46 protein-coding genes and 1 pseudogene are annotated in these 43,471 nt (G+C 27.9%); 29 read left to right on the top strand and 18 right to left on the bottom strand.

Annotation, left to right across the window (positions count from 1 at the left end; translation table 4 throughout):
- The first annotated feature begins 791 nt into the window (after positions 1–791).
- Entirely contained in the window at positions 792–1,613 is an 822-nt protein-coding gene (locus tag TS70_RS01210; protein WP_198049170.1) for an aldo/keto reductase, read from the top strand.
- A 72-nt stretch (positions 1,614–1,685) separates the two neighbouring features.
- Positions 1,686–2,561 (top strand): lipoprotein, encoded by an 876-nt coding sequence (locus tag TS70_RS01205; RefSeq protein ID WP_198049169.1) that lies wholly within the window; start codon positions 1,686–1,688, stop codon positions 2,559–2,561.
- A 16-nt stretch (positions 2,562–2,577) separates the two neighbouring features.
- Here TS70_RS01205 and trpS read toward each other — a convergent pair whose 3' ends face one another.
- Positions 2,578–3,600 (bottom strand): tryptophan--tRNA ligase, encoded by a 1,023-nt coding sequence (gene trpS / locus TS70_RS01200; protein WP_198049168.1) that lies wholly within the window; start codon positions 3,598–3,600, stop codon positions 2,578–2,580.
- A 183-nt stretch (positions 3,601–3,783) separates the two neighbouring features.
- Between trpS and eno the strand changes: the two genes are divergently transcribed.
- Positions 3,784–5,160: a phosphopyruvate hydratase gene (gene eno / locus TS70_RS01195; protein ID WP_198049167.1), complete on the top strand. Its 1,377-nt coding sequence runs from the start codon at positions 3,784–3,786 to the stop codon at positions 5,158–5,160.
- Between the two features lie 955 nt (positions 5,161–6,115).
- On the opposite strand, the gene TS70_RS01185 is transcribed toward eno, so the two are convergent.
- Positions 6,116–6,951 (bottom strand): IS5 family transposase gene (locus TS70_RS01185; protein WP_105628856.1). Its coding sequence is split into 2 segments (ribosomal slippage): positions 6,116–6,555 and positions 6,555–6,951, totalling 837 coding nucleotides; the frame shifts between segments, so codons are not numbered across the junction.
- 216 nt (positions 6,952–7,167) lie between these two features.
- Here TS70_RS01185 and TS70_RS01180 point away from each other — a divergent pair.
- The gene (locus TS70_RS01180; RefSeq protein WP_040093875.1) at positions 7,168–7,554 is read left to right on the top strand and encodes a protein NO VEIN domain-containing protein; all 387 of its coding nucleotides are present in this window, start codon (positions 7,168–7,170) and stop codon (positions 7,552–7,554) included.
- 42 nt (positions 7,555–7,596) lie between these two features.
- Here the strand turns inward: TS70_RS01180 and glpK are convergent, their stop codons facing one another.
- The 12 genes from glpK to TS70_RS01120 form a co-directional block, all read right to left on the bottom strand.
- Positions 7,597–9,108, bottom strand: coding sequence for a glycerol kinase GlpK (gene glpK, locus TS70_RS01175; protein ID WP_040093872.1), 1,512 nt, complete (start codon positions 9,106–9,108; stop codon positions 7,597–7,599).
- An 18-nt stretch (positions 9,109–9,126) separates the two neighbouring features.
- Positions 9,127–10,305 (bottom strand): type 2 glycerol-3-phosphate oxidase, encoded by a 1,179-nt coding sequence (gene glpO / locus TS70_RS01170; protein WP_040093870.1) that lies wholly within the window; start codon positions 10,303–10,305, stop codon positions 9,127–9,129.
- Between the two features lie 31 nt (positions 10,306–10,336).
- Complete coding sequence (locus TS70_RS01165; protein WP_127093473.1) at positions 10,337–11,086, bottom strand: MIP/aquaporin family protein; 750 nt, start codon at positions 11,084–11,086, stop codon at positions 10,337–10,339.
- A 384-nt stretch (positions 11,087–11,470) separates the two neighbouring features.
- Positions 11,471–12,874, bottom strand: coding sequence for a spiroplasma phage ORF1-like family protein (locus TS70_RS01160; protein ID WP_198049166.1), 1,404 nt, complete (start codon positions 12,872–12,874; stop codon positions 11,471–11,473).
- Between the two features lie 12 nt (positions 12,875–12,886).
- Positions 12,887–13,123 carry a hypothetical protein gene (locus tag TS70_RS01155; protein ID WP_198049165.1) on the bottom strand — a complete coding sequence of 79 codons (237 nt, stop codon included), beginning with the start codon at positions 13,121–13,123 and terminating at the stop codon, positions 12,887–12,889.
- Positions 13,123–13,416 (bottom strand): hypothetical protein, encoded by a 294-nt coding sequence (locus TS70_RS01150; RefSeq protein WP_198049164.1) that lies wholly within the window; start codon positions 13,414–13,416, stop codon positions 13,123–13,125. Before TS70_RS01150 ends, TS70_RS01155 begins: the two co-directional genes overlap by 1 nt.
- The gene (locus TS70_RS01145; RefSeq protein WP_198049163.1) at positions 13,409–14,419 is read right to left on the bottom strand and encodes a hypothetical protein; all 1,011 of its coding nucleotides are present in this window, start codon (positions 14,417–14,419) and stop codon (positions 13,409–13,411) included. Before TS70_RS01145 ends, TS70_RS01150 begins: the two co-directional genes overlap by 8 nt.
- Positions 14,420–14,421: 2 nt before the next feature.
- The gene (locus TS70_RS01140; protein ID WP_040093704.1) at positions 14,422–14,631 is read right to left on the bottom strand and encodes a DUF2649 family protein; all 210 of its coding nucleotides are present in this window, start codon (positions 14,629–14,631) and stop codon (positions 14,422–14,424) included.
- Between the two features lie 219 nt (positions 14,632–14,850).
- Positions 14,851–15,060 (bottom strand): hypothetical protein, encoded by a 210-nt coding sequence (locus tag TS70_RS01135; RefSeq protein WP_198049162.1) that lies wholly within the window; start codon positions 15,058–15,060, stop codon positions 14,851–14,853.
- Positions 15,061–15,190: 130 nt separating this feature from the next.
- The gene (locus TS70_RS01130) at positions 15,191–15,373 is read right to left on the bottom strand and encodes a hypothetical protein (RefSeq protein WP_198049161.1); all 183 of its coding nucleotides are present in this window, start codon (positions 15,371–15,373) and stop codon (positions 15,191–15,193) included.
- Positions 15,373–15,558 (bottom strand): hypothetical protein, encoded by a 186-nt coding sequence (locus tag TS70_RS01125; protein WP_198049160.1) that lies wholly within the window; start codon positions 15,556–15,558, stop codon positions 15,373–15,375. Before TS70_RS01125 ends, TS70_RS01130 begins: the two co-directional genes overlap by 1 nt.
- Positions 15,558–15,785 carry a hypothetical protein gene (locus TS70_RS01120; protein WP_040093708.1) on the bottom strand — a complete coding sequence of 76 codons (228 nt, stop codon included), beginning with the start codon at positions 15,783–15,785 and terminating at the stop codon, positions 15,558–15,560. The genes TS70_RS01125 and TS70_RS01120 overlap by 1 nt, the downstream gene beginning before the upstream one ends.
- A gap of 301 nt (positions 15,786–16,086) precedes the next feature.
- On the opposite strand from TS70_RS01120, the gene TS70_RS01115 reads away from it, so the two are divergent.
- The 8 genes and pseudogenes from TS70_RS01115 to TS70_RS07045 all read left to right on the top strand — a co-directional run bounded on the left by TS70_RS01115 (position 16,087) and on the right by TS70_RS07045 (position 20,951).
- A protein-coding gene (locus TS70_RS01115; protein WP_105628856.1) for an IS5 family transposase occupies positions 16,087–16,922 on the top strand; the annotation gives its coding sequence in 2 pieces (ribosomal slippage) (positions 16,087–16,483 and positions 16,483–16,922; 837 coding nt in all).
- 340 nt (positions 16,923–17,262) lie between these two features.
- A pseudogene (rplU, locus tag TS70_RS07060) lies at positions 17,263–17,553 on the top strand (50S ribosomal protein L21); the annotation flags it as partial.
- A gap of 239 nt (positions 17,554–17,792) precedes the next feature.
- The gene (locus TS70_RS01105; protein WP_040093091.1) at positions 17,793–18,107 is read left to right on the top strand and encodes a ribosomal-processing cysteine protease Prp; all 315 of its coding nucleotides are present in this window, start codon (positions 17,793–17,795) and stop codon (positions 18,105–18,107) included.
- 2 nt (positions 18,108–18,109) lie between these two features.
- Entirely contained in the window at positions 18,110–18,400 is a 291-nt protein-coding gene (rpmA, locus tag TS70_RS01100) for a 50S ribosomal protein L27 (protein WP_040093422.1), read from the top strand.
- Between the two features lie 90 nt (positions 18,401–18,490).
- Positions 18,491–19,270, top strand: coding sequence for a Pr6Pr family membrane protein (locus TS70_RS01095; protein ID WP_198049159.1), 780 nt, complete (start codon positions 18,491–18,493; stop codon positions 19,268–19,270).
- 192 nt (positions 19,271–19,462) lie between these two features.
- Positions 19,463–19,759, top strand: a complete 297-nt coding sequence (locus TS70_RS07055) for a hypothetical protein (protein ID WP_232332261.1) — start codon at positions 19,463–19,465, stop codon at positions 19,757–19,759.
- Positions 19,760–19,855: 96 nt separating this feature from the next.
- The gene (locus TS70_RS07050) at positions 19,856–20,569 is read left to right on the top strand and encodes a hypothetical protein (protein WP_308699439.1); all 714 of its coding nucleotides are present in this window, start codon (positions 19,856–19,858) and stop codon (positions 20,567–20,569) included.
- Positions 20,553–20,951, top strand: coding sequence for a hypothetical protein (locus tag TS70_RS07045; RefSeq protein WP_232332259.1), 399 nt, complete (start codon positions 20,553–20,555; stop codon positions 20,949–20,951). The genes TS70_RS07050 and TS70_RS07045 overlap by 17 nt, the downstream gene beginning before the upstream one ends.
- Positions 20,952–21,168: 217 nt before the next feature.
- Here the strand turns inward: TS70_RS07045 and TS70_RS01085 are convergent.
- Positions 21,169–22,004 (bottom strand): IS5 family transposase gene (locus tag TS70_RS01085; protein ID WP_105628856.1). Its coding sequence is split into 2 segments (ribosomal slippage): positions 21,169–21,608 and positions 21,608–22,004, totalling 837 coding nucleotides; the frame shifts between segments, so codons are not numbered across the junction.
- Positions 22,005–22,239: 235 nt separating this feature from the next.
- On the opposite strand from TS70_RS01085, the gene TS70_RS01080 reads away from it, so the two are divergent.
- The 9 genes from TS70_RS01080 to TS70_RS01040 all read left to right on the top strand — a co-directional run bounded on the left by TS70_RS01080 (position 22,240) and on the right by TS70_RS01040 (position 34,788).
- The gene (locus TS70_RS01080; RefSeq protein ID WP_198049158.1) at positions 22,240–23,409 is read left to right on the top strand and encodes an AEC family transporter; all 1,170 of its coding nucleotides are present in this window, start codon (positions 22,240–22,242) and stop codon (positions 23,407–23,409) included.
- A gap of 296 nt (positions 23,410–23,705) precedes the next feature.
- Complete coding sequence (locus TS70_RS01075; RefSeq protein ID WP_198049157.1) at positions 23,706–26,372, top strand: valine--tRNA ligase; 2,667 nt, start codon at positions 23,706–23,708, stop codon at positions 26,370–26,372.
- Positions 26,353–27,687, top strand: a complete 1,335-nt coding sequence (trmFO, locus tag TS70_RS01070) for a methylenetetrahydrofolate--tRNA-(uracil(54)-C(5))-methyltransferase (FADH(2)-oxidizing) TrmFO (RefSeq protein ID WP_198049156.1) — start codon at positions 26,353–26,355, stop codon at positions 27,685–27,687. Before TS70_RS01075 ends, trmFO begins: the two co-directional genes overlap by 20 nt.
- A gap of 62 nt (positions 27,688–27,749) precedes the next feature.
- Positions 27,750–29,168 carry an NADP-dependent glyceraldehyde-3-phosphate dehydrogenase gene (locus TS70_RS01065; RefSeq protein WP_198049155.1) on the top strand — a complete coding sequence of 473 codons (1,419 nt, stop codon included), beginning with the start codon at positions 27,750–27,752 and terminating at the stop codon, positions 29,166–29,168.
- Between the two features lie 77 nt (positions 29,169–29,245).
- A complete protein-coding gene (locus TS70_RS01060) occupies positions 29,246–29,578 on the top strand; it encodes a hypothetical protein (RefSeq protein WP_198049154.1) in 333 nt (110 codons plus the stop codon).
- 52 nt (positions 29,579–29,630) lie between these two features.
- Positions 29,631–30,074: a peroxiredoxin gene (locus TS70_RS01055; protein ID WP_198049153.1), complete on the top strand. Its 444-nt coding sequence runs from the start codon at positions 29,631–29,633 to the stop codon at positions 30,072–30,074.
- Positions 30,075–30,216: 142 nt separating this feature from the next.
- A complete protein-coding gene (locus TS70_RS08300; protein WP_198049152.1) occupies positions 30,217–31,824 on the top strand; it encodes an MATE family efflux transporter in 1,608 nt (535 codons plus the stop codon).
- A gap of 93 nt (positions 31,825–31,917) precedes the next feature.
- A complete protein-coding gene (locus tag TS70_RS08295) occupies positions 31,918–33,525 on the top strand; it encodes an MATE family efflux transporter (RefSeq protein ID WP_198049151.1) in 1,608 nt (535 codons plus the stop codon).
- A gap of 108 nt (positions 33,526–33,633) precedes the next feature.
- Complete coding sequence (locus TS70_RS01040) at positions 33,634–34,788, top strand: hypothetical protein (RefSeq protein ID WP_198049150.1); 1,155 nt, start codon at positions 33,634–33,636, stop codon at positions 34,786–34,788.
- 251 nt (positions 34,789–35,039) lie between these two features.
- On the opposite strand, the gene TS70_RS01035 is transcribed toward TS70_RS01040, so the two are convergent.
- Positions 35,040–35,875, bottom strand: a protein-coding gene (locus TS70_RS01035; RefSeq protein ID WP_105628856.1) for an IS5 family transposase whose coding sequence is annotated in 2 segments (ribosomal slippage) — positions 35,040–35,479 and positions 35,479–35,875 — 837 coding nt in all. Because the reading frame shifts where the segments join, the coding sequence is not laid out codon by codon here.
- A 151-nt stretch (positions 35,876–36,026) separates the two neighbouring features.
- Positions 36,027–36,362 (bottom strand): hypothetical protein, encoded by a 336-nt coding sequence (locus TS70_RS01030; RefSeq protein ID WP_127092696.1) that lies wholly within the window; start codon positions 36,360–36,362, stop codon positions 36,027–36,029.
- A 140-nt stretch (positions 36,363–36,502) separates the two neighbouring features.
- Between TS70_RS01030 and thyA the strand changes: the two genes are divergently transcribed.
- The 8 genes from thyA to TS70_RS00990 all read left to right on the top strand — a co-directional run bounded on the left by thyA (position 36,503) and on the right by TS70_RS00990 (position 42,772).
- A complete protein-coding gene (gene thyA / locus TS70_RS01025; RefSeq protein WP_198049149.1) occupies positions 36,503–37,372 on the top strand; it encodes a thymidylate synthase in 870 nt (289 codons plus the stop codon).
- Positions 37,372–37,854 carry a dihydrofolate reductase gene (locus tag TS70_RS01020; protein ID WP_040093109.1) on the top strand — a complete coding sequence of 161 codons (483 nt, stop codon included), beginning with the start codon at positions 37,372–37,374 and terminating at the stop codon, positions 37,852–37,854. Before thyA ends, TS70_RS01020 begins: the two co-directional genes overlap by 1 nt.
- A 1-nt stretch (position 37,855) precedes the next feature.
- Complete coding sequence (locus tag TS70_RS01015) at positions 37,856–38,635, top strand: lysophospholipid acyltransferase family protein (RefSeq protein WP_040093110.1); 780 nt, start codon at positions 37,856–37,858, stop codon at positions 38,633–38,635.
- Positions 38,636–38,683: 48 nt separating this feature from the next.
- Complete coding sequence (locus tag TS70_RS01010) at positions 38,684–39,994, top strand: thymidine phosphorylase (protein ID WP_198049148.1); 1,311 nt, start codon at positions 38,684–38,686, stop codon at positions 39,992–39,994.
- Between the two features lie 101 nt (positions 39,995–40,095).
- Entirely contained in the window at positions 40,096–40,857 is a 762-nt protein-coding gene (locus TS70_RS01005; RefSeq protein WP_198049147.1) for a segregation/condensation protein A, read from the top strand.
- Positions 40,858–40,862: 5 nt separating this feature from the next.
- The gene (gene scpB / locus TS70_RS01000; protein ID WP_040093114.1) at positions 40,863–41,411 is read left to right on the top strand and encodes an SMC-Scp complex subunit ScpB; all 549 of its coding nucleotides are present in this window, start codon (positions 40,863–40,865) and stop codon (positions 41,409–41,411) included.
- On the top strand, positions 41,411–42,154 hold the full coding sequence (locus tag TS70_RS00995; protein ID WP_198049146.1) for a pseudouridine synthase: 744 nt from the start codon (positions 41,411–41,413) through the stop codon (positions 42,152–42,154). The genes scpB and TS70_RS00995 overlap by 1 nt, the downstream gene beginning before the upstream one ends.
- Positions 42,155–42,169: 15 nt before the next feature.
- Positions 42,170–42,772 (top strand): deoxynucleoside kinase, encoded by a 603-nt coding sequence (locus TS70_RS00990; RefSeq protein ID WP_040093117.1) that lies wholly within the window; start codon positions 42,170–42,172, stop codon positions 42,770–42,772.
- Between the two features lie 44 nt (positions 42,773–42,816).
- On the opposite strand, the gene TS70_RS00985 is transcribed toward TS70_RS00990, so the two are convergent.
- A complete protein-coding gene (locus tag TS70_RS00985) occupies positions 42,817–43,380 on the bottom strand; it encodes an inorganic diphosphatase (RefSeq protein WP_198049145.1) in 564 nt (187 codons plus the stop codon).
- Between the last annotated feature and the right edge of the window lie 91 nt (positions 43,381–43,471).

The raw sequence follows: 43,471 nt of genomic DNA, 5'->3' as shown, positions 1-43,471 counted from the left end.
CAAATATTTGCAATTTTTTAACAAGTAATGCAAGAAGTCTAATAGAAAAGAAAATGTTACCATATCTTTTACGGCTAGTAACAATATTAATTCATTTGATATCTTTACCTTTAACCTTGGGAAAATAAACCCATTAAATTATAAATATATTGAATTTAATGATGTTGATTCCCATGCAGGAACATATTGAGGAAAAACAAAGTATGGTTATCCTTATGAAAACGAAGATAAAGTAAGATATAAATATACCATTCCAAAAATAAATTATACTTTTAATAGTTTACTAAAGACAAAAGATAATTTATTAGAAAATATTATTACAAACAATAGTAATATTAATGGTGGAACGCCAATTCAAGAAATTGATAAAACAACGTCTAATACAATTCAAGAAATTGATACCTATTACTATTCTGCCTGAATGGGGTCAAAACAAAAATTTGGAATAAATTTTTATTGATATAAGGGTAATTATTACTTTCAATTAATTTTATTTCATTTGTTAGATTGAAGAGCTTCTTATGCTAGTTTAGAAAGCAAAATACAACTTGGGAATAATATTAGACTATATAATTAAATTTCAAAAACAGGATTATTTTATTAGTAATCCTGTTTTTTCGTTTAAATTTTTAATGTAGTGTTTAAAATCATAATTGATATTTTAATAATTCTTGTGATGTTTAATAGTCTTCTTGAAATGTTTGAATAATTTAGATTGTTATTTAGATTGTTATTTTTTTAAATAACATTTACAATATAACTAAAGGTCTAGGAAAAGAGGAAAAATAAAAATGAAATTAATTGAGACAAAATTAAAACTTTTAAATGGAGTTGAAATCCCGTTAATTGACCTAGGAACTTATAAATTAACTGATGAAACCGAAACTTATCAAACTGTTTTAACAGCATTGCAAAATGGTTATCGTCATATTGATACAGCACAATATTATGGGAATGAAACAATTATTGGAAAAGCAATAAAAGATAGTGGGGTTCCCCGTAATGAAATTTTTATTACAAGTAAAATTTGAAATGCTAATCATAAATATGATGCTGCTTTACAAGAAGTTGATAATATTTTGCAAAGATTGGATATTGATTATTTAGATTTGTGTTTAATCCATTGACCAACTGTTGATCGGAATGAATGTTTTCGAGCATTAGAAACTGCTTATAAAGCAAAAAAAATTCGAGCAATTGGCGTTAGCAATTTTGAAGTTAGTCATTTACAAGAATTGATGACAATTAGTGAAGTTAAACCAATGGTTAACCAAATTGAATTACATCCTGGCTTAAATAACACTGCTGTTGTTGAATTTTGCCAACAAAATGGCATTATTGTTGAATCATGAGCAACACTAATGCAAGGAAAATGTGTAACAAATCCAACCATTTTAAAAATTGCGGAAAAACATCAAAAAAGTCCAGCTCAAGTTTGCTTAAAATGAGCAGTACAACAAAACATTGTTGTTATTCCAAAATCAACGCATAAAGAACGTTTGATTGCTAACACTCAATTAGATGATTTTATGTTAGATGAAGCAGATATGGCAACATTGTTTGCATTACCACAAGAAAAATTAGGACCAGATCCAAATTATGTTGATTTTTAAAATTATTAGTTAATAATTTTAAAAATCTTTTTTTTGTTATAATTTACAATATAGCTTAACAAAAGGAATGATATGATGAAAAAAATAATAGGTATCCTAGGAACAATAACAATGATTGTAACACCTGTCACAACAGTAATTAGTTGTAATCAACAAGAAAGACATTATGTTCCAACGCGAAATACTGATATGGAAGCTGATATTAGTCAGTTTTTGTCGCAGTTTACTTTGCAAGCATTTAACGATGAAGGTGATTACTGAGTAAAACATGATAATGATGATTTAATTTTTACAACCTTTAATAAGGAAAAAGAAGCCCACACTTTGGCACCAATCATTAATTATGACTTTAATAATTCAGAAGCAGTTTCAGCTTTTGAATTACCAAAACAAAACATTTTATTTAAAACATATCTTGTTGCAATGCCATCAAAGTTACCACCACTAGAACAATTGTATCGTGATTTTCAATTATTTTCCTTGATTAGAAATACTACTGCATATAGTTATACAAAGGGTGAAACAACAATGCAAGAAATTACGATTGATGGCGAACATTTAACAACAAAAATTTATTATTTAACAATTAATTTAAATAGTAATGTTTTTTGAAATTATGAAATTAATAAAGATTTATTAAGTTATTTAATTAATTATATCCAAACGAATCCAAGTTTTATTTTTTCACAAAATATGACTGACGAAGCAATTATTACAAGATGGTTAACAGCTGTTTACACTGACTCTAATAATTTCAAAATTAGTAATATTAAAACAATTAAAAATATTTCGGCTTTAACTGCTTATTTAACTGATAAACTTAATTTTCAGTTTAATAATTTAGATACTAAGCAAATTGGTAAGCAAGGTGAATTTAACTTTAATGTTAGTGATCAAAAAAACAATTATCGTTGACAATTGAACCAGTTAAAATATGAAATTCGTTAAGAATAATTGTTATGTGTTATTTTCTTTTATAATTTAAACCAACGGTATTTTTAATTTTTGTTAATTTTTTATTGGCAAGATAGCGAGCTTTTTCTGCGCCAGCATCAATTAATTGGTCAATGGTATCATCTTTAATTAGTTGATGATATTTTATTTGAATTGGTTCTAAGGTTGCAATAATTGTTGATGCTACTTCTTCTTTTAACTGACCATAATCATAATTATTTAATGTTTTAACAGCAGTTTCAATTGTGATGTTTTTTAAAACAGCATAAATTGTTAAAAGATTACTTACCCCTGGTTTTTGTTCAGGATTATAAGCAATTTTCCCGTCAGAATCAGTTATTGCGGAACGAATTTTTTTACGAATAATGTCTGGGGCATCTAATAATTCAATAAAAGATTTTGGATCATTTGAGGATTTACTCATTTTTTTAGTTGGATTTTGTAAATCCATAATTTTACCACCAACAGGGGGAATAAAATCATTAGGAAGTTTAAAAAGTTCTTGTTGGTAACGATTATTCATTCGTTCTGCAATGTTTCGTGTTAATTCAATATGTTGTTTTTGATCTTTCCCAACTGGAACTAGGTCAGCATCATATAATAAAATATCAGCAGCCATTAAGGTTGGATAAGTTAATAGTCCGGTTGGAATAAATTCAGTTCCATTTTCCGCTTTCATTTTAATTGATTTATCTTTAAATTGTGTCATTCGTGATAATTCTCCAACAGTGGTGTTACATAATAAAATATGGCTTAATTGGGTTAATTCTAAGACATCTGATTGAACATAAATAATTGCTTTGTTAGGATCTAAACCACAAGCATAATATAACGCAATCATATTTTTAATATTGCTTCGTAATTCTTCTTTTCCAATGGGAATTGTAATTGCATGTAAATTTGCAACAAAAATAATTAAATTATTATCTTTTTGTAATTCAATAAAATTTTTAATTGCGCCAATATAATTTCCTAATGTTAATTGTCCAGTGGCAGTAATTCCTGAGACAATTGTTGGTTTTTTTCCTTCCATCTTTTTTCCGTCCTGTTCCAAAATTAATGATATATTAGTATTATCATAGCAAATAATTTTATCTTTGCCATCAAAAAACAAGGAAAAATGATGTTTTTTCTTGAATTTTCATTGTAATTTATTTACTATTGCTAGAACAAATAATATAATAATCTCATAGACTTAGAAGGAGAGTACAAAATTATGTCAAAAATTGAGAAAATTTATGCTCGTGAAGTAATTGATTCACGAGGTAATCCAACGGTTCAAGTTGAAGTTTGAACAGAATTTGGTGGATATGGTTCAGCGATGGTGCCATCAGGAGCTTCAACAGGAAGCCGTGAAGCACTAGAATTAAGAGATGGTGATAAAGGACGTTACCAGGGGAAAGGTGTCTTAAAAGCTGTTAATAATGTGAATACAAAAATTGCTGAAGAACTTGTTGGTATGGAAGCAACTGATCAAGTTGCAATTGATAAAGCCATGATTACTTTAGATGGAACAGATTTTAAAAAGAATTTAGGGGCTAACGCTATGTTAGGAGTTTCAATGGCGGTTGCTAAAGCAGCTGCTTGTGAATTAGAACTACCATTATATAAATATCTAGGCGGAGTTAATGCTAAAAAACTACCAGTACCAATGTTAAACATTATTAATGGTGGAGAACATGCTGATAGTGCAATTGATTTCCAAGAATTTATGATTATGCCTGTTGGAGCACCAAGTTTTAAAGAAGCGCTACGATGATCATCAGAAATTTTCCATACGTTAAAAAAAATCTTACATGATAAAGGAGACATTACTGCGGTTGGCGATGAAGGGGGCTTTGCACCACACTTTAATTGAGCTTATAAAGATCAATCATTAGCATCATTCCAAGCAAGAACACCAGCTGAAGTTGCCTTAGACTTAATTGTTGATGCAATTAAAGCAGCCGGATATAAACCAGGCGAAGATGGAGTTATGATTGCAATGGATTGTGCTTCATCAGAATTGTATTTTGAAGATAAAAAATACCACTTTAAGAAAATTGAAAAAGTAACTGGTAAAGAATATGCAATGACAACAGAAGAATTAATTAAATATATTGATAAATTAGTTGACACATATCCAATTATTTCCGTTGAAGATGGTTTAACAGAAGCGGACTGAGCTGGATTTGAATTACAAGTTAAAACAATGGGACACAAAATCCAAATTGTAGGAGATGATTTATTTGTTACAAATCCAAAAATTACAGCGGAAGGAATTGCTAATGAAGCTGCTAACTCAGTTTTAATTAAATTAAACCAAATTGGAACAGTTACTGAAACGATTGATACAATTCAATTGGCCCAAAAAGCTGGATGAACAGCAGTTGTTTCACACCGTTCGGGAGAAACAGAAGATTCAACAATTGCTGATTTAGCAGTAGCTTTAAATGCTGGACAAATTAAAACGGGAAGTATGTCACGAAGTGACCGTATTGCAAAATATAATCGTTTATTAGCAATTGAAGATGAATTAGGACCTGTTGCTGAATATGATGGAATTAAAACATTCTATAATTTAAAAAAACATGTTTTACATTTAAAAAAATAGTTATTTTAATTAGCAAATTAAATTGTATAAGGCACCATTATGTGCCTTTTTGTTTGACAATGTTAATATATTTACAAGTAAAGGAGTATACACTGTGGATAAATTTATTGAAATAGGTGGTTTACTTAAAACTACATGAGGGGTAGAGTATTATACGAAAATAGAAGATTATTCATCAGATAATCAAAAAAATTGAAGAAAGTTTTTTCATTAATGAAAGAAATAAAGGATAATATTTTAATTGATTTTGATCTAGATTTAAGTGAATATAGTGCTAAGTATTCCCAAGGAAGTGGTCGTTTAGCTAAAACTCCTTGAATAGGCATTAAAAAAGATAAAGCTTCAGCAAAATGATTTTCAGATTCTAATTGTTTTGCAATTGCATTAATTTTTACTCCAGAACTTAATGGTATTTTTATTTGTATTTGTGGTCGTGCCGCAAATATGATTAATAGTAAAAAATTAGTGAAGAAAAAAAGTATTATTTTTAAAACATTAATTGAATATAATCAAAAATTCAAAGAAAAGTTAGAAAAAGAATTTAATTTTAAATATAATAATATGTTACCCCCAAATCCAGAAAAATTATTAATTCCTTCAAATCCAAATAAATCTTCTAGGGGTAATTCATATTTATATTCTTCATTTGTATATAAATGACTGTCATTTGATGAAATAAATGAAGATATACTTTTTAATGAGCTAAATTTATTATTTGAAATTTACGATAAAATTACTGAAAACATTAATATGTCNNNNTNNTNTAATNATNTTNNAAANAANTNATTTAATAGACTTCTTGCATTACTTGTTAAAAAATTGCAAATATTTGTAAAAAAGATACTAATAGAAAAATATAATTTTAATTAATTATGTTTTTTATTTAAAAATTTAATATTTTTCCACAACGAAAAATTAATTTATTATTTAAATTATTTAATTTTAAATAAATATTTTATGTTAAATATAATAATTGTAAATTATAAATTGAGGCAATTAAATTAAATCTTAAACCAAATCTTTTTCTTCGATTACGATATTTTTCTGTAATAATTTTAAATTTTTTAAGAATAGCAAAAATATTTTCAATAATAATTCTCATTTTTGAAACTAGTCTATTATATTGCTTTTGTTCTTTGTTTAAAGGGTTTTTCTTTGTTTTCTTTGTAGGTATTAGAACATTATTGTGATTTTTTTGTATTCCTTGATAACCACTATCAACTATTAATTTGGTATTTTTTAAAATTGGGATTTTTGATTCTTTAAATAAAGCATAATCATGTTTTTTTCCGAGCGAAAAACTTGTTGCAATAATTTTTTTGGTTTCTTGTTCGATAATTACTTGTGTTTTGATCGTGTGTTTTTTCTTTTTACCAGAATAAGATTGTTTTTGTCTTTTTTTGGGCGTTGGATTGGAGTTTCGGTAGCATCAATAATAATAGTTTTATCATTAAAATAATCATTTATTAGTGCTTTTTTACCAGCAAGTTGTTGAAAATCAGAGTTTTTAATTAAAATATCTTCAATTCACTTAATATTACGATAACAATTAGCCTCACTAATATCAAAACTTTTACCAAGATGAAAATAAGTCTGATATTCTCGTCAATATAATAAAGTCATCAATAATCTATTTTCTAATGATAATTTATTAGTTTTACCACCTTTTTTAAATTTTTCTATTTCAGCAACTTTTAAAATATCTAACATTTTATTAAAAGTGGATTTTTTTATTCCTGTTAATCTTAACCATTCTCTATCATTAAGAGTATTAAATTTATTATTGTTCATATTTTTATGTCCTCATAAATTATATTTTATAATAATATTTTAATAAAAAAGGGTATCGCAAGAAGTCTAATAGATAATATTTCTGATAACTTATTAGATGGAATCATTAAAAAAGTTGATAAGGTTAAGAGTTATAATTTTAATGAAAGAAAATTAATTCCAATTAAAGGGAAAACAGAAAAAACTAATAAAAAAAACATAATTTCTAGAGTTTAAATGCAAGAAGCATTAACTAAAAAAACAAAAATAGGAAACAAAGCAGAGGAAGTTGTTAGAGATTATGAAAAACATTATTTAATAGAAAATAATAAAAATGATTTAGCTGCAAAAGTAAAAATTTTAGATATTGATGATGCTGGATATGATGTTGATAGTTTTTATTTAAATGGAGATTCAAAGAAAATTGAAGTTAAAGGAACTTCTGGAACACAAAACAAAATTTATATATCTAGTAATGAGTTAAATGCTGTTATTAATGATGATGTTTTATTATACTTTGTTAAAAAAGTTAACACTGAGGAGCCAGAAATATTTCATGTTGAATTAAACACAGATACTGAATACAATCCAATTGCTTATGAAATAAGATTGGAATATAAATAAAAAAATGCTATAAATAGCATTTTTTTATTTGACAACACTTTTTTATTCAATATCTTTTAGTCAATTTAATGTTCGATTGACAGCAACCTTTCAACCTTTTAATAGTTTTTGGACAATTGCTTGATCTAATTTAGCATGATATGTTTTATCAACATTTAAAATTTGTTTAATTTCATCACGGGATGTTCAGAAATCAACAGCTAAACCAGCTAAAAAGGCTGCTCCCATTGCCGTTGTTTCAATACTTTTTGGGCGAATTACTTCCACTTGGGTAATATCCGCTTGGAATTGCATTAAATATTCATTACGGCTAGCACCACCGTCAACTTTAATTCTTTTAATTGGTTTTTTTAAGTCTTCAGCCATTGCCATAATAACATCATAAGACTGATAAGCTAATGATTCTAAGGTTGCTTTTACTAAGTGTTCACGTTTTGTTCCGCGTTCTAATCCAAAGATTGCTCCGCGTGAATAAGAATCCCAGTATGGTGACCCTAACCCTGTAAAGGAAGGAACAACATACAGTTGTTGGTCATCTTTAACAAGATTTGTGTATCAATCCGTTTCACTAGCATGATAAATGATCTTAATTTGATCGCGTAATCATTGGACAGCTGCTCCCGCCACAAAAACCGAACCTTCTAAGGCATAAGTTATTGTTCCTTTATAATCAAGAGCAATTGTTGTTAATAAACCATTATTTGATTTAATTGGAGTTTGACCGGTGTTCATTAAAATAAAACATCCAGTTCCATAAGTATTTTTAACTTCACCTGGTTCTAAACAAAGCTGTCCAAACAAGGCTGCTTGTTGATCACCAATGGCACTAGCAATTGGAATTTGAACGTCGGTTTCTTTGCTTAATAATCCCGGAAAAGTATGACCATAAACTTCTGAAGAGGATTTTACTGTTGGTAAAATGCTCTTTGGAATATCCATTAAGGTCAATAATTCATCATCTCACTCTTTCGTATGAATATTAAATAACATTGTTCGACTGGCATTAGTTGAATCAGTAATGTGTGTTTTACCACCCGTTAAACGATAAATTAATCAAGTATCAATTGTTCCAAAAAGTAAGTTATTATCCTTTGCTAATTGGCGGGCTCCTTCAACATTATCTAAAATCCATTTTATTTTTGTCGCAGAAAAATAAGGGTTAATAATTAAACCAGTTTTTGTTTGGACTAATTCACTTTTTCCTTGGGCAATTAATTCATCACAATATTTGGTAGTACGACGGTCTTGTCAGACAATAGCATTATAAATCGGTAAACCAGAGCGTTTATCTCACATTACTACTGTTTCACGTTGGTTAGTAATTCCGATTCCGACAATATCTTCTGGTTTAATTTTTGCTTTATTAACTGATTGCACTAATGTTGTTCGTTGTGAGTTTCAAATCTCAACTGCGTTATGTTCAACTCAACCAGCTTTTGGGAAAATCTGACTAAATTCTAGCGCATTACTTGCGACAATTTCACCTTTGTGATTAATTACAAGAGTGCGACAACTTGTTGTTCCTTCATCTAAACTTATAATATATTTTGGCATTATAAACGTTTCCTTTCGTTAAATTGTTGGAATAATTTCAGTTTGGATAGGATCAAAATGCGGGTTTGTGATTAATTCACAGCCAGCGGCCGTTAGTAAATGGCAAATATATTTGGCAATTGCAGGGGCACTACTTAACCCGGGAGATTTTGTTCCAGCAACATTGATAAATCTTGGATTATCATGGGCTGGTTTTAAATAAAAATCTTTGGAAAGGGGTTCAATTGGGCGTGATCCCGCAAAAGTTTGACATGTTTTTTCCATTTTAAGGTTTGGAACAATTTTAGTTCCAATTTGACCAATTTTTTCATACATTGCTGGTGTAACAAGACGGGTTTCTGCTTTTGGAATATTGTCTTCCGCGGTTGGGCCAACTAAGAGATGACCATTTAACGTTGGCGTAACAATAACACCTTTACCATGAATTGTTGGCACCATAAAAATAATATTTTTTACTAAATTACCCTCACTTTTTTCTAAAACACGATATTCACCACGTTTTGTAACTAATTCGTAATCGGGATAACCAGCTTTTGCGGCAAGGATATCACAATAGTGGCCAGCAGCATTAATTAAGTATTTTGCAAAATAAGTAACTTTTTGTTCTTGATGTAAGGTTGTAATTTCAAAGTGGTTCTGATCAGCATGATACTTAATATTTGTTACCATCTGATCTAACTTTAAATGTTGCTTATTTTTAATACTATTTGAAAAAAGACTTTGGGTTAAGACCACGGGATCAACAACATACGAAGAAGTACATAACAATGCTCCTTGAACATCAGGACTTAGGTTTGGTTCTAAAGCATGGACTTCTGCTTGGTTAATAAGACGTAAATGTTTTGGATCAACATTGTTTGTAATTCCCCGTTCATATAGCATTTCTAAGTGTTTTTGTTCTTCATCATTAAAAGCAATCACAAGTGAATTAACTTGTTGATAGGGAATTGTTAGTTCTTTAAAAATCGTTTGATAAAGGTGATGTCCCTCTATATTTAATTTTGCGGTTAATTTTCCTGGTGTTGGGTCAAAACCACCATGAATAACACCAGAATTTCCAGCGGAAGTTTCCATTGCTACTTTTTTATTTTTTTCAATTGTAATGGTTGTTAATTGATAGCGGCTTAATTCACGGCTAATTGCCGCACCAATAACGCCACCACCAATAATACAAACATCATAAGTGGATTTTTTCATGATATTTATAATATCCTTTCTATTAAATTGCTTAAAATAGTAAGAAGATTCCGCCAGTAGCAAGACCAGCACATGTTGGTGCTACAACTGGAATTCAACTATAACTTCAATCTGAGTTGCCTTTATTTTTTAATGGTAAAACAAAATGAACAATTCTTGGAATTAAGTCTCGAACAGGGTTAATGGCATAACCAGTTGTTCCTCCTAATGAGATTCCAATTCCAAAAACTGTTAAACCAACAAATAGTGGCCCTCATGTCCCTAAACTAAATGTTTCATATTTACCAATTGCTAAAATTGCGGCAACTAATACAAATGTTCCAATAAATTCAGCAAAAAAGTTAAAGAAGGCAGGACGATAAGTTGGTCCTGTTGCATGCATCGCAAGAATAAAATCGGGATTATCATTAACAGTATCTTTAATATGTTTTCAATAAAAGATATCTACAATAATTTGGCCAATTAAAGCCCCAGCAACTTGCCCTAATAATAAGGCTGGTAGTAAGAATCACCCGTTATTAATAAATCAAGTTTGTTGAACAACCATTGCAAATGTTACTGCTGGATTTAAATGAGCAACTCCTTTTAGAGCGCTACTAGCCATTGCTCCAACTAGCACCGCAAAACCTCAGCCGGCAGTAATTGCAAAAAAACCTTGTCCATTTCCTTTTGTATTTTTTAATAAAATGTTAGCAACGACACCATTTCCTAAAATAATTAAAAGCATTGTGCCGAACATTTCTAAACCAAAATGTTGAAAAAATAATTGGGTATTTGCCATGTTTATTTTCCTTTCTTATTTGTAAAGTATGATGTTTCATTCAGATTTTATTATGTTTTAAGCTAATAATAAATTCCCCCTTTCTAAAATAATTTAAATAAAATAATTATGAATAAAGTGCTAATAATTTTTAGCAAATTACTGAAAAGTAATTAATTTTTGGTAATATTTGGTAAAACACGATTCAATTTCGGTAATGATTAAAGAAGCTTTTTTCTTTCATAAATCATAATTTTCTAAGTTATATAAGATTGTTGTTAAAATATGGATCAAGTAAAGGGGCGTTGCCCCTAAGTCGCTACGCGACTTTTACCCGTTTAAGTAAGGCGGTGCGTGGATAAACCACCACACCGCCTTACTTATTTTTACTAACAACATTATATACTAAAAATATCGTAAAAGTCCATTAACCATTGCTAACACTAAAATAGAACTTAACATAATCTTAAATGTAATATCAAAAGCAAACAAATTACCAATATTATTAAATAAATCAGATACATTGCTAAATACATGTACTATCCCATTAACAAAATTATAAACATCTTTCATACCAGGCAAATTATTTACTAATCAAATCGCCGCATTTTGTATATGACACGCAACATTATATCAACTACAATTTTTATAAGGTATTTCCCAAATATCGCCACCATTAATCTCATTGTTTCAATCAGTAGCATTATAAATGCTAAAATTAAACCCATTAATTGAAATACTATTATTTTCAGTTAACCTAGTCGTATTAAATCTAATTAAATTAAAACCTTGATACTTTGATTTATCTGTCATATCTAATAATTTTATTGATTGAATATATTTATCATTGTTAGAAGGCAAAACATCAGTAATATAATCTCAATTTGAAAAATAAGAAAAGTAATCATTAGTATTATTTATAGTATAAGCATTATACAATTGCACCTGCGGTTCCAAATAACCCGAAATTGTATCCGGAAATCTTAAAATATTAAAAATCATTGATTTTGGATATAATAAAAAACCATTTTTTATAATAAAAACAAAACCCAAATTACCATTATCAGATGAAAAAACAATTTGCTCTCTAAAATTTGAAATATCAAATATAGTTCTTAAAACATTAGAATAAAAATAATCTAAAATTTGAAACAAATTATCTAACGAATAAAATTCTTGCTTAACATCATCAATATAATAATTGCTTTCAGATTTTTTAAGAATATCCATATTAATTATTTTTTTATAATTAAAATTTAAAATTAAATAATTCATATCAAAATGTCTATAACTTTGATTACCAATAATTGGCATAAACAAATATGGTATTATTTCTCAATTAAAAGTAAATTCATATTTTACATCATTTTTATAAACAAAAATAGCTAATAATTTAGTTGGTATTTCATAATTTAAAATTAATCTACCTACAGAACCCTTAGAAATATCCGTTGAATTTCAACTTAATCTATAATTTCATGCAACATTTTTAATTTTATTAAATCAATAATTATCATCATTTTTATCAGCACTTACATTTGAAATAAAAGGAGTTGCAACACCAAAACTAAATGAGTAATTACTGGGGTCTAAACCTTGCATAAAATAATCTTGTCGCAACATTAAAGCAGATTGAAAATCATACTCATTTGCTTTTTCATAAGTTAAATCTTTAAAAACATCATTATTTTTTAATTCTACTTGATAAACATTACTAAAATAATTTGTTGATACAGTACCACAAAAAAGAAACATTCAACCAAATATTAAATAAAAAACAATAAAAACATCTAATAATCATTTTCGCATTGTTTCACCCCCCTAAACAATAAAAATAAGTCTAATACCCATAATAATAATTCCAAATGCCATATATAACTGGAAAATAGGATGTGTCGCAATAATAAATAACTGTGCTACTAATTTATAAAAATCATTAGCAGACTCCAAATAATGCTTAACAGTAGAAAAACCCAAGTCTGTTGCCATAACAATATTAGCAATAAAACCAAAACCAACAGTCAAACCAATAACAAAGAAAAATATTAACTTTACCATTATTTATTACTTTCCTTATTATTACTTTTAGAATTATTACTTATATTTTTAACTCCATTAGATATTTTTTTACTTGCTTGTAAAGATGAACGAGAAACTAAACTCAAACCACGAGAACTATTAACTAACAGCAAAATAACATTTATAACACCACCAATTACTCATAACACAAATAGAGGAATATCTGTACCAGGCAATTTTAATGCTCACATTCAGTCCATAATTTTCATAAAAATATCAACTATGGTATTAATAGCACCATTTCATACATCATTAGCAAGTAAATTAATCATTATCTAACTCCCCAAAATTTTTTAATAAATGTTCCATTCCCATTTCTCGTAATTCATTAATTGTAATATCTTTTTTAACAATACTAGGTCAATTTTGTTTAGTATAACTTGGTACTTTATCATTTTTTAAATCACGCACAAACTTTAAATATTTACTATCATATTGCATTGCAATAGATAAAGGAATTGTTATTTTAACAAAATTAATACCAATATCTTTATTAGATTTTTTACGAACTCTTTTACCGTTTGCTGTTCGTTTAACTGTTTCAGTTTTTCATACTAAATAATCATCTAAATCATCAAAGAAACCTATTTTCATTTTAAAATAAGGAAAAAATATACTAGGTTTAATACATTGCATAGGAACAATAATCATATTAGCAATTTCTCTATATTCTACTCAATTCTGATTAATTCGTTGTCCAGCAAAAACAATGTTATTATCAAACTGACGACATAATAAAAAATATGGAATTAAACCGCTAAACTTTTTATTATTTTCTTCAGGTTTAGCACCATTCATATATAAAAATATTTCATCAAATAAAATTAAACTATCGTTTGGTGGTATCGTATAATTTTTATTTTTAAAATCTAAATGATTTAAACCTAAAACTCCAATTTTTTCATCATTAATAAAATAATTAGAATAAACATTGTCAAACTTAGCAATTTGCGATAAATAAGTCATTAATAAAGTTTTACCAGTACCCAAAGCACCGTTAATGATTGATATTGGATTACTTTTAATAATTTTAATCAATTTTCGTGTTTGAAAAAGATTACTAAAAAAAGACCAAAAAAAGATAATATCAAAAATTACTAAAAAAATAAAAAGGATAATATCAACAACTGATGTAGAACTAAAATATATAAATTGTAAATTAAAACAAACAATAAAAAGATAAAACAAAATATTTGCCATAAATCAATTTACATATCAATAAGAAAACTTAATATTTTTTTGTTTTCTAAATAAATTAAAATAATTTTTAAACATATTTACACCACCAAACTTATAGTTTTATATAAAATAAATATTGATAATCAAATTAAGAAAAACACCACTAATCAAACACCTATCATAATCACTGAATAAGTAATATTATCAATAGAACTACCAACAAAGTTATCAATTTCAATTTTTGGAATAAAATAAAAAATCTGCAAAAGTCCTTGATATACTCGTTGCAAAAAAGTGTTTCAGTCCATTATTTTATCCACCTAAAAATACAACTTAAAATTAAAAATAACATACCAAAAACAAGTATTAAAAACACAACAAATATAACAATATCTAAAATAATAGGATGATTAATCCTAAAAATAATTGTCATAAATTCATAATATAAATCTCATACACTTTGCATTTTTCTTATTCCTTTCCTAAATGTTAATTACTAAAATCAAGGTTAGAGTTTATCATAAATACTAATATCCGTGAATTAACTTTCTGATTGTTTCAATTCCTAAAACCACAAACATTAAAATTAACGGAATAATTAATAACATATGTGACCCTAAAAAACCGATAAATCAGTTTGTAAAAGCAATCGCCCAATCAGCAAGAATACCAGCAAAATCTGCTATTTGCTTAATAACACTTGCATCAGGGTTATCTGCTAATAAATTTACATTCATCTAAAACTCACTCCTTAAATACTAATAACTTATAATAAAACATTGCCGTACTCTAACCTTGATTTTAGTAATTAACATTAAAAACTAAAATCAATTTTATACTTTGGCAATGTATTTAACTGATATTAACTTATTCAACAGATTTATCTGTTTTTTTAATTTTTCGTTTTCCCCATTCTTTAAATTCTACTTTTTTAGAACAATGCGGACAAACTAAATATTTATTTTTAAATTTAAACACTGTGCTTACTGTTAAAAATATCAATAACATAAACATTGTAATAACTAAAATAATTGTTGCAAATACAGTCATTAATTACCACCACCTTTATTTTTTAATTCTGAAATTTCTAACTTTAATTTCTCATTTTCAAGTTCTATTTTTTCAAGTTCTAATTTTGATTTTTTAATTTCTTTTTTATTAAAAACAGAAAAAATGACATAAGCATATAATAAGATAATTAATAAAAATACAATAATCATTGAAAATATATCCATTATTTTTCACTCTCACTTTCTATATTTAACATACAATTTTTTACTTGTTCTACTAATAATTTAAAATGTTGTTCTTCCATAACACTAATATCAATAATATTATGATTAAGATATAACTTAATTGCTTTTCTTAACATAAATAAAGATATTTTTGCAGGTAAACATTGATGTATAACATTAACCAAATATTCTAATCGTTGTTTATATAACTTAGTTTGTTTTTTCATTAAAAACCACCAATAAATACAAGAATTAAAACTATTAAAGTAATTGCTATTAAAAAACAACTACAACAAGCAATTCAATCTCACATATTTATTTTTATTCCTTACTTTCTAATTTTTCATAATCTAGATTATCTTTTAAAGCTCAAAATAATTTACAATTATTTTTACAGCTGTAAGTTAAATTACACTTATCACATCCAAAACTGTATATTACAAAATCTTCTTTATATAATAGACTTCTTGCGATACCCTTTTTTATTAAAATATTATTATAAAATATAATTTATGAGGACATAAAAATATGAACAATAATAAATTTAATACTCTTAATGATAGAGAATGGTTAAGATTAACAGGAATAAAAAAATCCACTTTTAATAAAATGTTAGATATTTTAAAAGTTGCTGAAATAGAAAAATTTAAAAAAGGTGGTAAAACTAATAAATTATCATTAGAAAATAGATTATTGATGACTTTATTATATTGACGAGAATATCAGACTTATTTTCATCTTGGTAAAAGTTTTGATATTAGTGAGGCTAATTGTTATCGTAATATTAAGTGAATTGAAGATATTTTAATTAAAAACTCTGATTTTCAACAACTTGCTGGTAAAAAAGCACTAATAAATGATTATTTTAATGATAAAACTATTATTATTGATGCTACCGAAACTCCAATCCAACGCCCAAAAAAAGACAAAAACAATCTTATTCTGGTAAAAAGAAAAAACACACGATCAAAACACAAGTAATTATCGAACAAGAAACCAAAAAAATTATTGCAACAAGTTTTTCGCTCGGAAAAAAACATGATTATGCTTTATTTAAAGAATCAAAAATCCCAATTTTAAAAAATACCAAATTAATAGTTGATAGTGGTTATCAAGGAATACAAAAAAATCACAATAATGTTCTAATACCTACAAAGAAAACAAAGAAAAACCCTTTAAACAAAGAACAAAAGCAATATAATAGACTAGTTTCAAAAATGAGAATTATTATTGAAAATATTTTTGCTATTCTTAAAAAATTTAAAATTATTACAGAAAAATATCGTAATCGAAGAAAAAGATTTGGTTTAAGATTTAATTTAATTGCCTCAATTTATAATTTACAATTATTATATTTAACATAAAATATTTATTTAAAATTAAATAATTTAAATAATAAATTAATTTTTCGTTGTGGAAAAATATTAAATTTTTAAATAAAAAACATAATTAATTAAAATTATATTTTTCTATTAGTATCTTTTTTACAAATATTTGCAATTTTTTAACAAGTAATGCAAGAAGTCTAATAATTNNAANTANNTNANNANNTNTNAAAANATAAAATATTTATTGAATTTTTTCAAGATAACGATATAATTAATTATGGTTGTTTCAGTTTCAACCGCTCTTTGACTTTTAAGTACCTAAAGGATATGTAATACTTATCTACTTACAAGGCGAGTATAAACTGGAGGTGTAAAAATGTTTGCAATAATTAAAACTGGGGGGAAACAATTACGTGTTTCTCAAGGTGATGAAATATTTGTTGAAATGTTAAACGGTAACGAAGGTGAAAAAGTTAATTTTACCGAAGTTTTAATGGTTGATGGAAAAGTAGGAACTCCCTTTTTAAAAGGGGCATCAGTAACCGGGACAATTTTAAAACAAGGAAAACAAAAGAAAATTGTTGTGTTTCATTATAAACCAAAGAAAACACAACATAAGAAGTATGGTCATCGTCAGCCATACACAAAAATTAAAATTGACCAAATTTTATTGTCAGGGACAGCAAAACCAGCTGTAGCAGCAGAAACTAAACCAGCAGCAGTAGCAAAACCTGCAACGAGTGCTGAACCAAAACCGGTTGTGAAACCTGTGGTAAGTAAACCAGCACCAGCAGCAAAACCGGCAACAGTAAAATCAACAACTGCGGCGAAACCTGCTGCAAAAACTTCAACAACAACATCAGCAAAAAAACCAGTAACAAAAACAGAAAAAAATGATAAATAATTATGATTAAAATTATAATTAATAAAACTGAACAAAAATTTACAAAAATTGAAATTACTGGTCATGCACAGGCAGGTGAATATGGTAAAGACCTTGTTTGTGCAGCAATAACAGGAATTGCAACAGGTGGTTTAAATGCAATTGATCAAATTAAACCAAATAGTTGTGAATTTGTTATTAATGAAGGATTAATTACTATCATCGTAAAAGAAAATAGTTCTGATTTACAAGTTATTTTACAAACGATGTATTATCAATTTTTAACAATTTATCAGCAATACCAAGAATTTATTAGTGTAAAGGAGGTTGAAGAATAATGATGAAGTTCTTATTAGGCTTACAGTTATTTGCTTCAAAAAAAGGAGTAGGGTCGACTAAAAATGGTCGTGATTCACATTCAAAACGTTTAGGCGCAAAAAGAGCTGATGGCCAAGGAATTCGAGCTGGATCAATAATTTATCGTCAACGCGGAACAAAAGTTCACCCAGGAGTAAATGTTGGGCGTGGTGGGGATGATACCTTATTTGCTTTAATCGATGGGATTGTTAAGTTTGAAAAATTTGGACGAAACAAAACAAAAGCATCAGTTTATCAAAAACCAGCAAAATAAACAAAAATAAAAATACTAATTTACCCCAAAAGGTAGCATTAGTATTTTTTTAATTATATAATAATTGAAATATTTAAAAGGAGGATTAAAATGTTTTACAAGAAGGAGATATGAAGAGACTGACGAGTTTACTACAAATTACTCTTTGCAGTTTTAATTGGGTACGGTATTTTTGCGGCATTGATTGAAAGTTATGTTCATGGAATTACTGTTACTGTGAAAAATCCGACATGATCAGAGGAAGCAACAAAAAACTTTATCAATGATAAAGGTGATTATACTTTTAATTATTTTAATTATTTTAGTTATTTTACAATTCAAATAAATCTGTTAGTATTTGCCTGATTACTTGGAGCAGGGTTATTTCCTAAATATGAAGGAAAAAACAAGTGATTAGGTTACAATATGACTTTAGCAATTACAATTTATATTAGTATTACTTTTTTAATTTTTAATTTAATGTTATTACCAGTTGAACAACCACAAACTTGAAGAGCTTGGTTGTATTCAACAATTCAACACGTTATTTGTCCAATAGTCATGATTGTTTATTTTTTATTCTTTATGGAACGAGAAAATAATATTAAAACAACAAAAGTTTATTGAAGACAAGATCTTTGAAAATTTTATTTTTATCCAATTGTATGAACAATTGTGAATATGATTCGTGGTGAATTTCGTTGACAAGCGGGGAAAGCATTTCCCTATCAATATTTTTTCTTAAATGTTCATAAATCATTAGCTGGAATTCCTGGGGTGGTATGGTTTATCATCGCTGTGATTGCTATTGCAGGGTTAGTTTTTGGGCTAGGAACCCTGTATAATTTTTGTTCATATAAGTTTGTTAATAAGAAAAAAATTGTGAAATAATGTTATGTGATTTTTTATTAATTAAAAAAGAAACACCAAAAAGAACGATTGTTAATTTTATTAATAATTGTTTTTTATTATATTAATTATTATCTTGAAAAGAAAGGAAAAAATTATGAAAAAGAAGAGGCATGTTAGTGAGTTTGGTTTTATTGTTTCCACATTAGGAGCAGCAATTGGACTTGGTAATGTTTGAGGGTTCCCCACCTTATTGAAAGCAAATGGGGGTTTAGCTTTTTTGTCTTATATATTTTAGCAATTGTGACTTGTGCTATTCCGTTATTGATTTTAGAGTTTAATATTGGGAATATGCGCCGAAAGTCGTTAATTAATATTTTTGAAGAAGAAAATCCAACAGCAAGTCGTTTTATTGGTTGATTTCAATCAGCATTTATGTTTGTTGTTGCTAATTATTATACGGTTTTAATTGGCTATGTTTTAATTTCGTTGTTATTAAATTTTACAAATTTAATTAATACACCGTTATAATTTAACAATAATATTTTAAATGCTGGTGGTGTTGGAGTAACGGGGACTACTAATTTTCAATGAATAGCATACTTAGCGTTTATTGCAATTGTGATTATGGCTGGTACTATTATAATGTTTCGGGCAAAAGGGATTGCAAAAGCAAATGTTATTTTTATTCCGGTCTTATTTGTTATTTTATTAGTGTTGGCAATTTATGTTTTAACAATTCCTGATGCTTTAGCAGGACTAGGGACAGTTTTAATGCCAACAGAAAAAACCTTGGCGTCATTTGGTAATGTCCAAGTTTGAAGTGATGCTTTTGGATTGGGAGTATTCACCGTTTGTGTTGGATCAGGGTTTATGTTATTATTTGCTGGTGCTGCTTCAAAACGACAAGATAACGCTAATAAAGCATATATTTTATCATTTGGAGTGTTGGCAATTTCGTTATTAACATTAATATTAGTGTTTGGGTCAGCGGGGGTATTAGTTCATGAAACAAATCCTGGTTTAACATCAATTGATGATTATGCCAAAGCAATTGACCGCGCGTTTCCGAATAATGATGGTGCTAGTTTTATCTTTAATGTTTTTCCACAAGCCTTTAGTGTTATTAATCATCACACAATCGTTGGTTTTGGGAACTTCTTAGGAATTTTATTCTTTACGGCCTTATTATTTGCTGGGTTAAGTAGTATTATTGCAATGCTGGAAGTTGTTGTTAATGGTATTTTTTCAAATTATAAAGTTAATGAAAAGAAAGTTATCTTTATTTTAATATTAATTAATGGCAACAATTGGGTTAGTTCTAATGTTCAAAGATACTAATCAGTTGATTTATTCATTCCAAGCTTTAGCGGGGAGTGTTAATATGTTGTTAATGGCTTTAACAGAAATAATTTTATTTATTCATATTTATAAAAAATTAAAACTTGTGCTTGCTTACAACAATGAACATTCATGAATTAAACTTGGGAAAACATATCGATTTACTATTTCATATGTTACCGCTTTCTTATTAGCGGTTAATATTATCTTTATGTTTTATGTCTTTATTAGTTCTGGTTTATCAAAACCATGATGATTATCGGTTTTAGCAGTTTTACTTGGAATTATAATTCCACTGTTAGTTAGTCTATTATCCACCACCGTTTTGCGAAAATATCAAACAAAAGTAATCCCAAATTATGGGCATGAAGGAGAAAAATAACAAATGGCTAGTTGATTAATTATTACTTTAGTAATTATTATTGTTTTATTNATTAGACTTCTTGCATTACTTGTTAAAAAATTGCAAATATTTGTAAAAAAGATACTAATAGAAAAATATAATTTTAATTAATTATGTTTTTTATTTAAAAATTTAATATTTTTCCACAACGAAAAATTAATTTATTATTTAAATTATTTAATTTTAAATAAATATTTTATGTTAAATATAATAATTGTAAATTATAAATTGAGGCAATTAAATTAAATCTTAAACCAAATCTTTTTCTTCGATTACGATATTTTTCTGTAATAATTTTAAATTTTTTAAGAATAGCAAAAATATTTTCAATAATAATTCTCATTTTTGAAACTAGTCTATTATATTGCTTTTGTTCTTTGTTTAAAGGGTTTTTCTTTGTTTTCTTTGTAGGTATTAGAACATTATTGTGATTTTTTTGTATTCCTTGATAACCACTATCAACTATTAATTTGGTATTTTTTAAAATTGGGATTTTTGATTCTTTAAATAAAGCATAATCATGTTTTTTTCCGAGCGAAAAACTTGTTGCAATAATTTTTTTGGTTTCTTGTTCGATAATTACTTGTGTTTTGATCGTGTGTTTTTTCTTTTTACCAGAATAAGATTGTTTTTGTCTTTTTTTGGGCGTTGGATTGGAGTTTCGGTAGCATCAATAATAATAGTTTTATCATTAAAATAATCATTTATTAGTGCTTTTTTACCAGCAAGTTGTTGAAAATCAGAGTTTTTAATTAAAATATCTTCAATTCACTTAATATTACGATAACAATTAGCCTCACTAATATCAAAACTTTTACCAAGATGAAAATAAGTCTGATATTCTCGTCAATATAATAAAGTCATCAATAATCTATTTTCTAATGATAATTTATTAGTTTTACCACCTTTTTTAAATTTTTCTATTTCAGCAACTTTTAAAATATCTAACATTTTATTAAAAGTGGATTTTTTTATTCCTGTTAATCTTAACCATTCTCTATCATTAAGAGTATTAAATTTATTATTGTTCATATTTTTATGTCCTCATAAATTATATTTTATAATAATATTTTAATAAAAAAGGGTATCGCAAGAAGTCTANTATTTTATTTGGTGGATTTATCTTTTTCATGTATAAAGATTGAAACAATAATTTAAAAGGGGCAGAAGAAGTAAACGCAGAAAATGAAACAAATAAAAGTTAGAAATAACTTTTATTTTTATTTTTAAGCGGTAAAATTAAAAAGAATGCTAAATGGAGGACATAATGCAGTTATTATTGGATGAAAATAAAGTTAGCAAGGCAATTATTGACATATTAACAGCATGAAGGTTTTGAAGTGCCATTATTGCTACAATTTTTGTGATATTTTTAGGATGACTTTTAACAAAAAAAGGAACATTAAAACAAGAATGAGATGTTGTTTTTATTAAAATATTAGTTGTAATTGGTTTACCAGCTTTAGTTTTTGAAGGATTTATGTCTGATGCTACTGTTGAAAATGTTAAACAAGAAGCGGCTGTTTTATTAAGCGGTTTTTTATTTTATATTATTTTAGGGATTATTGCAAAATATTTTTATATTAAATATGATCGTGATGTCCAAGATGCGTTATCAATGAGTATGACTTTTGCAGCAACTTCTTTTTTTGGTATTCCAATTGTAACGGCGTTGTTTCCGGGATCTGATGCAAAAATTGCTTCAAATATTTTTAATGTTCCGTACCATGTCTTTTTATATTCATTAGGATTTATTATTATGGGCAAAGATAATAAGGGTTATTTACAAGATAAGGTTGTTATTAGAAATAGTTTTAAGAATCGATATGCTTATGGCTGAAAAATGTTTAAAACTAATTCTAAGAAGATTTTATTGAATCCAATTTTATTAGCGACAATTATTGGATTTACCTTTTGAGTAACACAGTTGATTCCGGGAATTGCTGTTGTTCCTGATCAAAATGTGCTTGGTAGTGGCAAATCATTTTCACCATTACGATTAGATAATACTTTTCCTCCAATTAAAAAAATTTTAGTAACATTACAAGCAATTTGCACGCCGTTAGCATGCTTAGCAATTGGAATTAATTTAACAAAAGAGACGTTAAAAGATAGTTTAAAAAGTTTTAAAACATGATATGGGACAATTATGAAGGTTTTACTAGCGCCAGTTATTGGCTTAGTAATAACCTTGATTGTAACAGCAATTGGAAAAGAAACTGGGGCTTGAACAATGAGTAGTATGGGCTTAACAATTATTATAATTATGTTAGCAGCTCCACCAGCTTCGGTAATTGTTGCATATTCAATTAACTTCAAGAAAGAAACCTTGTTAACAAGTAATGTAACATTATTATCAACTTTAATGTCAATTATTATTTTGCCATTTTGAATTATTGTTACAACAGCCATTGGATCAATTAGTTTATTTACTTAGTTAAACAATTAAGAATAAAGATAAAACTGGTAAAATTGTTGCAATTAATCAAAAAAGAATTATAATAAAACCATAAATATTAGAGGAGTAATTAAACAAAATAGTTCAGAGAGTTAATTGGTGGTGTGAAATTAATCTATTTGTTTAATGAAGGTTACTAATATTTCAACTTGATATTTTAATTAAGATAATAAGTTTGTACTTATTAAAAAAGGATGGTACCGTAATTATTAAATAATAATTGCTCCTATTATTTTAACAAAATAATAGGAGTTTTTATTTAGATAGGAGATTTAATGGCAAAGGAATTAAGTAAAAAGTATAATCATAATCTTGTTGAAGAAAGAAAGTATCAATTTTGAAAAGATGCTGGGTATTTTACCGGTGTTTTAAAGAGTAATAAACCAAGTTTTAGTATTGTGATTCCTCCGCCAAATGTCACTGGAAAGCTACATTTAGGGCATGCATGAGATACAACTTTACAAGATTTAATTATTCGTTATAAAAAGTTAATGGGGTTTGATACGTTATATTTACCAGGAATGGATCATGCCGGGATTGCGACGCAAGCAAAAGTTGAAGAACGGTTACGAATAACAAAAAATGTTTTACGGCATGATTTAGACCGTGAAAAATTTGTTGAACAAGTTTGAGCATGAAAAGAAGAGTATGCGGAGGTAATCCGTGAACAATGAGCCAAGTTGGGGTTAGCGTTAGATTATTCGCGTGAACAATTTACTCTAAATGATAATTTGTCAGCAGCGGTTCAAAAAGTCTTTATTGATTTATATCAAAAAGGATTAATTTATCGTGGAAAACGAATTATTTCATGAGATCCAGTGCAAAAAACAGCCTTATCAAATATTGAAGTTTTATATCAAGAACAAAAAGGTAAAATGTATTATTTTAAATATTTTCTAGAAAATAGTACTAGTGAATATCTAACTATTGCCACAACCCGCCCAGAAACAATGTTTGCTGATCAATGCGTGGTTGTTAATCCAAATGATGAACGTTATCGGCAATATTGAAATAAAAAGGTTATTAATCCAGCAAATGGTGAGTTAATTCCTGTTCTTTGTGATGACTATGTTGACCAAGAATTTGGTACGGGAGCAATGAAATGTACACCAGCCCATGATGCTAATGACTTTGAAATTGCGTTGCGTCATAATTTAGCAATGCCGATTTGTATGAATACTGATGGAACAATGAATGAAATGGCGGGGGAATATGTTAATCAAGATCGATTTATTGCCCGACAAAATTTAGTTACTGCTTTAACAAAACAAAATTTAGTTGTTGAAATCAAAGACCATTTTCATCAAGTTGGTTTTTCTGAACGAAGTGGAGCAATTGTTGAACCATATTTATCTGACCAATGATTTGTTAAAATGGATTCTTTTGCGAAAAAAATTATTAAATTTCAAGAAACAAAAGATCAAATTAAATTTTATCCATCACGGTTTAACACAACATTAATTAATTGAATGGAAAAAATTCAAGATTGATGTATTTCCCGTCAACTATGATGAGGACATCAAATTCCAGCGTGATATATGAAAGACGACCCGACTAAAATCCATGTTGGATTAACACCACCAGATGATACAAATAATTGATTACAAGATGAAGATGTTTTAGATACATGATTTTCATCAGCATTGTGACCAATGACAACATTAGGATGAACTTGAAATGAAACATTATTTCAACGTTATTTTCCAACTAATGTTTTGGTAACTGGTTATGATATTATTTTCTTTTGAGTTTCAAGAATGATGTTTGATTCATTAGAATTTACTAATGAAAAACCATTTAATGATGTTTTAATTCATGGTTTAATTCGTGATGAAGAAGGTCGCAAAATGAGTAAATCATTAGGAAATGGGATTGATCCAATGGATATTATTAATGATTATGGAACTGATACATTACGTTATTTTTTAGTGACAAATAGTGCGCCAGGCCAAGATTTACGATATTCGCAAGAAAAAATTAATGGGGCTTGAAATTTTATTAACAAGTTATGGAATGCGGCACGTTATGTTGAAATGAATTTAGCAAGTGATTTTAAACCATTGCTAAAGTTTGACCAAGAAATTGTAGCACTATTAACTAAACATCAAGAAAATGCGATTGACCAATGAATTTTAACAGAGTTAACAAAAACAATTAATAAAGTTAAGGTTAATATGGAAAGATACGAGTTTGTTTTAGTTGGTAAGGATTTATATGATTTTGTATGAAATAAGTTTTGTTCATGATATATTGAATTAACAAAAGTTAATTTACAAAGTGATAATCAAAGAATCAAAGCTGTAACAACACAAACATTATTTTATGTTTTAACACAAATTTTAGTGATGTTACATCCCTTTATTCCATTTGTAACAGAAGAAATTTATCAAAAATTAAATTTAAAAGCATCAATTATGTTAGAAACATATCCAACAACTAATTTTAATTATGATGTAGAATATTTAAATTTAGTAACTGAAATTATTGCTGCAATGCGGGAATTACGTAGTAATTATCAAATTAAAAAACAACAAGTAATTGAAATTTGATTAGATGCGACAAATAATAAAATAAAAATTAATGGGGCAATAATTCCATTAATTAATGATTTCATTTTTAAAATGGTAAATAGTGAAATTAAAGGTATTTTAAAAGAAAAAGATCTGAAACAAACATATATCACAGTTCCATTAACAGATGTGATTTTAGAAGTGATTGCTAATGATATTATTGATTTAGCAGCAGAACAAAGGAAAGTAACCGCTGAATTAAAACGCTTAGAACAAGAGCTTATCCGTAGTAAGAATATTTTAGATAATCAAAACTTTTTGGCAAAGGCAACTCCAGAGAAAATTAAAGTTGAACAAGAGAAATATGCGAAATATTTGGAACAATATGACCAATTAAAAGAAAAGGTAAACTATGGCAAAACTAAAAATTAATATTATTGGTGCTGGTTTAGCTGGAACTGAAGCAGCTTATCAGTTGGCAAGAAGAGGGTTTCAGATTAATTTATATGAAAGTAAACGAATTAATAAAAACCCAGTGCAAAAGCAAGATAGTTTTGCGGAATTAGTTTGTTCAAATTCATTACGAAGTGATAGTTTAACAAATGGTGTTGGGCTCTTAAAACAAGAAATGCTAGCTTTTGATTCATTGATTATTAAAGCTGCTTATGCTAGTCGTGTCCCGGCTGGTGGTGCTTTAGCGGTTGATCGCCAACAGTTTTCAAATTATGTTACAACTTGGGTAACAAAACATCCTAATGTAACTTTAATTGATCAAGAAGTTGCAACAATTGATTTAACAGCAATTACTATAATTGCATCAGGACCATTAACAACACCAAGTTTACAAAAAGAGATTCAACAGTTATTAGGAAAAGAATACTTTTATTTTTATGATGCAGCAGCACCAATTATTGCAAAGGAAAGTATTGATTTTCAAAAGGTTTATTATAAGTCACGCTATGATAAAGGTGAAAGTAAAGATTATATTAATTGTCCAATGACAAGAGCAGAGTTTGAAAGATGAGTACAAGAATTGATTACAGCTGAAACAGTTGCTTTACGTGAATTTGAAAAAGAAATTTATTTTGAAGGATGTATGCCAATCGAAGTAATGGCCAAGCGTGGAGTTAAATCATTATTATTTGGACCATTAAAACCAGTTGGGTTAGAAAAACCAAATGGTGAACAACCATATGCTGTTATTCAATTACGCCAAGATGATGCGATTGACACGTTGTATAATGTTGTAGGATTTCAAACTAATTTAAAATTCCCAGAGCAAAAACGTCTTCTGACAATGATACCGGGGTTAGAAAATGCTAATATTGTTCGTTATGGTGTTATTCATAAAAATAATTTTATTAATTCACCAGTGTTGTTAAATCAATTTTTACAATTAAAATCACAACAAAATGTTTTCTTTGCTGGTCAAATTACAGGTGTTGAAGATTATGTTGAATCAGCAGCAACCGGGATTATTAGTGCGCTTAATATTGCAAACTTTTTAAATAACAAGGCAATGTTAACTTTTCCTCCTGAAACAATGATGGGAGCATTAATTAACTATATTATTAATGCTTCATCAACTAATTTTCAACCAATGAAGGCTAACTTTGGGATTGTCCCTAATCTTGATCAACATTTTAAAGCAAAAGTCGACAAATACTTAGCATATAGTGACCGTGTCTTAACAAAATTAACCAATTTTATTAAAAACAATAAGTTAAATGATGAAATTAACTTTTAATAATTTTAAAAAAGTATAGAATAGAAGTAGAATGAATATGAAGAGAAAAGAGGCAGTGAAAAATGAGCTTAGAATTAAACGCATTAATTAATGGCGAATTAATGAATAATGGCGATTGATTAGAAATTATATCACCAATTGATAATAAACCTTATGGACGTGTTCCAGCTTTAAAAGAAAAAGAAATTAAGCAAGCTTTTCAAACAGCACGCCAAGCCCAAAAACCTTGAGCAAAATTAACCTTGTTTGAACGGATTAGTTATTTACGAAAATGAGCAGATTTATTGTTAGTTCATAAAACGGAGTTGGCAAAAACTATGGCTTATGAAGTTGGCAAAAGTTTAAAAGATGGCCAAGTTGAAGTTGAACGAAGCATTGAATATATTGATTACACAATTGAAGAAGCAAAACGAGTTTTTCCAGAAACTTTAACAGGCGATGGTTGAAATGTTCAAAATAAACTTGGCATTTTTTCCCGTGTTCCGAAAGGCGTTGTATTAGCAATTTCACCATTTAATTATCCGGTTAACTTAAGTATTGCTAAAATTGTTCCAAGTTTAGTTGTTGGAAATAGTGTTGTTTTTAAACCAGCAACAAATGGGAGTTTAACGGGATTATATATGGCAAAATTAGCGCATGAAGTTGGTTTTCCGAAAGGTGTCTTTAATGTTGTAACAGGTCGTGGTCGCGATATTGGTGATTTACTAGTTTTAAATCCAGAAATTGATGTAATCTCTTTTACTGGTTCTGTTGCCGTTGGAAATCACATTCGTAAATTAGGCCATGGCAAAGATTTAGTTTTAGAATTAGGTGGAAAAGATCCAGCATTAGTGTTAAAAGATGCTGATTTAGCAAAAGCTGTGAAAGAAATTATTGGTGGAGCTTATTCTTATTCAGGACAACGTTGTACAGCAATTAAACGTGTTTTAGTTGATGAAACAATTGCTGATGAATTAGTTGCACGATTAAAAACAGAAGTTAGCAAGTTAGAGATGGGTTCACCGTTAGAAAACAAAGCAATTATTCCAGTAATTGATATTAAGGCTGCTGAATTTGTCCAAGAATTAATTGATGATGCTTTGGCAAAAAAAGCAACTTTAGTTATTGGAAATCAACGGAAAGATAATTTACTTAGTGCAACTTTAATTGACCATGTTACAGCAGATATGCGATTAGCCTGAGAAGAACCATTTGGACCTGTTTTACCAATTATTCGTTGTAAAAATGTTGAAGAAATGATTATGTTAGCAAATAAATCGAATTTTAAGTTACAAGCATGTATTTTTACTAATGATATTAATGCTGCTTTCAAAATTGCTGGTGAATTAGAAACAGGAACTGTTAATATTAATGGTCGTACGCAACGTGGTCCTGATTCATTTCCATTTTTAGGAATTCATGATTCAGGGCAAGGAGTGCAAGGAATTTGTGAAACCATTAATTCAGTTACTCGTTTTAAAGGTTTAGTAATTAATTACTAAAGTAATTTTAAAGAACCTTTTTTCATTTTATTCTTATTTTATGATATATTATATTTGTAAAGTAGGGGGAAAATAATATGGAACAAAAAGAGGAACAAATGTCCTTACGCGAAGAAAAAATTGAACAATCGTTAAATGAACTAATGTTAACAGTTCAGGATGTCAATTTAGATCTTAGTGAATTGCAAGAACGAGCAAGTTTAAATAATAGCACCGTTGTTGATGATTATGAAAATATTACCGACCAAATAAAAAATATTGAAAAAGAGATCTGTGAATTAGAATATAAGTTTGATATTACTGAAATTTCATTATATTTAATATTTTTAGATTTAAAACTATCATTTAATATTTTAAAAAATAAATTAGAAGTAACAAAGTATTTAATAAAACTTTTTAAAAGACAGTAATCAATTATTATTGTCTTTTCTATTATTGCAATAGCGGGGGAGAGCATTTCAGATGAATTTAAAGCAAGAAAAATTTTTATTTACTGATGGAGAAGAACATCTAATTTCTGATTTTCAAAAAGAAAAGGGTTATATTTTTTATTTTTTTCCAAAGGCAGCAACAGCAGGTTGCACGCTAGAAACGGTTGCTTATAATCGTTATTATCAAAAATTTTTAACGGCAGGTTATAATGTTATTGGTATTAGTAGAGATAATTTAAAAAAACAAACTAAATTTCAACAAGATCATGCTGTTGAATTTCCAATGCTTTGTGATGTTGATGAAAGATTATGTAAAATGTTTGATGTGTTAAAACAAAAGAAAATGTTTAATAATGTTTATATGGGAATTGAACGTAGTACTTTTTTATTAAATAATGATTTTGAAATTATTGAAGTATGACGAAAAGTAGCCCCAGTTGAACACATTAAAACTGTTTTATCCGCCGTATTGTAACTAATTAGTTATTATAATTAACAAGGATAATAAATAATAGTTTTAACAACAAATGAATGGTCCGCTTACTAGAATCTAATTTATTATTGCTAATTAAATTAGATTTTGTTTATAAACATAGAAAGAATAATGAGGAAACATAATGGAAGAAAAATTAATAATGACAAAACGCGAACATAAGTTGCGTTATGCTAAACCGTGATCTGCAATTTGGTATTTTTGTGGTCCAATGGTGTTAATTATGGTTATTCAAGGGTTATATAATATTATTGATAAAAATATGGCCCAGAGTTTTACAAGTGTAGATATTATGAAACGATTTATTATTGATGAACATACCGCAAATAATTTAGTAAATATTACAACCGGTTATACAATGACGGCATTTTATACGTTATTTGCCTTTGCATCATTATTTGGTGTTGGAGCATCAATTGTTTTTTCAATGGAATATGGACGGCGTAATATTGCACAAATGCGACGAATTGTTGGGAACATGGTTGGCTTACAAATTGTTTTATCAATTCTGGTTGCCATAGTCTTATTCTTTTTAATGAATGAACATTTTGGAGCATTATTGGTCAAAGCTCAAATGAATGGTGGAATGTCAGGACTGGCGCAAAGTCGTTATATTACTTTATCGTGAGAATATTCCCGCGTGTTTATTTTTTGTGCACCACTATTGTTTTTATCGTTTGCGTTACCAACTTTTCTACGAACAGAAGGGAAAGTATTTATTGTTTTAATAATGCAAATTATTTCAATCCCAGTTAATGTTTTATTTTCGTTTATTTTTGCAAAATTAGCACATTTGCAAATGTCGGGAGTAATGATGGGAAGTATGATGGCTTGAATTTTTAACATTGTGTTTTCTGCTTGTGTTATTATTTTTTCAAAAAATTCATATTGTAAATTTAATTGAAGGGAAATGATATGATCACGAGAAATTATCAAACGATCATTTCCAATTGGAATTGGAGCCTTTTTTTTTAATTTTGCAATGGCAATTCAAGTTTTAATTTCAACAATTTTAGTTGTCCATTTGCCAGGTCAAGATGATGTCTTAATTACTGTTAATGGTCAAAAAGTATTAACAACTTCGGTTGGAATTTATATTTGTCAGTTAGTTTATTCTACCGTTTCCCCGTTTATTGTCATTTTTACTTCTGCTGGTGTAGGTTTAGCACAAGGAGCAACTGCGATTTGTGCTTATGCTTTTGGAGCGAAAAAATATAAACGAATTGAACGAATTATTTTTCGAGTTGCAATTTTAGAGGTAGCATGATTTACATTTGTTTTTCTGCTAATTTTAGCATTTGCGGATAAGATGATGTTAATTTATAACTTTCCGCAAGAACTCGTTGGTCACTATCGTTGATACACTGTTTTAGCATTTTCAACTTATATTTTTGCATCAGTAACTTATACTTCAATGGCACTATATTCAGCAATTGGAAAATCAACCCAAACGCTAATATGTTCAATGCTTCGTTCTTTAATTGTAATGATCCCATTATCATTCATTGGTTATGGAGTTAGTTTATTAACTGACAATAATATTGATTACTTTATTTTGATTGGCTTAAATGATTTAATTTGTGCCTTCATTATTGGTCCAATGTTAATTTCAACTTGACGAAAAAATAAAGCGAAATTAATTGATCATCCAGATGATTTTGAGCAACAAAACCGTAATAATTTACAAGCTAATGTTGTTGATGCAATTTCATTGGAAAGTGATATTAAATAAAAAATAATGCAATATTACTTTTTATTCTAGTAATGTTTTTGAAAATACGATAAAATTAATAAGAAAGGGATTTACAGAAGGGACGGACTGTTAGTGCACAAAAGTGTTTTTTCAAAAACTGAGATTAAGTTGCGTTATGATAATTTATGAAAAATAATTTTTGTTTTTTCATTACCAACTGTTTTTGTGATGGCAATTTCAGCTTCCTATCCGATTTTGGACAAACTAATTGCTTTAACATTTGTAACTCCCAATGTTTATCATTATCAACCATACTTAGATTGATATCGAGAAAATATTAATAACAATAATGGTGTTTTAAGTTATCAAGGAGCAAAAATCTTTGTTAATTTAGCAACTCATTTTTCAGGTCAAATTTACAACCTTCTTTTAGCATTTGCTGTTTTAATTGCAATTGGGACTTCAATTACTTTTGCGATTAAATATGGACAAAATAATAAACAACAAACACAATCCTTAGCTGGGAATGCCCTAACAATTACAATTTTATTTTCAATTGTTGCGGCTTTTTTTGTTTTTTGTTTAATTTTTCCTAAATGAGATAATATTATGATTTTTATTCAGTTAAGTAAAAAAGGGTCATGAATTACAAAAGATTTAACTTGGCGTTATGTTTTTCCAATGTTGTTGGCGAGTCCGTTAATGTTTATTAGTTACTTATTATTAACGTTATTACGTACTGATGGAAAAGGGCGGATTGTAGTTTATATTATGGTTGGATCAATTTTAGTTAATGTTTGTTTTTCAATCATATTAGTTAAGTATGCTAATTTGTTATTAGAAGGAACAATGTTTGGTACTATTATCTCATGAGTTTTTATTATTGTTGTTTCATTAATTTGCATTTATCGTAACAAAGATTCATACTTACGATTTCATTGAAAAGATTTATTTTATTTTCGTAAATCAACTGTAAAAGAAATTTTTCGATTAGGATTTTCATCATTTCTTAATAATTTAGGAATTGTTTTAGTTTCCATTTTATCATCAACAATTATGTCATATTTGCCAGGTCAATTTGATGAAAAACAAAGAAGTGGTTTATCAGCGTTTCAATTATTTAATAGTGCAATGACACCTTGAGTTGTCTTTTTTACCGCAATTGCGTTAGGGTTTGCACAAGGAATTAAATCGATTATTGGATATAATTATGGGGCAAAAAAATATTTACGGATGTATCAAACTTGCTGATATGGCTTAATTATTATTGGAAGTTGATTATTTTTTGTCCTCTTATTATTTATTGGTCTTGGTCCACAATTATTAATGACTTTTGCTTTTCCATCATCATTAGTTGATCAATATCGGTGAACATCAGTCTTAATGCTAATGAGTTACCCGTGTGCGGCGATTTCTTTTATGGGTGTTACGCTATTTCAGGGGATGAATAATGTCCGAAAGGCAGCGTTGTGTTCTTCATTTCGAACACTTATTGTATTACCAGTCTTGATGTTAGCGGGAGCCTTTATTGTTCGTGGTTTATCAGATGGAACACCAAAAAATAACATTTATTATTTCATTATGATAGGTTTTAATGACTTAATTTCGGGAATTATTGTGGGTATTATTCTATATTCATTCTGATATAAACACCGTCATAGTATTTTTAATGAAGTAAGTAAAATGGATCAAGAGTATTTACGTATTAAAACCCGCCATAATAAAAATAAAATACAATAATTATATACTTTTCTTTTATTTTTGACAATAATTTTATTTATTTTTTTACAATTTTATAGTATAATATACTTATCAAACAAAATGGCATATTAAAGTGGGGGGTATCACATGAATAATAGTGGAGTAAAAACTACCGAAGGAATAGACAATAGTTCGATTTCTTTTAATCCTAACAATACTACAGGTAGTGGTAGTTTATTTAATCAAAATCCTCCGTTAACACCATTGTCAAAGCCAATTAAGGTTCCGTTAGACAAGGATGGTTTTAAAGCAGGACCCAATCCGGCTTTTAATCCATCATATATTTCACAAGCATTAGGAATTAATGGAACAACATTACAAGCACAATACAACAAACCAATTTATCAACCAATTATATATCAACCATATCTAATACCAGTTGTAAATAACGCGCCTAATATGGGAATGAATCAGTATGGGATGATGCCACAATTTCCAGGAATGATGATGGGATATCCACAATTTCCAGGAATGATGATGGGATATCCACAATTTCCAGGAATGATGATGGGATATCCACAATTTCCAGGAATGATGATGGGATATCCGCCGTTGGCAGGACCAGATTTAACACAACAATATCAACCGATGCCACAACAAACACCTCAAGAAGCTAACCATTCAGGACAAGAAAAACAAGCACATGATGATGGTAGTCATTTTGCAATTATGAATCCAGATTTAATGAAACATCAACATAAAGATGATGGTGATTTTGGTGACTTTAATGATGATTTTGATGATGATATTGCTCCATTTTCAAATCCTAATTCAGGTGGTAATGATTTTGATTCAGATTTTAATACGGGAAGTAATTTTGGACAACTAAATCCAAATTTTGGTCCAGCAAATAACTTTAATGATCAAGGGCCAAGTTTTGGACCAACACCAGACTTTAATGCTGCTCCTAGTTTTAACACTCCAAGTGATTTTAATTCAACTTCAGAATTTAATCCAAATGGTGCAGGCTTGGGACAAATGGAACCAGTTAAAATGCCATTTGCACAAGGTAATAATCTTAATCAAAGAGTGAATAATGCAAACCTTGAGGGCTATGACGAAGATTCAGAAAAACAAAGATTACCAATATGAGCAATCGTATTAATTGTTATCTTGGCGGTCTTAATTGTTGCAGTAGTAGTGATTGTTATGTTGTACTTTAACTTACAAGCAGTTCATGATTTAATTAATGGTTGATTTGGTCTTGATGTTCCGTTTGACCCCTGATTTTTAAAAAAATAAAAACAAGGAATCATTCCTTGTTTTTATTTTTTTTTATTATTAATAAAAAAAGTCTAGATAAGGGTTAAATCTAGACTTCTTATACAGTAAACTTCTTGCATTACTTGTTAAAAAATTGCAAATATTTGTAAAAAAGATACTAATAGAAAAATATAATTTTAATTAATTATGTTTTTTATTTAAAAATTTAATATTTTTCCACAACGAAAAATTAATTTATTATTTAAATTATTTAATTTTAAATAAATATTTTATGTTAAATATAATAATTGTAAATTATAAATTGAGGCAATTAAATTAAATCTTAAACCAAATCTTTTTCTTCGATTACGATATTTTTCTGTAATAATTTTAAATTTTTTAAGAATAGCAAAAATATTTTCAATAATAATTCTCATTTTTGAAACTAGTCTATTATATTGCTTTTGTTCTTTGTTTAAAGGGTTTTTCTTTGTTTTCTTTGTAGGTATTAGAACATTATTGTGATTTTTTTGTATTCCTTGATAACCACTATCAACTATTAATTTGGTATTTTTTAAAATTGGGATTTTTGATTCTTTAAATAAAGCATAATCATGTTTTTTTCCGAGCGAAAAACTTGTTGCAATAATTTTTTTGGTTTCTTGTTCGATAATTACTTGTGTTTTGATCGTGTGTTTTTTCTTTTTACCAGAATAAGATTGTTTTTGTCTTTTTTTGGGCGTTGGATTGGAGTTTCGGTAGCATCAATAATAATAGTTTTATCATTAAAATAATCATTTATTAGTGCTTTTTTACCAGCAAGTTGTTGAAAATCAGAGTTTTTAATTAAAATATCTTCAATTCACTTAATATTACGATAACAATTAGCCTCACTAATATCAAAACTTTTACCAAGATGAAAATAAGTCTGATATTCTCGTCAATATAATAAAGTCATCAATAATCTATTTTCTAATGATAATTTATTAGTTTTACCACCTTTTTTAAATTTTTCTATTTCAGCAACTTTTAAAATATCTAACATTTTATTAAAAGTGGATTTTTTTATTCCTGTTAATCTTAACCATTCTCTATCATTAAGAGTATTAAATTTATTATTGTTCATATTTTTATGTCCTCATAAATTATATTTTATAATAATATTTTAATAAAAAAGGGTATCGCAAGAAGTCTANTATTTAAATTTGAAAGGTTATATTTGAAAAAATTATTTTGTTATATATTTTAGGTCGTTAATTTATTTTGCTTGTATTATTTTATCATACTTGTGGTGGTAAAGTACTCTTTTTAAATTTAAAAAATCAAACGACAAAACCTAAGCATACTAATAGAACATTTTGATTTGGTTTTGAAAACCGATTAATTTTGCGAATAATTTGTTTATTATATTGGCAATTATTTTCTTCGTTGATTAAAGTAACTTCTGTTTCATTAATAACATTTTCTTGATGAATTGAATTAGTTAAAATATAAGCATAATCAAATTCTGTTTCATTTTCATATTTACTACGAAGAGGATTAAAAGTTCCAGGAATAAATAAACTTAATGAAAACTTAATTTTTTTAATGATATGTTTTAAAAATTTATTCATTGCTATTCACTTCTTATGATTATTCATATGATAACATAAAAAAATAATATTGTTAATATTTTTTTTATTTTTTCTGATGATTTTATTTTGAAATAAGGTAAGATTTAAGTATGGAAAAATAGAAAACAAGGTGAAAATTAATGGAACAATATCTTAAGATGGCACGGTTTATTTTAGATCACGGTCAAGACAAAGATGATCGAACAAATACTGGTACAATTTCTTATTTTGGTTATCAAATGCGTTTTAATTTACAAAAAGGTTTTCCGTTATTAACAACAAAAAAGGTTCATTTTAAATCAGTTGTCTATGAATTATTATGGTTTATTAAAGGTGATACGAATATTAAGTATTTAGTTGATAACAATGTTCGAATTTGAAATGAGTGACCATATGAAAAATATAAAGCATCATCACAATATCAGAATGAGTCATTACCTGAATTTGTGGAAAAGATTAAAACCGATGCTGCTTTTGCAACTGCTTTTGGTGATTTAGGACCGGTATATGGAAAACAATGACGAAACTTTAATGGTGTTGATCAGTTAGTGACTTTGCTAGATAATTTAAAAACAAATCCATATTCACGTCGCCATATTATTAGTGCTTGAAATCCAGCCGAGGTTGAGGAAATGGCGTTACCGCCATGTCATACTTTAATGCAATTTTATGTTTCAAAAGATAATAAATTAAGTTGTCAATTATATCAACGTAGTGCTGATGTGTTTTTAGGTGTTCCTTTTAATATTGCAAGTTATTCATTGTTAACGCATTTAATTGCACAAGTTTCAGGATTAGAAATTGGTGATTTTGTTTATACGTTGGGAGATTGCCATATTTACAAAAATCATCTTTCGCAAATTAATGTGCAGTTAACAAGAACACCACACAAATTACCGACATTGAAATTAAACCCAACAATTAATTCTTTATTTGATTTTGGTTATGAAGATATTACCCTTGAAAATTATAATCCAGATTCATTAATTAAAGGAGTTGTTGCTGTTTAATGATTAAGTTATTATGAGCAATGGATGAAAATAATTTAATTGGAAAAAATAATCATTTACCATGACATTTAAAAGAAGAGTTACAACATTTTAAAAGAACAACAGTTGGGCAAACAATATTGCTTGGTCGTTTAACTTACGAAGGAATTGGTGGACCATTACCAAATCGAAAAACATTAGTTTTAACAACTAATCAAAATTATGTTATTAATCATCCTGATGTTAAAGTAGTAACAAATTTGAATGATATTATCAATATTTATCAGTACAATCCAACAGATGATATTTACATTTGTGGTGGGAAAAAAATTTATGAAGCAACCTTACCGTATGCTGATGAATTAATTATTAGTTATATTAAAGTCAAATATGAAGGAGACACTTATTTTTCAACATTTGATTTAGCACAATTTATTTTAATTAAAACCGTTGAATCAGAGCAATTTGTAATAAAATATTATAAGAGAAAGGAACAAAGTTAGTATGTTAAATATTTGAAAAATTATCCTTACATGGCCACGGTTTTTACGAACAATTACGAAGGCAAAAAGTATTAGTAAAAAAATTAAGCGTGATCCCAATATTATTTTTGAAGAATATCGTTACCATTGATTGCAAAAACGGACACGTTATATGTTGTGGGTGTATGATGTTAAAATAATTGTTCATGATCGTGACAATTGAGTTGATAAAGGTTGCTTAATGGTGGCTAATCATCAATCAAATGTTGATCCAGCTTTATTATTTGTTTTAAATGATTTTAACAAAACAGCACCGTGTGCTTTTATTGCTAAAAAAGAATTAGCAAATGATAAAACATTTAAAAACTTTTTAACATTAATTGATGTTTTATTTTTAGACCGTGATAATCCTCGTCAAGCTTTAGAGTTAATGAAAGAAGCTAATGATTTAATTCGAGTGCCAAGAACAATGGTTGTTTTTCCGGAAGGAACTCGTAGTTGTAATCAAGAAATGGGGGAATTTCATGCCGGTAGTTTTAAAATTGCTCAGAAAGCACATGCGCCAATTATTCCAGTTTCAATAATTAATTCTTATCCAATCTTTAATAAGGAATATAAAAAAAAGGGAAAAAAATATGTTCATATTGTTTTCCATAAACCAATTAAACCAGATACCTTTATGACAAAACCAACAGAGTTAATAGCGAATAATGTTAAACAAATTATTCAAAAGGGAATCGAACAATACCGTGATGTCGATCACAAAAAAGCTTATTTAGAATATAGTTCAATAATTAAATAAAGCTTCATTAAAGAAAAAAAACACATAACGTAAAAGGAACTAGTAACTATGAATATTTTAGCTTTAATTGATAAAAAGAAATATGGTCAAGAATTAACTCGTGAAGAAATTAATTTTATTGTGGAAGGTTACACAACGGGGTTAATTCCCGATTATCAAATGTCAGCCTTTTTAATGGCAATTTATTTTCAATCAATGTCTATTTCTGAAATTTCATTTTTAACCGAAGCGATGATTAATTCAGGTGAAATTTATGATTTATCATCAATTCCCGGATTTAAAGTTGATAAACATTCTTCTGGCGGAATTGGGGATAAGGTTAGTTTAATTTATGCACCATTAGTTGCTGCTTTTGGTTTGAAAGTTGCAAAAATGTCTGGCCGTGGTTTAGGGCAAACGGGTGGTACAATTGATAAATTAGAGAGCATTCCTGGATTTAAAGTTGAAATTCCCTTTTCTGAATTTGTTAAAATTATTAATCAAACAAATTTATCAATTATGTCACAATCGAATAATATTGTTCCAGCTGATAAGAAAATCTATGCGTTACGAGATGTAACAGCAACTGTTGATTCTTTACCATTAGTTGCTGCCAGTATTATGTGTAAAAAAATTGCAACAGGAAGTGATGGCATTGTTTTAGATGTTAAGTGCGGAAGTGGTGCTTTTATGAAAACAATTTCAGAAGCACGAAAATTAGCTCAAATTATGGTTGAATTAGGAATTAAATTTAATAAGAAAATTGCGGCGGAAATTACTAATATGTCCCAACCATTAGGACGTGCAATTGGTAATGCAATTGAAATTTATGAAGTTTTGCAAACATTAAAAGGAACAGGACCAGATGATTTAAACTATATTGTGGCTGAATCAGCAGCGTTAAGTTTATTCCAAGCTGGTTTATTTCCCGATTTAGCATCAGCTGTTGTTGCTTGTCAAGAAAAATTGCAAACGGAAGAACCTTTAAGCTATTTCCGTGCTTTTATCAAGGCTCAAGGTGGCGATTTAAGTTTTATTGATAATAATTTACCGCTAAAAGATATTTTAAAGGTAAAAAATATTATTGAAATTAAAGCAGAGCAAGCTGGATATATGGAAATTACTGATACAAATGAATTAGGCTTATTAGCTGTTCGCTTGGGAGCAGGCCGAACAACAAAAGATGAAGTGATTGATTATCATGCTGGAATTTATCTTAATAAAAAAACAGGTGAAAAAGTTGCTGTTGGTGATGTGGTAATGACTTTATATACTAATCGTTATGTTACTGAACCAGTTTATGAATGAGTAAAACAAACTTTTAAAATTACTAGTACAAAACCACGTGAACAAGAATTAATTTATGAAATAATTCAGTAAAAAAGTGATTCATTTAAAATCACTTTTTTACTTATAACATCTTTAATTTTTTTAAAATATCGTTATTATTAATTAAGAGTATAAAAAACAGGAGAAAGAGAATGCTAAATTTGTCGCGTTATGAAGTAAAACTTGATAATTTTTCAGGACCATTAGATTTACTTTTACACTTAGTAAAGGAAAAGGAAATGGATCTTTTTGATATTAAACTAACAGAAATTACTGATCAGTTTTTAGCTTATATTCGGGAAATGGAACAATTAAACATTGAAATTGCATCAAAATATTTAACTATGGCAAGTTATTTAGTTGAAACAAAAACAAAGTTAGTCTTGCCAAAAGAAGAAGTTGAGATTGACGATAACTATGAAAAAGATTCACGTGATGAATTAATTAATCGTTTGTTAGAATACAAAAAAATTAAGGAAGTTAGTCAATATTTTAAAGACCAACATCAAGAAGGAATTCAATATTTATCAAAACCACGAACAATTATTAAGGGTGATGTCGTTAGAGAAGAAGAATTACCATTGTCATCAAAAATTAATATTGATAAATTAACAAATAGTTTTTTAAAGATGTTAGAACGAATTAATGCAACAAAACCATTAGAATCAAATGTTGTTATTACTGAAATTTCACCAGAGGAAATGGCAGATCGAATTATGTTTTTCTTATTAAATGAAGACAAAGAGTGATTATTAGAAGATTTATTAAGTAATTTTGATCTATCATTACAAGTTTTTGTTGTTTGTTTTATTGCTTTATTAGATTTAGCTCGTCATCAGAAAATTGAGATTGAACAATATCAACATTTAGAAGCAATTTATATTCGAAAATATATGAAAAAAGAAGGGAATTAAACTAAATGAAGTTAGATGAAAAAATAGCCTTATTGGAGGGTTTACTATTTATTAGTGGTGATGAAGGAATTAGTTTAAAAGAAATTGCCCATATTCTTGAAATTTCAGAAGTAGAGAGTAATGAATTGTTACTAAATTTAAAAACAGAATATCAAACAAATAAGATGCGGGGATTAAGAATTACAACATTTGCTGATAAATATCGGTTAACAACCAAAAAAGAATACTATAGTTTCTATTTAAAATTAGCAAACAATAAAATTGAAGCACGGTTATCACAAGCAGCATTAGAAACATTAGCAATTATTGCTTATCGGGGTCCAATTAGTAAGCCAGAAATTGAAGAATTACGGGGAGTTAATTCTGACAATGTAATTCAAAAATTACGAGCACGGGAGTTAATTGAAGAAGCTGGGAAAAGTGAACTGCCTGGAAAACCAATGACTTATCAAATTACAAATGAGTTTTTAAAAGTTTTTAATTTAACTTCATTAGCAGATCTCCCACAAATTAAAGAAGCAACTGTTGATAATAATCAGGAATTATTTAAATAATGGAGCGATTACAAAAAGTTATTGCTGCACGGGGTTATTGTTCTCGGCGTAAAGCAGAAGAGTTAATTGTTCAGGGACGAGCAAAGGTTAACAATATTGTTGTGACAACGTTAGGAACAAAAGTTGGTAAGGATGATCAAATTTATATTGATAGTAAACTTCTTATTGATAAAAATAATGAAAAAGTTTATTTAATGTTAAATAAACCACGAAATTGTGTTTCAACAATGCATGATCCCCAACACCGTAAAACGGTTTTAAATTATGTTAAAGGTGTTCCACAACGAATTTATCCAGTTGGTCGCTTAGACTATGATACGAGTGGTTTATTACTATTGACTAATGATGGTGAATTTACTAATATTATTACACACCCAAGTCATATTATTAATAAAACCTATTATGTTTTAGTTTCTGGTTGTCTTGCAAAACACCAGTTGCACCAATTAGCAACAGGGGTAGAAATTGAACCAGGTATTGTTACAAGTTCTGCACAGGCAAAATTAGTAAAATACCAAGAAGATAAAGATGTTTCTATTTTGTTATTAACAATTCATGAAGGAAGAAAACATCAAGTTAAAAAAATGATTCAAACAGTTGGCCATGAAGTTCTTAAATTAAAACGAATTGCAATTGGTTTTTTAGAATTAGATGAAGCTTTAAAACCAGGCGAGTGGCGCTTTTTAAAGCCGAAGGAAATTAAACGTTTTTTTGGGATAGCATCACAATTAAAAACAAAATAAAGGAGAGAAAACACAATGCGAATTACATTAGCTGGAGTTGTTGGAGTTGGGAAATCAACTGTTAGTAAAATGCTAGGAGAAAAACATCAATATATGGTGATGGATGAACCAGTTGAAGAAAATCCATATTTAGATCAATATTATGCCGACCCTAAGGATATGGCTTTTAAAATGCAAGTGTATATGATAATGGCGCGAAGTAAGCAATTAAAACAAGCAAAAATAACATCAAATATTATTTTTGATCGAAGCATCCTTGAAGATCCAATTTTTGTTGATGTTTTATATGAATTGGGATACATGAATAATACGGATTATAAAGTTTATAAAGAATTTTATGATGTTGTTGTTTTACAAAGTCTATACTTAGATGAAAATATTAAACCAGAATTAGTGGTTTATCTACGAGTTGATCCTGAAATAGCAATGGAACGAATTATTAAAAGGGGGCGAGCTAGTGAACAAAACGTTGGCAATGCTTATTGAATTTTGTTGAACCGTAAATATGAAGAATGATATGAACGGGTAAAAGATAAGTTTAATTTTTTAGTAATTGATGCAAACGATAAAACACCAGAAGAAATTGTAGCAATAATTTCAGAGAAGTTAACTGACTAATCCAATAATAAAAAAATACTATTGTTAACAATAGTATTTTTTTATTAGGCTTGTCCTAATCATTTTTCTTTTCAAATTTGCATTACAGCATCTTTTCCTTTTGTTTCTAAAAGGTCTTTATATTCAATATAACGTTCTTGACATTCTTTAATTTCTTTTAAAGCTTGGTCTAAACCACTTCATCCGTTAATTTTAACTTCTTTTTTTTGCAATGCTTTATATTGTAAGAAGAAGTTTTCAATTTCATCACGAAGATGTTGTGGAACATCTTCTAATTTTTGAATATGATTAAAACGAGGATCATCAGCAGCAACTGCCATTAATTTAGTATCAATTTCACCATTATCAATCATATTAATTGTTCCTAAAACGCGAACATTAATTTGACACCCGGGCATTGTTGGATATGAAATTAGTGAAATAACATCTAGGGGATCACCATCTCAATCTAAAGTATTTTCAATAAAACCATATTCACCAGGATAAAAATTAGCACCATATAAAATACGATCTAAGATAATACGACCAGTTTTAAGGTCGTATTCATATTTATTACTACTTCCTTTTGGAATTTCAACTATAATTGGTAAAACATTATTTTTACTCATTGTTTTCTTCCTTTCATTAATTTCCTAATTATTAATATAACATAGAAAAAATAATAATGTTATTATTTTCTTTTTTACTTGCTTTTTTTTA

It is taken from the genome of Spiroplasma sp. hyd1 (assembly GCF_016082235.1).
Taxonomy (GTDB): Bacteria; Bacillota_I; Bacilli_A; order Mycoplasmatales; family Mycoplasmataceae; genus Spiroplasma; species Spiroplasma poulsonii.
Note: the sequence above shows the minus strand (reverse complement) of the source record. Positions and strands in the feature narration are given on the sequence as shown.